Raw genomic sequence first — 57,671 nt, 5'->3', positions numbered from 1 at the left:
TCAATGGGTCAGTATATTTTTCAAAAATTATCTTATCTTTATTAATCATACTTCCATGTGGACAAGTTTCAGGCTGTCCAAGAAAATTGTATAGTTTATCGAAGAAGTCTAGATCTTTTACATGTTCAAGCTCTTCAGCAAGCGTGTGAACCTCTCTTAACGAATAGTCTAAACTATCATATAAAAATCTTTCGAATATGCGATGGTTTCTAATGGTCGTCGCAGTAACTTCTGCGCCTTTATCAGTCAAGATAGCACCCTTGTATGGAGTATAGGTTATGTAATCTTCTTCACTTAATTTAAGAAGCATCTCTGAGACAGAAGGAGGTGATACCTGAAGTTTTTGCGAAAGAACCTTGTTGGATACGTGCTCGTCAAGTCCTCCATTTTGATAAATAACCTTTAGGTAGTCTTCTTGATTAGCATTATTCACATGTTTCTTCATTTGATCACCTCAACCTCTCTCTTTATTTTAAACCATCATGGATTTTATCAATGTTCCATTTCATCATACTAAGGTAATTATCCCCCTCTTGCCCCTCTTTTGCAAGAGAATCGGTGAAAAGATTTGCTGCAATTTTCTTACCTGTATTACGGGCGACAGCTTCCATCGTTTTAGGTGCAACACTTGATTCAACAAAAAGTGCCTTAACATTTCTTTCTTTGATGATATTGTCAATACGAACCATCTGTTCAGGCGTTCCTTGATTGTCAGTATTAATCTCCCAAATATATTCTGCGTCCATATCATAGCGCTTGGCAAAATATTTAAAGGCTCCTTCACTAGTCACCAAAACACGATTCTCTTTAGGAATTGTTTGAAGTTTGTCATATCCTTCTTCATCAAGAGCAGTAAGCTTTGCAATATAGTCCTTTGCATTACTTTCATAATAGTCCTTATTGTCAGGATCATATTTGATTAACTTTTCCTTAATATTCTCTACATAGATTATACCATTTTGAATATTAAGCCAAGCATGAGGGTCTTCCGTTTTCTCTGAATTGTCTTCCGTTAAATAGAAGGGAGTCACTCCTGTACTTACTACATAAGCGTGCTCTGTTTTTCGACCATTGCTCAAAAGCTTTTCGAACCATCCTTTACCAGTTTCAAGATTCAGTCCATTATAAAAAACTAGATCAGCTTTTTCAGCATACTTACTATCTTCTGGTGTGGGTTCATAAGAGTGTGGATCAACCCCGATTGGTACAATGGAATGTACTTCAACCTTATCTCCTCCAACTTCACTAGCCATATCTGCGATAATCGAATAAGAAGCCAGAACCTGTAGTTTACCATGATTCTTGTCACTCATCAATCTTGAACTTAAGAAAAATCCAAAAACAAGTAAAATAGGAATTAGGGCAATAGCAAAATACTTACTTTTGTTACCTGACTTAAACTTACTATAGTCTATAATTCCATTTTTTGGTGAGAAAATAAACGAAACAATAAAGAAAGCTGCCCCGATTAAGACAATTGTCGCACTAGTTGGCAAGTTGTACTTAAAGCTTACAACAACACCCAAGAGTCCAAATATCACACCTAAAATTGATGATGTTACAATCATACTACTTAGATGCTTATTCCAAAGATAGGAAGTTGCTGCTGGTATAACAAGCATGGCAACCACCAACACAATTCCTACTTGAGATAGAGATGAGACTGTAAAAATTGTAAGTAAGAACATTAATAAATAATGAAAAAAACTATTATTAAGTCCTGCAGCTTGAGAAAATACTGGGTCAAAAGAAGTAATCATCAATTCCTTATACAAGGCAACTACAACTACTATTACAACTATCATCAAAATAAATGACTGAAAAATCTCTTCGGGTGTCACTGCCAAAATATTACCAAATAATACATGGTTCAAATCGACACCGCTTCTCACCTGACTGATTAATATTATTCCCAAAGCGAAGAAGGTAGATAATATTATGCCTATGGCAGTATCAGCCTTAATTTTGGACTTTTTAGTTATATATTCAATAAGAATTGAGGCTAAAATCCCAAATATAGTTGCTCCAAAAAGAACATTGATTCCCAATAGATAAGAAATTGCTACACCAGGAAGGACCGCATGGGAAAGAGCATCCCCCATTAAGGACAACTGTCTTAAAACGATAAAACTTCCAAGAATTCCTGACATAACACCCAGTATAATTGATGTTATAAGTGCATTTGTCATACTAACAGGAAGGTTAAAAAAGTCAGCTATATTAAATAAAATATCCATTATTTTTCCACCCCCTTGATAGTAATATCACCCATGGTATTACCATAAGCTTTCTTGATATTATCCGTTGTAAATGTATCTTCAACATCGCCATATGCTTCTACACCTCGGTTAACAAGAATAAGTTGGTCAAAATATTCTGTAACTTTATGTAAGTCATGATGAACAATCACAATTGTTTTTCCTTGATCCCGTAGTTCACGAATTATATCAATAATTATTTTTTCACTTACCATATCAATTCCAACGAACGGCTCATCCAAAAAATAATAATCAGCTTCCTGAGCTAAAGCGCGTGCTATATATACCCTTTGCAACTGCCCTCCAGATAAGTCTGATATTGCTCTTTCACTGTATTCAGTCAATCCAACTTTTTCAAGGGCTTTCTGCGCAATTAATTTTTCTTTTTTACCTGGTCTTTGAAAGACTTTCATATTAGGATAAGTTCCTGTCAAAACAACCTGCCCTACTGTAATTGGAAAACTAAGGTCAATTTCACTTCTTTGAGGTACATAGGCTACTTTTTTGCGAAAATCTTTTTCTCCCATACCATCTATCGAAATACTTCCCATATCTTTTTTTATAAGCCCTAAGATGGCTTTTAGGAATGTTGATTTCCCTGCACCATTTGGACCAACAATTCCAACAGATACTCCATCTGGAATTTCTAAATTTACGTTAGTCAGCACGGGAATATTATTATAAGAAACATTTAAATCTTCTACCTTAATCACGAATTATATTCCTTTCATTTACTAGTTATCTATAAATTTAGTTTAACCTAAATTTTATTTTTAGGCAAGCCTTAAAAATTATAGTTATTGACCTTTCATGAACTTTTTAAAACCACTTATGAATATCTAATGCATTTATTTTCAACAAATGTTAGAATATCATCAGTTACTTTATTTTTAGATGAGTTAAATAAATATTATACAACATAGGGAAATATAAATTATGGATACAAAAAGAAGCCAGCGATATAATAAAAAAAAGAAGAGGAAGTTAAAATTAATCCCTTTTCTTATTTTAGTAGCAATATTATCATTGGCAAGTAGCATCTTTGTTACTAATACAATTTTTAAAATTGTATCAAAAAGTGAAGCAAAGCACCATTCAGAAATACAAGCTGATGAAAACAGTAAAGAAAAAGGTTCTGAATCAACTGCCGAATCAGCTACTCAACAGAGTACAGAGAAAAAAGAGACATTTCCAACTTCAACAGATGGAACAATCATAAGTCCGATACCAGCTAATAATTATCAAAATCTCAGTAAGACTGTGTTAGCACCTGAAGCACAAAACATGGATACTGAGCTAGATGCTGCAAGCTTTGTTGGAGTAGCTCTAGTTATAAAAAATGGACAAATAATTCTCCAAAAAGGATACGGATACGCCGACTATTCGGAAAATCGCTTAAATACTGTTAACTCACACATACAAATTGGATCTGTCCAAAAAGCATACACAGCTACTTTAATTTATAAACTAATTGAAGAAAAAAAATTATCATTCGATACTCCTTTAAGTGACTTTTATCCTCAGATATATGGAAGCCAAAATATTACAATAAGGGATATGATAAGGATGCACTCTGGTCTTCAAATTTCTATTCCTGGAAATGCGTATTTTTCTACAACTGATCAAGTTATGGACTATATTGTTACAAACGTAGAAAATACTGGGCAAAAAACTTATAAATATCAAGCCGTTAACTACAGCTTACTTGCAGGTATTATCGAAAAAATAACTGGAAAAAGTTATTACGAAAATTATGAAAACTTTTTTCATAATGTGGGATTAAAGAACTTTGGTCTGTATGTAGATTGGCCAGAACGGCCTGGATATGCTACTGGATATAAAAAATCGGGAGAATATTTATATTCTTTACCTAATCCATATGATCCACAGATTTTTATACGTGAGTTTGGAACCGGTAATATTGATTCAACTGCTGGTGATGTATATGAATTTTTCAATAAATTATTAACTGGTAGTTTAATAAAAAGTTCAGTACTCCAAGAAGCATGGAAACCTGTATATAGCGATAGCAACACATACATAGGTGGTTTTTATGACCAAGGTGATGCCTATCGAATGAACGGTGTGATGAATTACCAACAGTTAGCCATTTTGATTTCAAAAGATACAAAAAACGCTGTTATTCTTTTTAGCAATCGAGGAAATCAAGAGTTAACTCAGCCTACGATTTCTTCTTTTTATCAACAGATAACAGGTAATTATGTAAAATTTTAATCTCATTATGGATAAAAAATAGGCTCTATAATTTCTAGTGTGAATGGGTAAAAACCATTCATACTTTTTTATGAAAATATAAAAATATACTCCTCTTATAAGATATTTTAAATTGATAAAAATACTTTTCATGTATTACTATATTCGTCAGAATCATTCATATAATATAACACTTTCTAATCAATCTAAACTTGATAAATATTATCAAACTATCAAAATATATATGGTATTACCTAGAGGTATGATATAAATCTTTGAAAGATAACAATATACAAACAAAGAAATTTTTTCCAAAATTTAAAATTGTTATTATACCTATGGAAGATTTAGCGATGATATACAAAATGAAATAATACATCCTTGTAGCAATGGTAGACACGAAGTTATAAATAACAATATTAAAATGATAATAGAATATCTTGTAGATATAGGAATTTCAAGAATTTCAAGAGAAGAATAATGATTTGTACAAGGGAATCAAACTTTCAAAATAAAAAAAGTAGCACGACTAATCGTGCTACCCAAACTCTATTAACTAAGCAGATATTTTTATACACCCACATAGTTGACAAGTGGCCTAAAAAGACAAAGTATTCGATACTTTGTCTTTTTATATTTATATTGTAACCGAGATTCTTTTTAATTCATAGATCATTCTTGTCTTAGATATGGATTGGAAGTCCATCTGCTAATTCACTTGTATCCATGATCGCTTCTCCAAGAGTTGGATGCGGATGGATTGTCATTGAAATGTCTTCACTTGTTAAACCATTTTCAATAGCAAGAGCAAATTCAGAGATCAAATCACTAGCACCAGGACCTGCAATTTGAGCACCCACAACAACATGGCTAGCCTTATCAGTCAAGAGTCTAACGAATCCACGAGTTGCATTCATAGTGATTGCACGACCATTTGCAGCGAATGGGAATTTAGATACGATAACATCGATTCCTTTTTCTTTTGCTGAGTCAGGTGTTTCTCCAATAGTAGCCAGTTCAGGATTGCAATAAGCAACTGCAGGAATTGCAACAGCACAATTCAATTCATCTTCACCTGCTGCATTAGCTGCTGCAATCTTAGCTTCATATGAAGCTTTATGTGCAAGCATTGGTCCAGGGACGATATCTCCGATTGCATAGATACCTGAAACGCTTGTTTCTTGGCGATTATCAACCTCAATAATTCCACGTTCATTTACCTTAACATCTGTATTGTTTAAACCAATAGAGTCAGTATTTGGTCGACGACCAACAGATACAAGACAGTAATCCGCTTCAATTACTTCTTCTTTACCATCAACTTCATAAGTAACTTTTACTGAGTCTGCAGTTTGTTCAGAACCTTTAGCACGAGCATTTGTTACGATATCAATTCCGTATTCTTTGAATTCTTCAACGGCAACTTTGATCATTTCATCATCGAATCCATTAAGGATATGTGGAAGGCCTTCAAGAATAGTAACCTTTGCTCCAAGGCTAGCATAGGCTCCGGCTAATTCACTTCCGATTACACCACCACCGATAATTACAAGATGTTTTGGAACCTCAGGCAAGCTCAAAGCACCAGTTGAATTTACAACACGACCTTCAAATTTAAATCCTGGAATTTCAATTGGACGACTACCAGTAGCAATAATACATGATTTAAATTCTAATAAATGTGACTCATCACCATCAATAACGTTAAGTACTTGATTATCGTTAAAGCGAGCTTCACCACGTAGAATTTCAACTTTATTTTTCTTAAGGAGCATTCCAACTCCACCAGTTAAAGTTTTTACTACTTTTTCATCTTTCCATTTAAGTGTTTCTTCCCAATTTAAAGTTGCACCTTTTGAATGAACACCCATTACTGTATCTAAATCATGGACTTGCTCATGGTATTTATGACCAGCATTGATTAAAGCTTTTGAAGGTATACATCCAACATTTAGACATACTCCTCCGATGTAATCACGTTCTACAATCACAACTTTTCTGCCTAATTCTGCAGCACGGATAGCCGCAACGTATCCGCCAGGGCCACTTCCGATAACTACTAAGTCAACTTCTCTTGCTTGTGAACCTACAACCATTTTATACCTCCATTAACATATAGCTAGGATCAGCTAGCAATTGTTTTAAATAATTCATTGCACTTTGTGCTAACATTCCATCAATTAATCTATGATCAAATGAAAGTGATAGTTTCATCATGTTACCAACAGCAATTTCGCCTTCAGCATTAACGATTGGTTCTTTAGAAATTGTACCTAAACCAAGGATAGCTGCTTCATTAACATTAATTACTGGTGTAAACCAGCTTCCACGAGCTGAGCCAATATTAGAAATTGTGATAGTTGAACCAGTTGATACATCAGGAGTCAATTTACCATCACGAGCACGGTTTGCTAAATCAGAAATTTCAGCTGCAATTGCAAGAATTGATTTACTATCAGCATTCTTAACAACAGGTACAAATAATCCATTTGGAGTATCAACAGCGATACCAACATTAATTCCATCAGGGTAAACAATTTCTTGTTTAGCCATATCAACATGTGCATTTAATTCTGGGAATTTCTTAGACATAGCTGCTAAAGCTTTAGCAACATAAGCAAGATATGTTAATTTAACACCTTCTTTAGCTGCAATTTCTTTGAAGTTAGCACGATGTTCCATAAGTTTAGATACTTCAGCTTCATCAAACAAAGTTACATGAGGAACATTTTGTTTTTGACTTACCATGTTCTTAGCAATTGCTTTACGAACTGGAGTCATTGGAACACGACCTTCTTTGGCTGGAGCAGGAGCTGCCGCAGGTTTAGAAGCAGTATCAGATACTGTTTCAACAGTAACTTCTTCTACAGGTGCAGTTTCAACTGAAGCACTTCCATTAGAAATAAAGTTATTAACATCACTGATTGTTACATGACCATGACGACCAGTAGCTGGTACTGTAGTTAAATCAATATTATTTTGTCGAGCTAATTTTCTTACAGATGGCATTGCACGAACTTTGCCATCTATAACTGGTGCACCAACGGCTGTAATCTTAGCTTCAGGAGCTGACTCTGTAGTAGTAGATTCACTAGCTGCAATAAGTTCATCTTTCACTTCTTCAGTTACCGCTGTAGGTGCTGAAGAACCAGCTGAACTACCAGTTCCGTCACCATCAAATTCTACTAATGGTGCACCAACTTCAACAACAGTTCCGGCATCAACAAAAATCTTTGTTACTTTACCAGAATAAGGAGATAGAATTTCTTGCAATAGTTTATCATTTTGAACTTCTGCTAATGCATCATCTTCTTTTACTTCATCACCAACTTTTACTAACCATGATGCAATCTCACCTTCATGCATCCCTTCGCCTACGTCAGGCATACGGAAAATCTCAGTCATAGTCTACAACCTCCTTAACTTTACTTACAACATCTTTAACTTGTGGTAACCAATCATTTTCAGCTTGTGCAAATGGGTAGATGCTATCTGGTGCAGCAACACGGCCAATAGGAGCCTTCAAGCTTAAAATAAATCTTTCACTAATTTCTGCCATAACTGCTGAACCAATACCAGCTTGACGTTGCGCTTCTTGAACTACAACTACACGACCAGTTTTTTCAACACTTTGGCCAATTGTTTCAATGTCTAGAGGTTGAACAGTACGTAAGTCAACAACTTCAACTGAGATTCCATCTTTTTCAAGCTCTTCAGCAGCTCTTAGACTTGTTGGAACCATACCACCATATGTAATAATAGTTACATCAGATCCTTCTTTAGCAATCGCTGCTTTGTCAAGAGGAGTTGTATAATATCCTTCAGGAACTTCACCTTTTACTGAACGATAAAGTTTCAAGTTTTCAAGATAAATAACCGGATCATTTGATTCAATAGCTGCTAATAATAAACCTTTCGCATCAGCAGGATTACTTGGCATAACTACTCTAAGCCCAGGTGTTTGAGTCATCAATCCTTCCAAGCTATCTGAGTGCATTTCAGGAGTATGCGTTCCACCACCATAAGGTCCACGAACTACAATTGGAAATTGTTTTTGACCATGGAAACGGAAACGATTACGTGCCATTTGACCTGAAATTGAATCCATAACTTCAAATACGAAACCAAAGAATTGAACTTCAAAGACTGGACGATATCCTTCAGTTGTAAGACCAATAGCTGCTCCACCAATTGCACTTTCAGCTAGTGGTGTATTGAAAACACGTTCATTTCCATATTTAGCATTTAAGCCTTCTGTCGCACGGAAAACTCCACCATTTTCACCAACGTCTTCACCGAATATTAGGACGTTATCATCTTTTTCAAGCGCTAAATCAAGCGCTTCTGTAATTGCTGCAATATATGTCTTGACTGCCATTTATTTGCCCTCCTCTTGGAATTTTTTGATTTGTTCTTGCATTACATAGCCTGGTTGTTCCAAGGTAGTTGCAATAAAGTCTGACACTTTTTGTTTTGGAGCATTATCAGCTAACTTAACTGCTTCGTCAATTTCTGCATTAACTTCTGCTGCATAAGCCGCTTCAATTTCTTCACTCCATAATTTACGACCTTCAAGGAAAGTACGCATACGAACTAGAGGATCTTTCTTAAAGTTTTCATCGATATCTTCTTTTGTACGATAACGTAATGGATCATCTCCACTCATTGAATGTGGTTCTAAACGGTTACATAAAGTTTCAATTAAAACAGGTCCATTACCACTTGCTGCCCAATCACGTGCTTTTTTAGCTGAAATGTAACAAGCTAATGCATCCATACCATCTACTACGATACTTGGAAGACCTGCTCCCCAGCCTTTTGCTGCAATGTGTGGTGCTGCTGTTTGAAGTGCACGTGGTGTAGAGATTGCAAAACCATTATTTTGAATAAAGAATACCGCGTTAGCTTTATAAGCACCAGCAAAGTTCATTCCTTCATAAGTGTCACCTTGAGAAGATCCTCCATCACCAGTATAAGTGTATGCAACAGCATTTTTCTTTCTCATCTTCATACCTAAAGCAATACCAGCAGCTTCAACAAATTGAGCTCCGATAATGATTTGAGGGAACCAAGTCTTAACTCCATCCATCTCACCACCAAGGTAATGACCACGACTCCATAAGAAGTTCTTGTAAATTGGATAACCTTTATGAATCATTTGTGGGATATCGCGGTATCCAGGTAATAAATAATCTTCATCTGTGAATGCATAGCTTGTTGCTGATTGGCTAGCTTCTTGACCACGTGTTGGAGCAACGAAACCTAGACGACCTTGCTTAGCAAGTTTTGTACTACGTTCATTTAATACGAATTGTTTAATCATACGTTGCATGATATTCACTAAATCTTCATCTGTAATTCCAGACTCTTCAAACAATTCTTTGTCAACTAATTTCCCATCATTATCAAGTACTTGTAATGTAGGAAATTCATTTTCTTGATCTTCTAATTGTTTTCTAAAATCAAGAATCTCTGTACCTTTACTCATAGAATCTACTTCCTCCCTATTCTTCAATCTGTTCTTCATGGAACAAACTTGCTACTTCTTCTGAGCTAATCGCACCGAAGTACTTTTTTTGCTCATACTGTCCCAACAACTCCAGAATCTTCGGTTCACTAAATTGCAAACCAATAAATTCAGGCAAAATATTTTCAACATCTTCTACATCAAGGAAATCACCCTCAAATGTAATAGATTTGATAATCCCATCTTCTACTTGTGCTTTGAGGTCGATAATTCCACCATCAAATTTCTCATGTGCATGATAGTTAAATTTTGGACTTTCTCCATAATTCCATTCCCATTTAGAAAACTTTTCTTTTTCAAGTTTATGAACCTCAGCTAATTGTTCATCTGTCAAGATAATTTCTTTATCTTTATTATGATCAGAAAGTTCATAAGTTAGTGCCTCTTGAAATTCAGATAAAGTTAAGTCAGGAACAACATCATGAATGTTTCCAACTCTGCTACGCACACTCTTCACCGCTTTTGAAATAAATTTTTCATCACTCACATTTAGAGAACGTACTAAAGTTTCCGTATCGCTATTAAATAGTAGTGTCCCATGGTGCATTAGATATCCTTTAGAGTATCTTTGGGCATTACCACTAATTTTTTTCCCATTTACAAGTAAGTCATTTCTACCACTTGTTTCTGCAGGAATTCCTAGCTTTTGAAGTGCTGTTACCATAGGTTGAATAAATTTCTTCCATTCAACTTGATCTGGATGATCTAATGGTATTATGAAGGTAAAATTAAGGTTCCCTAAATCGTGATATACGGCTCCTCCACCAGATACTCTTCGAACAACTTCAATGCCATTTTCTTCAATGAATGATGCATTAATTTCTTCAAATGTATTTTGATGCTTACCAACAATTACGGCACTCTTATTTTGCCATAAGGCAAATACTGGCTCGCTCGGTTTCAATTTCGTGAGCAGCCATTCATCCATGGCAATATTAAATGGTGCAGTCTTATTTTCGTTTACAACGTATCTCAAGACTATCTCCTTTACAAATATTTTGCTAAAAAAATCAGCAATCGCTTACATTATCATTGTAAAACATTTTGGGAATTTTTACAAACTTTTTGCTTGTTTTTTCTTTATTTGATAAGGGTTAACAGGTGTTCTACAATGGATGTATAACAAAAATTCACAAAGTTATTAATTTCACTAAATAAATTTTAAAAATAAAAAAAACTAGATTTTCATCTAGATTTTAAGGCTCTATTGTAAATCAATAACAACCTCATCTTCAGTATTTGTTTTGTAAACTAATTGAAGTCGAGTACCTTTTTTGACTTCTCCAACAAGATTTCCTGTTACTTTTTCGCCTTTTTTAAGCGTTCCAGCCTCTAAGATATCAATACCATCAATATTCAAATTTGCATTAATATCATCACCCTTTTCTGTTCGTAGCACAAAATCTAATGGGTTATATTTAACAGATTTTTTCCCACTGTTAGTCAATGTGACAGTTACAACAGCAAATTCCTTACCATTTTTTGGTTTAGTATAATCAGTGCCTTGACTCTTTACTACTTTATCAACACGTACCTCATAATTATCAAGTTTTACATTCTCACCTGTTTGATGTGCTGCAGAATATACCTTTACGATTAAAAAGATAAATAAAATTAAAATTATTCCAATAAAAACAAATTTTTTGTAACTCTTATCTTTCAACTTTTTTCTCCTTTGATACTATCAAAAAACTCTAATTAACACACGCAATCGCTTTCACATATAATTATAACATTTAAAAATATAATTTAAAAATCTAGCATAACTGCCAGATTATTTTTTTAAATCTTCAATTTGAGATTGTAAATTTGAAATTTCTTTTTGAGTTTCAGATTGAATGTTTTTTATTGCCTTCTTTGCATCTCCTTTTTTATAAGTCCACCCCAAAATAACACCAACTGCAAACATTATAAGGATTAAAAATAATAGCGGAATTTTAATTGAAAAGAAAATAAACGATAATTCGACCAAATTTAAATTTTGGAAGGCAAAGACAATAATTGCAATTAATACTAAAATAGCTATTACTCTCTTTGGTGTAAGTAATTCTTTCAGCTTCTCCATAGCTATACTCCTTTTTTAATTAATTTGTTACTGTAATCATTATACAAAATTTTTATAATTTTTTCAGTTAAATTTTTTGTTGAATACATAATATTGGTCTATTATATAAATTAAATTGACGATAGATAGAAGGTAGAAATTTAAATGACTGAAAATGTATTTAACAGTATGGCTAATAATTATGATAACTATGACCGAAAGAAGCTAGCTGATGTTATTAGATTAGAAATTTCAAAATACCTATCTAACGATAGCTCAAATGATATTTTACTAGATTACGGTGGTGGCACAGGTCTTGTATCTTTACCAATTGTTGAAAATTTCAAAAAAGTTATTATAGCTGATAGTTCAAAACAAATGCTTGAAATAGCTCTTGACAAAATTAATATTGGTAACATCTCTAATGCTTCAATTTTACTTGTAAATGATACTACATTATTACCCAATGCTGATATAGTAATTCTATCACTAGTCTTGATTCATATTCCAGATACAGAAACAATTCTTAACAAAATTTATAAAATTTTGAATCCTAATGGTAAGGTAATTATTGTTGATTTCGACAAAAATGAAAAAGTTAATCATCCTATGATACATAATGGCTTCCAGCATGAGGAACTAAAAGCAATACTTGAGAAAGAGAAATTTAAAAACATAACTATTAAAAATTTTTACTCAGCTAATAATTTATTTATGAAAGAAAATGCAACCTTATTTATTGTTCAAGCAGAAAAATAAATAACAATTTTCTTATAAAAAATTTATAAGAAGCTATAAGTTTTTCATATACCTAAACACCTTGTAGGAAATAGTTTTTTTTGCTATCCTTTATCATACAGTGTTGGAATAGCTACTATTTCACAAGTCTAGAGGATTAGAGGTATTTAATTATGGCAATTATTGGTATCGCAGGTACAACCTATTACGGTGAAGACGAAGTACCATTTCATGGAAATAAAGTAATATATACTAGAAAAGGGTTCGTAGATGCTATTCAGGCCATGGGACATATACCTCTAATAATCCCAAATGATAAACCTGAAAGAGCGACTGACTATATTAATATTGTAGATAAACTTATATTAATGGGGGGAGAAGATGTTAGCCCTCAGTGCTATAATGAAGAACCTGACAAGCTTCTAGGGAATACTAATCCCGAAAGAGATATTTTTGAATTTGCTCTGATTGAAGCTGCTTTAGACCAAGAAAAATCAATTTTCGGCGTATGTAGAGGTTTACAAGTATTAAACGTTAAGTTTGGTGGAACTCTATTTCAAGATGTATCTTATACAGGAACAAAAATTAAACACATGCAAGTACCTACTAAACAACGCTTTCCTACACATTCAATTGAAGTTAAATCTGACAGCGTCCTGGATTTCCTTGGTCAAAAACATATGGTCAATTCCTTCCATCATCAGTCAATAAAGCAATTAGCTGATAACTTTACTGCTATTGCACATGCAAAAGATGGAATTATTGAGGCAATCAGCGATGAACAAAGAAAAATTATAGCAGTTCAATGGCATCCTGAAGCAACATGGCATCGTTTTGATAAAGATAAGGCACTATTTTCATATTTTCTAAATGATCTTTAATCTGCATTCTTTCAAATATTTAAAAACCGAATTCATATGTATTCGGTTTTTATATTTATGGATAGTATTATTTATGAAAGAAATATTATCCAGATATTTCTCGTTTTTATTTTATTAAGATAACTATGATTAAAAATTTAAAAAAATTAATTTAATTAGAGAATGCCTTGAATTTATAATAGTCACCTTATTTTTAGCAATGTTAATTTCTATCCAAAGAAATATAACAGAAATACTTGACATATTTCTGTAACAATGTAATAATAAATACATAAAGGAAGTTGATTAGCTTTAAAGGGGGAATTTATATGGAGAAAACCGTATTGATTAAATGAAATATAAAATTTTAAAAAATTAAATAGAAAAATAGAAATAGGATAGGAAGAAAAAATGAAAAAAACAATTACTGCATTATTAACTGCAACAGCATTACTAACATTAGTAGGATGTGGTTCAAATAAAAAGGATACAACTTCAAATAGTACTACGAAATCTTCTTCAACAAATGTATCAAAAAAGGTATCAAAGAAAAGTGAAGTAAAGAGTGAGCAAAATAATTCTTCTAGTGTTGCCTCTGATACTTCTGCTGATAGTAGTGAAGTAAATACTAATAATACCACTTCTACTCCACCTTCAGAAACAAGTAATGAAAACAAACAATCAGAATTTCCTTTTGATAATATACTTGGGTATTGGAAAAATTCTGATGGTCAATATATAACTTTTAAATCTAATTATGAAAAAACATTTATAGGTTACGGGAAACTACCTGGTCAGTCTGCTGATGGTATATTCAATATTAGCGATGCAAAGATTGATGGAAATACCATTTCTTCAAAGTTAGAAAACGGAATTGGGGATAAAAATACAATCACGATTACTTCTAATGGCAAAGATAATATGACTTTATCATTTAACGATGGAGAAACGTGGAATCTAGTAAGAACAAGTCAAGAAGAAATTCAAAAATCTCAACCTGCTTCTGAATATATTATTGATGACATCATTGGAACATGGAATAATAGTGATGGAAGTGTAGTCAAAGCCACGGTTGCTGATAATCCCGATTATATTAATATTAATGATACTAGTAAAGATTTTCCTGAAGGTAGAATTGCTAATTTATCTCGCAAAGAATTCTTTATACAAGGTGATTCTATATCTGCAAGAGATATCATTGGAGGGGATGCTATGTCAAATAATTACACATCTGTGACTTTTGATGGTAAAGACAAAGCAACTATTACAGCACAAAATGGGAAAACTTATACATTAACAAGAGCAAACTAATCTCAAATAACAGGAATGAGATTTCAAAAATCTATGGGTGGCCATCCCATAGATTTTTATTACAAAGTAATATTTATCAACATAGAAAATAATCCCCAAATATAATTTGAGGATTATTTTTTTATTTTGAATTTTCTTCTAAATGCGCAATTGCCTTATCTTTACCTAATAAATAAATTGTATCAGGTAATTCAGGTCCGTGCATTTCACCAGAAACAGCAATACGAATTGGCATAAATAAGTTTTTACCTTTAATGCCTGTTTCTTTTTGAACTTCCTTAATTAATGGGAAAATATTATCCTTAGTAAAATCAGCATCATCAAGATTTTCTAATTTTTCCTTAAAGGCTTTGATGACTACTGGACTAGTTTCAAGTGATAAAACTTCTTTTGCTTCATCCGTTAATGCTGGAAAATCTTCATAGAAAAGATCTGTCAACTCAATGATTTCTTCACCATATTTAAGTTGAGGTTTATATAAATCAACAAGATATGGTGATTTTTCGTCTAAGCGTCCTGCTTCTTCTAAGAAAGGTTTTGCAAGTTCAAATACTACTTCTGAGTCAGCATTCTTAATATATTGATTATCCAACCATTCAAGTTTCTTTTGGTCAAAAGCTGCTGGTGATTTACTTAAGCGACTTTCGTCAAATAATTTAATCAATTCATCCTTAGAGAAAATTTCTTCTTCTCCACCAGGATTCCATCCAAGTAATGCAACGAAGTTAAAGATTGCATCATTCATGAAACCTTTTTTACGATAATCTTCAATAAATTGAAGCGTGTTTGTATCACGTTTTGAAAGTTTCTTACCTGTTTCACTATTGATGATAAGAGTCATATGACCAAATTTTGGTGCTTCCCAATCTAACGCTTCATAAATCATAAGTTGTTTAGGAGTATTGGCGATATGGTCATCTCCACGAATAACATGGCTAATATCCATTAAATGATCATCAACTACTACGGCAAAATTATATGTTGGGTATCCATCACGTTTTTGAATTACCCAGTCACCGCCAATATTCTTACCTTCAAACTCGATTTCACCTTTAACAATATCATCCCACTTGTAAATTGATCCTTCAGGAACTTTTATACGAACAGTCGGTTCAATGCCTTGTGCTTCACGTTCAGAAATATAAGATGCAATTTCTTCTTCTGTCATTCCTTTATATTCGCTCACGTAAACAGGCGGAAGACCTTTTGCTTCTTGAGCTTCACGATCAGCGGCAATTTCTTCTTCAGTTTTATATGATTTATAAGCTTTACCTGATTCCAAAAGTTCATCAACATATTTTTGATAAATATCTAAACGTTCTGATTGACGATATGGTCCATATTTTTCATTTGGATTTTGTGGACTTTCATCCCAATCCATTCCTAACCAAGCAAGGTTTTCTAATTGGCTACGTTCACCATCTTCGACATGACGTTTACGGTCTGTATCCTCTATACGGATGATGAATTCACCACCGTGGTGACGAGCAAATAAGTAGTTAAATAATGCTGTACGAGCATTTCCAATATGTAAAAGTCCCGTTGGTGATGGTGCATAACGCACACGAATTTTATCTGACATTTTTCCTCCAATTTGTACAAATATAAAATATAAAAGGCTAAACTAATTTAACCTTTTACTTTTTAGCATAGAATAGTATAACACAAAAGCTTAAGCAAGTTAAGATTTTACAATTAAAACAACCGCTTCACAGGCCATTCCTTCTTCACGACCCACAAATCCTAATTTTTCTGTTGTAGTAGCTTTTACATTAATATTTTCTTCTGATGTATGTAGTATTTGAGCAATATTCTTTTTCATTTTAGCTAAATGGGGTTTCATTTTTGGTTGCTCAGCCATAATAGTAGCATCAACGTTTCCAATAACAAATCCTTTATCTATCATCTTGCCATAAGTATCTGAGAGGATTTTGGTTGATGCGATACCTGCAATCTCTGGATTTGTATCCGGAAATGCATGACCAATATCACCTAATCCAAGGGCTCCAATAATTGCATCCGTAATAGCATGCAAAAGAACATCCGCATCACTATGACCTAATAAACCTCTATCATGAGGAATATTAACTCCTCCAATAATCAATTCACGATTTTCGACTAACTCGTGAACATCGTATCCTTGTCCAATTTTAATATTCATATTAATTACCTGTAGCAATATACGAACTTAGAACATTAGCGAATGATTCAACATTGAGACTTTGTACAAGAATCTTACCAGTACCTCTGAAAGTGTTTACTACTCCCTCACCAGTACCAATACTTTGCATGAATCCATTTTCCAAGCGAATATCATAGTCAAGACTTGTACTCCATGCTACAACATGAGCATTATCAATTGTTATCTCATCATTTGAAAGATCAATTTCCTTAATAGAACCAAAGGAATTTACAAGGAGAGTCCCTTGACCTTCTGTAGTCATGATAAAGAAACCACCTTGTCCACCAAATACAGCTCTGCCAACACTCTGTCTTTGCATAGTATATTGAGCACTTCCATCTAGGGCAAGAAATACTCCATCATTGAGCCTATATTGCTCACTGCCTAATTCAAGAGCCATAACCTGACCAGGAGTATTAGGTGCAAGAGCAAGTTTACCACTATCCGAAGTTGAAGAAACTTGAGTTAAAAACATACTCTCGCCACTTGTTACACTTCTAGCCATCGCTCCTACAAGTTTACCAAGTCCTGAGCCTTTAGAATTTAAAGTAGTAGACAACTTGATTCCTGGACTGTGATAGACCATACTTCCACGTTGGATATAAGCACTTTCGCCAGCCTCTAAATAAAGTTCCACAAGCGGAAATTGCATATTAGAATCAATCACATATTTCATTCTGTTATCAGCCATTAATTTACATCCTTTCCTTAATCAAGCGAGCCATGAGGATATCCTCAGGCGTAGTAACCTTTATATTATTATAAGAGCCTTCTACGATAGAGACTGAAATTTCTTCAAATTCCTCAATCAGGCTTGCATCATCAGTGCCTAAAAAGTTATTTTCAAAGGCCTTCCTATGAGCATTAATTATTAAAGCACTTTGGAAACATTGGGGAGTTTGAGCCGCAAATAGAGTATCGCGTGGAATAGTTTGTTCTATCTTTCCATCTGAATTTACTTGTTTAATTGTATCTTTAACAGGAACAGCCAAAATAGAATTCGGTTTTTCCTTTAATCTATTGAGTTCACTCTGATTTATAAATGGGCGAGCTCCATCATGAATCATGACATAATCTGATCCAACTAGTTTCAATGCATTTCTCACGCTATCTTGTCGTTCTTGACCACCAACGGCAAAAACTATATTCTCTGTCAAGTAAGAAGTAAACATGACCTGCTCTTCTTTCTTACCAACTAAAATTATTTTTTGACAGTCAACATCAGTTTTGAACAAGTCGAGTGAATATTGAAAGATAGGTTTATCATCAATCTTTAAGAATATTTTATTTTTACCTATTCCCATTCTTTTTCCAGAACCTGCCACTAAGACTATCGCATCATATTTCATTTGTCACCCAGTTTCTAAGACTAAACTAATTTAGCAAAAATCATACGACCTGCATTAGTTTGAAGTGCACTAGTAACTTCAGCATCAACAGTCTCGTCAATCATATTATCAGTGTCTTCTACAACAATCATAGTTCCATCAGGCATATATCCAATACCTTGATGTCTTTCACTACCTTTTTTAACAATAGTAACTTTAAGTTCTTCACCAACCACAACTTGGGGCTTGACTGCATTTGCTAATTCATTAATATTTAAAACTGGCACACGCTGGATTTCAGCTACTTTATTCAAGTTATAATCGTTCGTTATCAAACTTCCCTTAAGCTCTGTTGCCAGTCTTAATAACTTAGTATCCACTTCATGAATATCATCATAATCCTTATCAGTAGTTTCAACCTTAATATTTTTAAGCTTTTGAATATCATTTACTAGGTCTAATCCGCGTCTTCCCTTGGCACGTTTAAGTTTATCATTGCTATCTGCAATTAGCTGTAATTCAAAAACCACAAAGTTTGGAATTAAGATAGTTCCATCAACAAAACCAGTTTTTAGAACATCGATAATTCGACCATCGATAATTGCACTTGTATCAAGTAATTTATAATTTTCTACTTGGGTAACTTTATTATTTTCTTCAACTTCATTTTCTTCAATAACTACAGGTTTTTTACGACTAAACATGGCAAAAATTTCTTTACCACGACGAGCAAATACTCGATAACCCACATAGGCGAAACCGGACATAAGGATCAATGGCCCAACTGTACTGACAAATGGGATATTGAGTGCCCAAAGTGCGACACTTGCAATCGCTCCTGCCACCAAACCTAATAGAGTTCCTGTAAGATTAGATGCGAACTTCTGCAAATTTAACTTGCTAATATCTTCATCCAACTTTGAAAGGGCACGTAGAATAGATTTATTAAAAATAAATGATAATAATAGAAAAATAATTGCACCAATAATACTATTAACTACGTTGTTGTTTTCAAGTTTAGTTTGATTCAATGCAGACCATAAATACGGTAAGAATGAACTTCCTACTGCTGCTCCAATTACAACCATTAAAACTTGTATAATTAATCGCCTCATAGGTACCTCCTTTTTATTTTTTGTACAGTATAATTTTACCATAAAAACAATTTAAATACTTATATAATCAGTGTTTTAGCTGATTTTATAGATTTAAATATAAAATAAAATTCTTAAAAATAAATTAAAAGAATCAGAACATAAAATCTGATTCTCTCAAACATATTTATCCAAATACTTTTCCTAGAACTTCTGTTAGCGTGGTAACTCCTATAACCTGAATTGTATCAGGTACTTTTAATCCTGTTAAAGAATTTTTTGGTACATAAATTTTCTTAAACCCAAGTTTAGCTGCTTCGTTTATACGACTTTCAATTCTGTTTACTCGTCGAATTTCTCCTGTTAAACCAATTTCGCCAATAAAAGCCGCATCCGCTTCGGTAGGCTCTTCCTTATAACTTGAAGCGATAGCTACCGCTACTGCAAGGTCAATAGCTGGTTCATCAAGTTTTACACCACCAGCCGACTTAAGGTAGGCATCTTGATTTTGTAGCAATAATCCTGCTCTTTTTTCGAGAACTGCCATAATCAGGCTAACTCTATTAAAGTCAAGGCCTGTTGTTGTTCGTTTAGCATTTCCAAACACAGTCGGTGTAACTAAGGCTTGTATTTCAACTAATATTGGTCTAGTACCTTCCATTGATACAACAATTGCTGATCCAGTTGCACCTGCAAGGCGTTCTTCCAAAAAGACCTCTGATGGGTTTGTTACTTCAACTAAACCAACTGATTGCATCTCAAAAATACCAATTTCATTAGTTGATCCGAACCTATTTTTTACTGCCCTTAAGATTCTAAAAGTATGCTGTCTTTCTCCTTCAAAATAAAGTACAGTATCAACCATGTGCTCAAGCATCCTTGGTCCTGCTAGATTACCTTCTTTAGTGACATGACCAACAATAAATATTGCAATATTATTCATTTTAGCTAACTGCATTAGTTCTGCAGTAACTTCTTTTATCTGACTTACACTTCCTTGTACACTACTTATTTCTGGCGACATAATTGTTTGTATAGAATCTACAATCACAAAATTAGGCTGCATTCTTTCAATCTCAGCACGTATATTGACCATATTCGTTTCTGCATAGAGGTAAAAATCACTATTGATATCACCAAGTCGCTCTGCCCTTAGTTTTATTTGTTGAGCACTTTCTTCACCTGACACATACAAAACTCGTCCTCGATTGGCAAGTTGAGTTGAAACCTGAAGTAAAAGTGTTGACTTACCAATCCCTGGGTCTCCACCAATTAGAACCAAGCTTCCTGGTACAACTCCACCACCTAAAACTCTATTAAATTCGTCTAAATCAGTCTCTACACGTAAAGTGTGTTGTGTCTCTACTTCATCAAGCTTCATAGGACGAGATTTTTCACCTGTTAAACTGACACGAGCATTCTTAACCGGCTCAGCTTCAATTTCTTCCAAAAAACTATTCCATTCACCACAGTTAGGACATCGTCCTAAATATTTTGGGGAATGGTAGCCACAATTTTGACAAATGAATGTTGATTTTGCTTTTTTTGCCAAATTATCCTTCTTTCTAAATTACAAAATTCGATAAGTTATCAGGACTTCTTCACTATCTTTTACATTCTCTTTTTTAAATAAATCCCACAATAACGGGTAAGTATCGTCTACTTCAAAATCTTTAAAGCTTTCGACCCCTATAGTATTAGCTTTTAAAGCAAGATTATTCAAGAGAATTTTCAAAACATCTATTTTTTCAGCGTATAAGTATCCTATTTCTATACTGTTAGCTTCATTAGATTTGTATGAAATCAAAACGCCAGAAATATTACCATTATCATAAAACACAGAGGATAAATCTGGAAGAAAATATTCATCTTTAACTATTGCTTCCCATTTTTCAATGTCAAAATTAGCTACTGGATTAACTTCATGTGTCTTCCTATATACTTTATAATGATAGCTCCAAAATCCCAACTTTTCAGCTTTACTCAATTCACTATAAGTCCGTATATTGCTATTATTACCATCATCAAGGAAAATTTCTAAACTTCCTGATAATGTCCTTGTGTTTCTAATAATCTCGAAAGGTAGATTTACTTTTTGAGAGCGATAAAGAAGTCCCTTACCTTCAAATTTAGCAAAACTCACTGCTTCATTCTTTTTTCGTAAGTCTTTTAATAAATAAGATTCTGGATGTGTAGTATTAAAAACTAAAAATTCAGGAATTTCCTTCATTTGTTATTTTCCAGTACTTCCAAAACCACCTGTGCGCTCTCCTTGGGCATTATCTCCATCCGCAACTAAAAATGGCATAAATACACCCTGAACTACTCGTTCTCCTTTTTCAACTAATACGTCTTCATCACTAATGTTCTTCATTTGAGCAAATATAGCTCCTTCATTACTAGGATTATTATAATAATCTCCGTCTATTACACCTACGGAGTTGATTAGAACAAGCCCTTTTTTTCGTGGGTTGCTGCTTCTATCAAAAAGGTAGAGCACTTCCCCTGCCTGCATATAAGCTTTTAGTCCAGTTGGTATGAGTTTAATTTCACCTGGTTTTAATACAGTATTTTCTGATGCCTCTATATCATAACCTGCCGAATGTTCAGTTGAACGTTCAGGTAAATTTATATTTTTATCAGCAAAAGCTGAGATTACTTCAAATCCACGAATTTTCATTTTTATTCTCCAATACTAAATACGATTTTGTTTACTAATTATATCAAAAAAAGAAAGTGAGACTCAATCATATTTTCAAAATAGATTAATCTTCACTTTTTCATTATTATTTATTAATTATAATCCAGCTGTCAATTTTTCTTCTCTTAGCTTTATATAATAATTTTGGTTTGCTGTCTGCATATATGGAAGAACATAGAAAGATGCTAATCCGAGAGTAACTAATACTAAAAGTCCCCAAAGTACAAAGCTCAGGTTGAATATTACATAATCTAGTTTTCTGCCATACATAAGGACTTGACTTCTTTTAATAGCCTGCCTCCAAGAAAGCTTGATACCATTATCAATTGCATCTTTGTATACATTCGTTGCTTGAATATATGAGATAACTTTTGATGTATATAAAATTACTCCACCGATGGCAAAAATCACAATCAAAGACACTGAGAGCCAATTTGGTATATTAGGACTACTTATAAAAGATAAAACTAGGACACACAGCGCAAAAAGGATTCCCCAAAATATCATATAGGCTCCTACTATCAAAGAAATCCCTACATTTGGCCAAAAATATTGACTACTTAAAATTTCAGATTGTTGTTGGAATGCTTTTCCTGTCGGACGACCAAATCTTAAGTTATCCAAAGTTACGTAATTCGCACTACTTCTAGTAATGAAAACTGCAATGGCTACTAATAACGATAAAATGTTCAAAGTTAATGGGGCATCACCGTCAATATAAGCATCTATTTTATATCCAATTGTCCCACTTATGTATGAGAGCACAATTGTTAGAGACCATAAACTAATGCTATATTTAAGATTTTGTCTAACAAAATCCTTAGCTTCTTTTTTGATTAATTTTCTATTCATGTCACTTCTCCTAACGAGTTCTGCCTTTAATTATAACAAACTTGTGAAAAATAAAATAGTATAAACAATATTGTCTATACTACCTATTCCTTATTGAAATATCCCTTTGTTTTATTGACCATTATATGAATGACTAATGCTATCAACAATGGCATTCATTTGTCTTTTTTTCAACCAACCTAGTGAAATCCCAGTTAGAAAGTCATTTGTTTTTTGAAAAAAACCATTTGAATCTTGTTTCTCGCTAATAACAACTTCAGTTGTCCCATCATTTTGAGGATGCAGTTCCCAGCGAGTATGATAAGTAGCTCTATTTGTATAGGTTGAAAAAGCGTAGACTTCGGGTTTAGTCACTTGATCGAACTTAATACGTCCAGACTGATTCTTTCCAAATTCTTTGGTGTACTCATAATTATTTAATTCTTTTAAACTTGGACGAAATCCCGTATGTTTCTCAATGTCATAAAGACCAGACTCAATAATTTTACTGAAAATAAAGCTCTGAGGGACTTTAATCTTTCTTTTTATTTCCATATTTTTCCTCTATCTTCTTACCTTTTAAAATAATACTAATACCAAAAATAAATAGTATGAAACCTAAAAACCATCTTTGATACATTATCATTAGGCCAGCAATTGTAAGTATAGCATAACCCCACGCAACCATATTTTCTCCTTCTACTATGATATTTAGTACTATTATTAAATAAAGGCTGACCGTAGTCAACCTTTATAAGATTTTTAAATATCAGTTTCTTGAATTTTGTTTGCTGAAATTACAAACGGAGCCCAGATTGCAAATGATGCAAGCATACATACGATTGTAACGATTGGAGCACGCCAGTCACCTGCAGTTGCAAGGAATGAGTAAAGAATCGGCGGTGTAGCCCAAGGAATCTGTACTGATACCGGATAAACTAATCCAAAGTAAGTTGCTACCCATCCAATTGTTGTTGCCACGATAGGCGCCAAAATAAATGGAATAAACATGATAGCGTTGAATACGATTGGAAGTCCAAACATAACTGGTTCATTTATGTTAAATAGTCCAGGTGCAATACCAAGTTTAGCTACCTCTCTATAATCCGCACGTTTTGAGAATATAAAGATTGCGATAAGTAGCATTAAAGTACCACCAGATCCACCAAACCATGCATAAGCATCAAATGATCCACGAGTCCAAATATATGCTTTACCATCTTTAACAGCATCTAATACACCTTTTTGTCCAGAAACACCATTGTATCCTTTTTCAACAATATTAGCGTTGATAAGTAATGCTTGTTGCCAAATACCATCTAAAACTGGTGCAAAAACATTTGGTCCATGAATTCCGAAGAACCAGAACAACTGTACAAAGAATGATACAATCAATACTGAAGCTAAGCTTTGAGATAGACCCAAGAATGGTTCAGCAAGATATTTTTGAATGAGATCAATAATCAACTGACCATCTGTAAATTTTGTAACAATAAAGTTGATAATTGCAACAACATAAATTGCAACTGTCGCTGGAATTATTGCAGCAAATGCTTTAGATACTGCAGGTGGTACTGAATCAGGCATTTTGATTGTAATATTCTTATTCATTAATTTACTGAATATAAGAACAGCAATAGTACTGATAATCATTACTGTGAAATATGCTCTTGCATCCAAATGACCAAGTTTAAGCCATCCCCATCCACCTTTAGAAATACTATCAGCAGTAGCAGACCAACCTCCGTCAGCACCTGTTGTGTTAATAGCATCTACAACTGATGAAGGAAGTTTAGTTTCTAATGTGTCTGAATATGCAAATGCAATACCTTGAATAAAAGCAGCCACACTGACAATTCCTCCAGCAAGCTCATTAGTCTTGTAAGCTTTTGCTAGATTATATCCCCAAGAGAAAGCAAACATTAACCCAATGACTGCAAGTGTACCATTCCATACAAATCCATTTACTCCAATAATTTCGCGAATAACTGGAACAGTACTTGCATCGTAATCAGGCCAAAACTGTTTTGGAATGTCACGAATAATTGCATTAATCATTACTGCAATTGATCCTGCCATTACAGCAGGCATTGTGCCAATAAAGGCATCACGTAAAGCTACTAAGTGCTTCTCAGAACCAATCTTAGCAGCAATTGGTACGAGATGTTTCTCGAGCCATGCAGAAATTTTGTCCATAAAAATACTCCTTTAATAAAATATATTAATTAATAACCTTGTAAAGTTCAACAATTTCTTTTGCTAAATCTACAAAGGCAATTCCCGTCATTAAGTGGTCCTGTGCATGAACCATGTAAATATTTAGTGGCACTTCTTCACCATTTGCTGCCTTAGTTAAAAGATCAGTTTGCCCGTGGTGAGCTTCCACAATTGCTTTACCTGCTGCATCAAGCTTTTCTTGTGCTTTATCGAAGTCTCCTACCTTAGCTGCTGCTATAGCTTCGATTGCATTAGACTTCGCTTCACCACCATACATAATAAGTGGCATGATGATTTCAAGTTGTGCGTCATCCATATGTGAATTATTCTCCTTTCTTTTTTTCAAACCATTTTTCAGATGCGTTTTTCATCTACACTTATCATATCACAGAATATTGAAAGTGCAAACGCTTACGAAAACATAAAATAATTTTATTGCATTCTTTTAAATTAATATAAAAAGCTATAAAGCTATATATACAAACTATAACGAAAAATGATAAAATAACACTTTCTGATTTTATAAAAATTGGTATATACCACAGCCTGTTGCTAAATATAGGTTTTCAAGCGTTTTCATAAAACTTGTACTATTTTAAGAAACATGTTGTTAAAAAACACAAAAAAACAGCCTAAAATCATTGACAGGCTGTATTAATATATTTTATCTGTAAATTGAAAATATGCAAAAGAACATTAGAAGAGTTGAATATATTACTAAAGCGATAAACCGAACCCCTTTAGAATTTCTCATTCCTGGATAATTATATGGAATTGCAAAAGCAAGTAATATTCCTCCTATTACTCCTCCTATGTGACCTAACAAGCTTACATTGACTTCAAATAAATTCGAAACTAAGTTAAACACTATTAAAGCTAAATATCCTTTTGCTACTTCTCTAAATGCTGAATTATTAGCTATGTAACCAAGTGCTACAACTCCTGCAAACATTCCAAATATTGATGTTGATGCTCCAGCAGATATTGTATCTGGACTAAAATACAGTGACATGGCATTTGCAAATATTCCAGAAAACATATAAAGAATAAAGAAACGAAATGATCCAAATATTTCTTCAACCTGTGCACCGATAAAATAGATTGCGAAAATATTAAACAAAAAATGCGAAAAACCAATGTGAACAAATATCGGAGTTATAAGACGCCATAAATCAAAAGGCGAGCTTATTACTCCTCCCCACAGAGCGCCTGATTTTATTAATGCAACAGGTGATGTCATACCATCAGGACCATACACAATCAACATGTATACAAAAACAATTGTTGTAATAGCCGTGATGATATAAGTCACCTTGTGATTAGGATTAAAATATTTTTTTAAATTTGTCATTTTTCCTCTTTTCTATCATAAAAATAGATTTTTTTCACTTTCATATCAAAATTCTCTACTTGGAAATCTTGTTTTTGAAAGTCAAAGGCAAGACTTATAGTCTCCCCATGATAATTTTCTAAATATCGATCATAGAATCCCCCACCATAACCTATTCGATATCCTTCCCTATCAAATGCTAAGCCTGGTACGAGAATTAAATCCGGTATCACTGAATCTAATCCTACCGGTTCCCAAATTCCAAATTTTGATAATTCTAATTTATCTTCATCATAAGTGTAGAATTTCATCAATCCCTTATCAATTACCTTTGGAATAACAACCATCTTATTTTTCTCTAATAGTCGCTTTCTAATATAAGTAGTATCAAATTCAAAAGGCATAGACATAAACAATGCGATAATATTACTATCTTTTACTTGCTGATTTTCAAGAAATCTTTTATTTAAGTAAGATTCTTGTAAAGACTTTTCTGAATTTTTTTGACTTTTCAGAGCCTTTTGCATATTTTCTCTAGTTATTGCTTTCTTTTTCATATTATATATGATACACTAAATTTGTATTTTATTTAAGAATTAAATCGGTGCTTGTTGCATTCTGTAAAAAGATTCAATGTTACACACTTTTAAGGCTAAAGAGATACAAATAAATTTTTAGGAGTGTGTTCACATGGCACAAGGTACTGTTAAATGGTTTAACCCAGAAAAAGGTTTTGGTTTCATCACAGCTGAAGATGGTAAAGATGTATTCGTACATTTCTCTGCTATCCAAACTGATGGATTCAAAACTCTCGAAGAAGGTCAAGCAGTTGAATTCGACGTTGAAGACGGACAACGCGGACCTCAAGCGGTTAACGTAACAAAAGCTTAATTTAATTAAGTAGTAAAAATGGACTGACCTCGGTTGGTCCATTTTGCTGTTATAAAATGGTACTGAACTACACATATAATTCAAAAATTTTATTGCTTGGCTGATAATATATTCATAATTACTATATTTAAAGTCAGTTTATCTTATAGAACCATCTACAAAATATGTGAAAGGAGAAACACTTAAATGAATGATTTAACGAAGGGAAATATTTCTAAAGGACTGATTTTATTTACTCTCCCTCTTTTATTGGGAAATTTTTTCCAGATATTATATCACACTACAGATACAATTATAGTTGGTCAGACTCTGGGTAAACTAGCATTAGCCAGTGTCGGTGCTACAGGTGCAGTTAACTTTTTAATTGTAGGCTTTGCTCAAGGATTGACAAGTGGATTAACTATTGTAACTGCCCAACGTTTTGGTGCAAAGCATTTTCAGGATGTCAAAAAGTCTTTTGCTACCGGTCTTGTGTTTACCGTAGTTGCCTCTCTAATTTTAAGTGTCCTATCTGTAATTTTTATTGGACCACTTCTTAAATTGATGCAGACTCCTGATGAAATATTTGAGGGTGCTAAAACTTTTATGACTTTCATGCTTGGTGGGATGATTTTCGCTAACTTATTTAACTTTCTATCAAACGCCTTGAGAGCTCTTGGAGACTCAAAAACTCCACTGTATGCCTTAGTTATTTCAAGCATAGCAAATATTATATTGGAATATACCGCCATTTTAGGTCTTGGGTGGGGTATTGCAGGTGCTAGTATCGCGACGGTTACTGCTCAAGCAATTTCGGTTTGTTACTTGGTCTATCATATCTCGAAAAAAGTTCCCGAACTATATTTCCCTACAGAGTATCTTAAGTTTGATAAAAATGAATTTAAAGAGCACGCTCGCCTGAGCCTTCCAATGGGCTTTCAGTCAAGTATTATTGCTATTGGGAGCATTACCCTCCAAATCGCCTTAAACACCTTAGGGACTAACGCAGTGGCTACACAATCAATAGTAAGTAAAGTCGATCAATTTGCAATGCTTCCCATGATTTCAATCGGACTTGCCATGTCGACATTTGCTGCACAAAACTACGGTGCCCAAAAATATAAACGAATAATCTCTGGATTGAAACAAGCTACCTTAATTTCAGTAATCTGGGGAATTATTTATGCCATTTTATTAATTACTTTTAACCACCAAATCACAACTGTTTTTATATCATCAAGTGAAACAGCTGTAATTAATATGGCTAAACAATACTATATTATTAATGGTGCCTTTTACTGGCTTTTAGCAATTTTATTTTCTACTCGAGGTACAATTCAAGGTCTTGGAAATAGTAAAATCCCGACATTAGCAGGATTTATGGAATTATTTATGAGGGCTGGAGTTGCTATATATGGTGTCCATAAGATGAGCTATACAATTGTTGTAGCTTCCAACCCCGCAGCTTGGATAGGAAGTATATTGGTCTTAATACCTACAATATTAGTGACAGTAAGAAGTTTCAAAAAATTATCATAGTATAAATGGAAAATCTACTCCCAAATTAAAGGAAGTAGATTTTTTTATTTTATACCTTTAAGGATGACAACATTTCCCAAATTGCTTTTTAGTTTTAAGATCCATGGTAAATCAATTTTTTCTTCTAAAGGAATAATTTCAATTTCTGAAACATCCATATCTTTAATAAATTTATCAAAATCTCCAAAAGCATTTCTATCTTTGAACTGATCAATTAGAACAAACTCACCACCGACACGTAGAGTACGTAATGATTCGTAAACTAGATTTTCATTTTTTTCACCGGCTGCTTGCTGATAAGTCAGCACGCTTGTTAACCCATCAAATGCTCCATCCTTAAATGGAAGTCGGTTTATATGAACACGTGAAAATTTAACTTGCTTGAGGCTCACTCCTTCAAGTTCAGCATTTTGTCGACATTCTTCATCACCTGAAAGTAATGGCTGACGATTTTTTTTATTTTTCTTTTTTTTGTTGTCTCTTCTTTTGATAAGCGCATCGTCTCGCCAGTGATCTACACCTTCAATGGTAATTTTAGGATTTTTCTTAGCTAACTTAATTGGAAGTGCTCCGCTTAAAGTACCCACATCCAATACTTTCCCCTCTTCAAGATCAAACTCTTGAGCGGCAAGATTATAAATTTTATCTTGATAGTTTCCACCACTAGGCGAGAATGCGTTATAGGTCAAGCTAAGTTTAAAAGTCATGATAATAGCAGGAACAGCTGCTACCCACATGAGAATATTTGCTAATTGTCCAAAATCATAGATTAATGGCAAGAGAAGTAGAAATAAACTTACTGCAAGAAAAATAACAACTTTTCTTTTAGGGATCCATGACCGATAATGTGTTTTTTTCATAATATACTTTCTAAATTCTACTCTTTAAAAATTTTGCAATATTTTCAACTCCAAATGACAGAGCTTTTTCATCTGGAGACATTTTAGGGTGGTGAAGTGCATAGGGACTGTCAATTCCAAGCCAGAACATAACACCCGGTACTTGATGAAGAAGATAGCCAAAATCCTCTCCTGTCATGCTTGGAAGGACATCTAAGAGATTCACCCCTTCCTCTTCATTAAAGAAGGACATCAAATTATCTGCTAACTCTAGATTATTCTCAACTGGCAAATAGCCTTTTTGATTCAAAGAAACTTCAACATCTAAATCAAAACTCATTGCTACACCTTCAGCAATTTGACGAACTCGTTTTTGAGTCAATTCATTCATCTCTGCTGTTAGAGTGCGGATGGTTCCTTTAACAGTTGCTACTTCTGAAATTATATTATGCGTATTTCCAGCATGAAAGCTTCCGATAGTTACTACTGCTCCCTCAATAGGGTTAACATTTCTACTAACAACCGTTTGAACCTGAGTAACAAATGTTGCTGCTGCCACAAGGGCATCACGTGTATTGTGTGGAAAAGCAGCATGTCCACCAAGACCCTTAAAAGTTATCTCAATCTCACAAGTCCCTGCAAACAGGGTATTATTGTTAGAAGCAATGGTACCAACCGGCAAATCTGGATTAACATGAAGACCATAGAATTCGTCAGGAAGCCAGTCACCAAATGCTCCATCTTTATACATAAGCATACCACCGGCTTCATTTTCCTCAGCTGGCTGAAAAAGGAAAAGCATATTGTTCTTAGGTTGCTCAAGAGATAACTGATCAAGAAGGCCCAAGGCAATTGTCATATGGCAATCATGGCCACAAGCATGCATTCGACCTTCATGGATTGACTTAAACTCTAAACCTGTTTCTTCAACAATAGGTAGACCGTCAATATCAGTTCTCCAGCCTATCGTTTTCTCAGGATCACTTCCATGAAGCATAACCAAAATACCTGTATTCCATGTTCGAATTTCAGTAAAATTATTTTTTTCAGCAATTTTACCTATTTTTTCCATCAAATACTTGTGAGTTTCAAACTCTTCAAGACCAATCTCTGGAATTTGATGAAGTTCTCTTCTAGTTTTTATTAAATCAATCATATTACTTATCCTCTAAATATTTACGACCATTAAACTCAATCGCTCTCTCTAGCAAATCTGTTAAGATATCTTTACTTGTATCATAAGGTATTTGAATTGCTCCCTTTGAGAAATTTAAATTCAGTTCATTTAGCAAAGACTCATTTGCATAAATAAAAGCTGGCATAGGATAAAAACCTAACCATTTTTTATTTAAGCTTAGATAAATAAGTAGTTGTATTCCTTTTGCCTTTTCATCTGGGTAAAAAGCTGGCATGGCATAACTTATTTTTTCTACAGTTGTCGGCCAAATTTCATGGACTTTATTTCTAGCAAATTCAAAATACTTTTTTTGCTCTTTTGTTGCTGAACTTTGGGCAATATAATCATCTATTTCTTGATTTCTTAACATAGCATTCTCCATGTCCTAAAATTAATACTATTAATTATAAATATTCAAGGAAGTTTTAATTTTTATAAGTTTCTCAAAGCGTCTTCTAATGCTGTTTTCGCTTCAGTTTTTTCATCAATTTCTTTAATAATTCTTGCTGGAACTCCTGCAACTACGACACGTTCAGGTACATCCTCAGTTACGATTGCTCCTGCTGCTACTACTGCTCCGTCACCTATTTGAACTCCTTCAATGACTACAGCATTAGCTCCTACAAGAACGTTATCACCAACACGAACTGGTTCTGCGCTAGCTGGCTCAATAACGCCTGCAAGAACAGCTCCTGCACCAATATGACTATTATTACCTACGATAGCTCGACCGCCAAGAATAGCTCCCATATCAATCATTGTCCCTGCACCAATTTCAGCACCAATATTGATAACTGCACCCATCATAATAACTGCGTTATCCCCAATTTCGACTTGGTCACGAATAATTGCACCTGGTTCAATACGTGCATTAATTTCTTTTTTATCCAGTAAAGGAACAGCTGAATTACGAGCATCATTTTCAATTACATATTCATCTGCTTTTAGATTTTCAAGCAATGGTTTTACATCTGCCCAATCACCAAATACAATTCCAAATCCATCTTTAACAATTGAATCAAAATTTTGTACTTTACTTAAATCACCTTTTAAATTCCCTTTATAAGTTACTTTAACAGGTGTTTTCTTTTCGGCATTTCCAATAAATTGAATAATTTCTTGTGCATTCATTTTTGTAGTCATCATATCTCCTCTTTTATCAAATACTTTTTTATTTTATAAAACCATTCCACATGAATAAAATAGCCATCAAAACAACTATCGATAATATTAAAGCGGTATCTCTAAAATGCCATTTTAAAATACGGTACTTGCTTCTATTGTCTCCACCTTGGAAACCTCGACTTTCCATAGCAATTGCCAAATCATCCGCCCTCTTAAAACTTGAAACAAACAAAGGAATTAGGATAGGAATAACACTTTTAATTTTTTGGATTAGGTTTCCTTCTCCAAAATCCATCCCTCTTGATCTTTGAGCATTCATAATTCTTGTTGTATCATCCATCAATGTAGGAATGAAACGTAGGCTTATTGAAAGCATCAGACCAATATCGTAAACTGGGACTCCTATTTTTTTTAGTGGCGCAAGTCCAGTAGCAACACCATCTGCGAGTGTTAATGGTGCTGTTGTTAGCGTAAGAACTGTACTTAGAATTATTATCAAGATTAACCTTAGTGACATATAGAGGGCATTCATTAGGGCACCTGTCGTAATATTGATAATCCAGAATTTAAAAATAGTTTCTCCACTTGCGGTAAACAATATTTGGAATAAAGCTGTGAAAATAATTAATCCAAACATTGGTTTTAAACCAGTATAGTAATAAGAAATTTTTATTTTTGAAAGAACTACTGCTAATACAGTGTAGGCAAATAAAATTCCATATCCAACTAGATCAGTTGCCATAAAAATTACAAATACAAAAGCAAACATTGCAAGTAGCTTGCTTCGAGGATCCATCCTGTGAATTATTGAATCACCAGGTATGTATCGACCCATAATTATTTTATCCATGAATCTTATCCTCCAACATATTAACTAATTCTTTTCTTGTTATTGGAAGATGATCAAAATTTACACCTTTTTCAGTAAGTTTTAATGCGAAATCAGTTGCTTTAGGAACCCCTAGCTGATTTTTCTTCATAAAATCCACATCTTGAAATACATCACTAGGAACACCTGACTTCACCACGCGCCCCTTATCTAAAACATAAGCATAATCTGCATAATCTGCCACATCATCCATTAAATGAGTTACAAGGACTGTTGTCAAATTATCTTTTTTGTGAAGACTATAAAATAATTCCATCATTTTAATTCTAGCTTTCGGATCAAGACCTGCTGTTGGTTCATCAAGAACTAATACATCAGGATTCATAGCTAAAATCCCAGCTATTGCTACACGGCGCATTTGCCCTCCAGATAATTCAAATGGTGAACGTTCAAATAATTCCTCATCAATATCAACCAAAGCTAATTTTTCACGAGCAATTTTTTCAGCTTCAACACTAGAAATTCCGAAATTTTGTGGACCAAAGGCTACGTCCTTAAGGACAGTTTCTTCAAAAAGTTGAGCTTCAGGAAATTGGAAGACGACCCCCACTCTTTTTCTAATTGGTTTTATATCTTTGTTTTTACTTTCGTTAGTGATTACTGTATCAAAAACTTTCACGCTGCCACGAGTTGGTTTAATTAATCCATTCAAGTGTTGCAAAAGTGTTGATTTACCAGATCCTGTATGTCCTATAAGAGCTGTGTAACTTCCATCTTCAATATCTAAATTAATATCGAAAAGAGCCTGATTCTCAAAAGGGGTATTTATTTGGTACACATAATCTACTTTTTCAAATACGATTGCCATAAATAATCAGCCAATCCTTCCTCATCCATATATTTTTCAGGGATATCAAAGCCCTTTGCTCTTAAATCTATCATAAGGTTCGAAGTAAATGGAACATCAAGTCCTATTGATACCATGTCATTTTCACTTTCAAAAATCTCATCAGGAGTAGCAATACGAACAACTTCTCCATCCTTCATGACTACTATGCGATCAGAATTAACCGCTTCATCAAGATCATGTGTAATTGAAAGGACAGTCAAACCATACTCATCTTTAATTTCTCTAACAACATTCATGAGCTTATTACGACCGTTTGGATCAAGCATACTTGTTGCTTCATCTAAAATAATAATTTTTGGACGAAGAGCGATGACTCCGGCAATAGCTACACGTTGTTTCTGTCCACCTGATAGGCTAGCTGGCTCACGATCCTTGAAGTCTGACATATTTACCAGTTCAAGAACATCATCAACACGTTTAATCATCTCATCACGCTCAATTTGTTGATTTTCCATCCCAAAAGCAATATCGTCCTCAACAGTAGCTCCGACGAATTGATTATCAGGATTTTGAAAAACCATACCAATTTTGCGGCGAATATCCCAGACATTATCTTCAGTCAGGATGTCTCCATCAACTATGATTGTTCCAGATAAAGCAGGCATCAAACCATCTATCAAGCGGGCTGTCGTTGATTTACCAGATCCATTACGTCCGATAATGCTAATCCACTCTCCCTCATTAACATCAAAGCTTACACCTGATAGATTTAGCTTGTCACTATCCTCTTCATATTTATATGTTAAATTTTGAATTTCAAGAATTTTTTTCATGTTCTAATTATAGCATGTAGCCTTTACCTTTGCTAGGGTTTAAGAACTACCCTTCATCTATTTCAGTGGTTTTCATGAGTTTTTCTTATTTTAAAACTTAACTAAAATTTATTAGATTACTTCAAATTATGACTCTAATCCTTTAAAAATAGTAACCTTATAGGACCTTATCAGTTTACTATCCTCTGAACTTTTGATTTAATATTCAGATAATTATTGATAAAAAAATTAATCTATTATACCTAGTAAAACCTCCATGCTTAAACCAAGTAAAACTGACAATTCGACTAGTTTATAAAAATCAGGCAAATTTTCACCTCTTTCCCAACTATCAACTACCTCTTGATTTACATTCAAATAATCTGCTATTTGTTTTTTAGTTAGACATTTAATTCTTCTTGCAAATTTAATTTTTCTTGCGAACATATAACTTCCTCCTTATAAATTTAATGAAACTATATCAAAAAATTGGTTGATAAATCATATCTTATCACCAATTGACTTTTAATAATCCTGAATAACTAGAGCATATGATAGCATTAAAAAAATATCTAATATATATATTAGATATCTTAAAATTAATAATCCAAACTCACTCCCCTGTTTGCTATCATTTCTTTCAACTTTTTTCCCTTTCCTAGAGAAAAACGTCTATTTATCTTTTTATCAAAATATACATCACGAGTCTTATAATCAATTAATGTGATATTTTCAGGATTAACTATACAATATCTACTTATTCTAAACAGACCAAGATTTGTTTTCTCCACTTCTGATAATTTACCATAAAATTCAAATTTTGCATTTTTGGTTAATAACACTAATCGATGTGGGATTCCCGAAGGCTCAAAAAACAATATATCATCTAATTTTATATTGTAAATTTGGCTACCCACCTTAAATGAAAAGTTTCTTCCTTGTATAATATTTGCACAAGCAATTCTTTCTTGAGCTATACTTAAACTAGATGCAATTTCTGCTCTAAATTCATCAAAACCTTGGTTCTTATCTATAAAAGCTAAGGGTTCGACCCTCCTTTTAAGAGTCTTAGGTGCCACTTCTCCATGAGTTGTGATGAATATAATTTTTGCTTGCACGTCGCTTGCTCTAATCTTCTCTGCTAAATCTATTCCCGTAAGGTTATGACTTAAATCATAATCTAAAAAATAAATCCCTCCATTTGGTTTATAATTTGAAATATATTTTAATACTTCATCGGGATTTTGAGATTTTAATCCTAAACGAAAGTGCTCGCCATGAAACATAATATAATTTTCTACAATCCCTTGTAGCATATTTAATTGTGATTGGTTGTCTTCACATATTATTATTGGATAGCTCATAATTCCTCCTATTTCATAATAATCATTATTCTAGTAGAAAATTTTTCAGTAGCAGAATATTGAACAAAGAGATTATCATATTTTTCCGATATCTCCTTAACGTTAGATAGTCCAAATCCTGAATGTCCCTTCTTACTAGTATTACCTTCCTCAATGTAATAATCTATATCTAAATCATTCTTCATATACGGATTTTCAATTAGAAATTCTTGTTCTTCAGAGTTTTGATATATAAATATTTCTACTTTTCCAGTACCCATTATAGAAATTTCTTGCACAGCATTGTCAATACTATTTCCAATGATTCTTATCATATCGTGGGTTTCAATATTACTTTTGGATATTGTTGTTTTGCATTCAAATTCATAGTCTATCTTATCATGCTTCATTTGCACTAATTTCATGAATAAAAATCCTTTTATTAATGGATCCTCTATATTAAGCAAATCTCCCATAGAATCCACAATCTCTCCCTCAAAATACTTGGAAGAGTATCTATCAAAGTCTTCAATCATCGCAAGATTAATAGTACCATCTATGTAACTACTTTTCAGAGCTAGCATTATATTTGTATAATCATGTCTAAATTTATTCAATTCTCTTTGATTCTGTTCTAATTCATCAGTATAATATTTCAAATTATTAAGTTGATTATCAATTAACTCTCTTTTAGCTCGTGTCTTAGAGTTTTCCATCTGAATAATAAAAATTGTTATAATAAAAATTAATTGCAATAATAAAAATATAGAAAACCCAAGGATAATCGTATTAGTCGTACCAGTTCTTCTTCCAAAGTAAAAAAAACTTTCCAAAATGATTAATATATATACAGAGAGGATAGATAATGTGTAATTTCCATCCCTAACAATGTTAGCAAAATTATATTTCCTACAAAGATAAAAAATTAATATCAATATAATTAATACCATAAAATTTTCGGTACTAATAATAAAAATATTCAACACTTTTAAATTTATTATAAATGGTAGAATCATGACTCTTACAACTATGGTAGTAAAATTAAAAATTATTCTAGAGATAAGCACTGTATTCATTAAATAATAATCTGGATTTGATTCACGATACATAATATATATACTAATAATTAATATTATCGTTGGAATAAATTCATATATATCATAGATGAGCACTGTACTAAAGAAGTTTAATACAATCAAAAAAATATTTCTTATTAAGATATCTTTTTTTCTCTTCCCAATTATTAAGGAAAAAAATATAAAATAAATTATCAATTCAGTCAATAAATTTACTAAAAATACTTTAGAACTTATCTGAAACATGTACTTCCCTCCTATGAACAATTTACTACACTTTAACAATAATTATATAAGAAATAATATATACATTTAAACTTTAATATTAAATTAGCTGCTTTAATTTCTAGTGAAACGTTGGTTGTTCATAAAACAATGAATTAGTATTTTCTAAATATTAAAGCGAAAACACTTGTTTCTATATTCTTCAATACCTTTATCTAATCGCATTTTCTAAAAAATGAAAATAGGCACGTGATTATATTTCCTGTATGATCTTGCATATGCTTACCCCTTTCTTACAAATTAAAATTACGGATATTAATCTTGTTAATAAACTCAATTAATAATATCTAGTAATTTTTTATATTATATATTTTATTTCTGAGAAAAAAATTTATTATCTTGAATTATATAAAAACGTGTCTTGAATAAGTACATTCCAAATATATCAAAAGCCGTATATCAAAAAAGACGAATAATCGTCTTTTTTATTATTTCACATCTTTAAACACTTGCATATTTTTCGCGAAATATTCATATCCAGAATAAACTGTAAAGAATAGGCAGATGTATAGAACAATTGTTCCAACTGTATGGAATCCTAATAAAAGCAGAATGATTGAAATCATTTGAGTCGCTGTTTTGATCTTTCCTGGCATTGCTGCTGCAAGGACTGCCCCTCCATTTTCAACCAATAATAAACGTAATCCAGTAACTGCTAACTCGCGACAAATAATAACTGCAGCAATCCAAGCAGGAACAAAACTAATACCTACAAGCATGATGAAAGCTGTCATAACAAGCATTTTATCAGCTAGAGGATCAGCAAATTTACCAAAGTTGGTTACTAAGTTATCACGACGTGCAAGATATCCATCCAACCAGTCAGTAGCACTTGCAAATGCGAATATGATTGCTGCCAGAAGATGCATCAATGGTATCCCAAATACATCTGTTGGAGAGGGTATTGACAAAATAATAATAAATACGGGGATTAAAATTATTCGTAGCAAAGTTAGCTTATTGGGTAGATTCATTTCCATCAAGGAAACCTCTTACTTTCTTAATTTTTATAATTTATATTTAAACTAACAGTACCAGTCATTTGATCTGCTAGTTTAGACATATCTAATTCTTGTCCATCAACCTTGATTGAAACTCCTTGCACGACTCCCAAAGTAATGACAGCATTCGGAGCATTATCACTAAGTTTAGCTGTTACTGAATTTTTGCTTGAATTTAGGACAAGACCATTTTCTTGATCAGAATTTGTAACTGAAATCCAAGATTCAACACCATTAGAAACTGAAATTTCAATATTTAAAGGATTCGGAGCATTAGTCGCTTTGACTTGCATATCAGAACCTTCAACTGATGCTTCAAGCTTAGTTTTTACTTCTTCTTTAGGTTTTTCCTCTTTCTTCTCTTCCTTTGGCTCTTCTTTTTGAGATTCCTCTTTAGAAACGAGACTTGAAGAACTAGAAGTTACTGTAGGTAAAGATGTTTTAGGTCTATTAAAGAAAACAATAGCACTGACACCTATTAATATTAGAAGTGCTGTTCCTGACAACAAGATTATCGGTAAATGATTGCGAATATTATTTATAGGATTATTATTATCTTGGTCAGAAACCTTTGTATTATTATCAATATTATTGTCATATTCTAATTGTCCTTCAAAAGAAGGCTCAGACTCATCTTTATCTCCAATTAATTCACCGGTCTCATAATAATTGATTAACGGACTGTAGTCTGTCCCTAGACGATCTGAATACTGCTTTATATATGCACGGACATAAAAGTCTCCTGGGATATCATCATAATCGTCGTCTTCAAGAGCAATAATATATCTCTTCTTAATACGTGTCGCCTGCTCTGCATCATCAATAGTCCATCCACGTTCTACTCGTTTTTCTTTAAGAATCTGGCCTGCTGTTTTTGATTCCATCGAGTCCCCCTTTCTCTGTATTTTGTAATTGACTGATTCAAGTATACAATTATTTTAGATTTTTTAAAAGTCAAAAATATACTTCCTATTTAGGACTAATAACAAATATACTCTTTTCCATTTGTTCAATAAAGAGGGTTGCATTCATTTCAATTTTTTTAATATCAATATCGGCAAGAATCTCTGGATAGTCAAAAAATGTTATATCTGGGTAAATATTTGAAGAAAATTGATTTGCTATAAATTCAAGAGAATTCATGCTTTGATAGTAATTTCCTAAATAATCCTTTTTGATAAGCTCCAAATGCTCGGCATTGAAATCCTCATCAGACTTGAAACTTATTAAAGCTGAAGTTAGAATCTCATCAAGATCTTCCATATTTCCCCCATCACTTGTGAATGAGGCCATATGGAATCTATCATGCATCTCAAAACTATAATCAAAAGAGTCATCAATTAAACCAGAGTTATAGAGTTGTTCATATCTTTTACTTGTACTTCCTACTAACATTGTTAATAATAGGTAATTTGATAGACGATACTCCAAAAGTTTTTTTCCATCAATTGGAAGTTTATCCTGTCCTCTAAATCCTAGAGCAAACTTTGGATTTACTACATCCATTTGAATTTGCGATCTTCTAATTACAGGTGCTGCAACGAATGGTGCTCTCGCTATAGGCTCAGCATGTGGAAATTCTTTTTTAGATTGATTTTCACCTATAAAACTTGCCATTTTATCTACATCAAAAGGTCCTGTAATAAATAAAGTCATATTGCTTGGATGATAAAATGTATAATAATTTTCATAAAGTTGCTCTGCAGTAATTTTTCTGATACTAGACGGAGTCCCTGCGATATCATCAGCTAGTGGAGATTCCGGATAAAGGTTTTGCAAAAGTCCAAAATATAATTTCCAATCAGCATCATCTTGATACATTTGAATTTCTTGGGTAATTATCCCCTGTTCACGCTCAACACTTTCTTGAGTAAAGTAGGGTTCTTGGACGAAATCTAACAATACTTCCATATTTTCATAAACATTATCGCTTGTTGAAAATAAGTAACTAGTACGGTTAAAACTGGTAAATGCATTACTTGCTGCTCCTAGCTTACCAAAGTCTTGAAAAACATCTCCAGCCTCTTTTTCAAAAAGCTTATGCTCTAAAAAGTGAGCAATTCCTTCAGGATATAATTCAAAATCTTCCTGTCCTCTAGGAATAAACCTGGTATCAAGAGAGCCAAAGTTAGTTGAAAAAAGCGCATAAGTCTTATTATACTCTGGCTTTGGTAGGTAATATACTTCCAAACCATTTCCTAATTTATCTTGATAAAGGATATCTCCAGTTAACTTATAATTAATCTTCTTCATCAAATGAATCCTGTCCTTTCAAGAAATATACTACTTGTAGCTTAATCAATTTAGCAACAGAAATAATGTCTTTTGATTTCACATTTTCAAGAGCTTCGAGCCACTCTTCTTTTTCCATATACTTATCTGGAAACTGTGTTCTGGTAAAAGATTGTTCAATCAAATTTCTAGCAGAATCTTGTGCCAATTGGTAAGAAGTAGCTAGCATTTTCTTAGTTTGTTCAATCTCTTGTTCAGAAAATTCACCATTCTTCATTGACTCTACTTGCTCATTAATCAGTGACTGTGTCTTATTCTTATCTTCTGCTTCAATTCCTGCACGAATTCTTAAGATACCTGAAAAAGAATCAAAAGAACTTGTTGCATAATATGCTAAAGACTCCTTTTCTCGAACATTCATGAAGAGTTTTGAATGAGGGAAGCCACCTAACAAACCATTATAAACCTGTAGAGCCATGTACAAATCATCACCATATTTAATTGGTAAGTTATAGGCCATTTGAATTATTGACTGACGAGCATCTTTTTCATCAGTGATCTCTTTCATATCTTTAATATCCTGTTGGTAAAAATAGTCACTTTTATCTTGTCTGTCAATAAAATCAAAATTAGAAAAACTTTTTTCAACTAAATCAATTGCTTTATCATCAAGATTACCTAGAACAAAGATATCAACAGCATCTTCACTGAGCATTTTTTTATAATATTCATAAGTAGTTTGGGCAGTTTCTTTTCTTATTAAATCAGCATCTGCGGTGCCTGCAACCTGCATGTTTTCATCTGTAAAATAAAATTTGTTTAAGCGTTGTCCTGCATAATAAGCACGGTCTTCAACAGTTGCTTCTAAATATTTAATCAAATTTTTCTTTTCTCTTTTAAACGACTCTTTTTCAAAGGAAATTTGTCCTTCTTCAATTGTTAGAAGTGGATTAAAAATTACATTTTTTAAAAAAATGATAGCTTCTTTCAGCAGATCAGCGTCATTCAATAGTATAGGATCAACTATTGATAGATTAAGATTAAGAAAATGTTCGCGCCCCTTCTTTGATACTGTAGTCGCATAGCTTGCACCGTACATATCTGAAAGCTTTAAATCTAAATCTCGATTGGTTTTAAGCACTGCATTGCTTGTTTCCCAAAGGTTAGATATTAACATTCTTTTAGCTACCGTAGTTTTTTTTAGTTCCGTTCTAAAGCGCATAACTATACTTACGGTTTTAAATTTTGTTTGTTTAATAATGTTAAGGTTTACACCTTTTTTTAACTGCATATTTTTCTCCTCAAGTGATGTTCCTATTATATCAAATTTAAGAGTAATCTATTTGATTTTTATTTGATAGTTAATAAAAACTAATATTTAAACTAGCTCTTAAGAATATAGAATTATTTGTGGTAAAATAGGTTCATGGACTATATATTATTTGATGAATTTATCACTCTTGGCAAATTGCTTAAAGAGATTGATATAATAAGTAGCGGTGGTGCCGCAAAAGCTTTCTTAGCTGAAAACACTGTAATTTTAAATGATGAACATGAGAATCGTCGTGGTAAAAAACTTTATCCAAAAGATGTCTTAATTTTTCCAGAGCTTGGTATTGAAATCCACATTGAAGCTCCAAGTGAAGAGGAAAAAGCAGAACATGCTGAAGAATTGGAAGAAAAAAAACGAGTGAAAGAAATTGTAGCCAAGATGAATAAGGAAAATAAAAAGGTTACAAAGAAACCAACAAAACCACGTTTCCCAGGAATGAGATAGATGAAACTGAAAAATATTTCCCTCAAGAACTTTCGCAACTATGAGCAATTGTCTCTTGAATTTCACCCCAATTTAAATATTTTTTTAGGTCAAAATGCACAGGGGAAGACTAACATTTTGGAGAGTATCTACTTTCTAGCCTTGACTCGTAGTCATAGAACATCTTCCGATAAGGACTTACTTTCTTGGAAGTCGGATAATATGGAGGTCTCTGGAACAGTTGAGAAGCGAAATACCAATACTCCTCTTGAAATTATCATGAGCAGACAAGGAAGAGTTACTAAGGTCAATCATCTTCGCCAGCAAAAGGTCGCAGACTATATTGGTCAAATGAATGTCATCATGTTTGCTCCAGAAGACCTGTCAATTATAAAAGGGAGTCCTGCTATTCGCAGACGCTTTATTGACATGGAAATTGGACAAATTCGACCTTTATATCTATATGATTCAATTCGTTATAATAAGATTTTGAAAGAACGTAATGCCTATCTGAAATTTGATCAAGCAAATATTGACGAAACATATTTATCAGTTCTTGATGACCAACTTATTGAGTATGGAAGCAAGATGATCGAACATAGATTGAATTTTATTAAGGAATTAGAACGAATTTCACAGGAACTTCATAGTAAATTGAGCCATGGCTTAGAAAAGTTGACTATCAACTACAAATCAAGTCTTAAATTCTCAATAGCTAATCCAGATTTAAAAGCAATCGAGGCTGATTTTCACGAGCAACTTCTTGCCATACGCTCAAAAGAGATTTTCCGTCATCAGACTCTTTTAGGACCACATAGAGATGACCTCGAATTTTTTATTAATGATATTAACGTTGGAGATTTTGGTTCTCAGGGTCAGCAACGAACTACAGCTTTATCAATAAAATTGGCTGAAATTGATCTGGTCTTTGAGGAAACTGGCGAATATCCTATTTTACTTTTGGATGATGTAATGAGCGAGCTAGACAATACACGTCAACTTGATTTACTTGAGGCAATAATTGGTAAAACTCAAACGTTTGTTACAACTACAACACTAGATCACTTAAAGAATCTACCTACCAATATGCAAATATTTCAAGTTGAAAATGGTGAAATTATTGAACAGAATTAAGACAATCTTAGTTCTTTTTTTCTATACAAAAACTGTAAGAATAAATTAAAAAAAAAGAAGTTAAAATTAACTTCTTTTTATCTTCTTATTCCTTTATAATCAGGAACTTCTTTATTATTAAAATAGAAATTACTGATACGATCTACCGAACCTGGCTCTGCTTGCTCAAGAGCAGTTGAAATATCTTCTCTTGCTTTTCCGTAATCCCATTCATTATCAAAAACTTGTACTGCTCGGTTAAATGCCTTAGCAACTTCGCCGTCTGTAGTTTTATAACGATTTGAGTACTGAATAAGTTGTTCCGCAAGATTTGCATCATCAGTAAGCTTATCTGTCGCATCTTCTAATACATTCATATCTTCATTAGAAATATCTAGTAAATGATTAACAGTATCAACATTTACTCGTACTTTATTAAGTTCTTTGAAAAGAGATTCAACACGCGATGTAGCCATATAGAATAAATCTAAGTATTCTTTTGGTAATCCTGGTAAATTTAACTTTTCAACATAACGTTTAATTGTACGAAGTTCAATATCAAAAGCATCAGCTTTAACTTGTGCATCTTTTTCTGATACCTTAAGTCTAGAAAGAGAATCATTAATTTTCAATTGATTATCTTCGATTTCTTCCAGTAAACCTTGAATAGCTTTCAAGCGGCTATTGAATACTGAGTTAGCCTCTGTATTTTCAGCAATATCTTCTAACAATTCTTCTGCATCGTTACTTGCTTGCTCAATTTGAGCTTGGTATGCACGAACTTGTCCCATTTCATTTCCAGTTAATACGTAACTTTGAGACACATGATCGATTTCAAGGAGAAGATTTTTGTTATTATCACGAGTATGGTCGATATAACTTTTGATTGAACCAGCATTTTGTTCCACTAACCTGCTTGCTGCATACTCTGATTCAAAAACCTCGTAAAGTTCATTAATATCATCATTAATTAATTTTATTTCAGATTCAGCGCGATCAAGTTCAAAACGTTCAGCAAATTCAGTTGATGATTTCATACGATCTTGGATATTACTAATTTCTTGTTTGAAATCCAAAGTTGCTGGAAGTTTATATTCTAACTCTTCAAACTTATCATATCCTTCGTTAAGTTCTGATATTTTACGTGGGAATTCTTCATCAATTGTTTTTACGATTTCGGGAATTCTTTTTGTAATATTTCCAAGAGCAATTGTATGTTCTTCTGCATTTTCAAGAACTTCTGCTGCTTCAATTGGGTCACCTGTTGAATTCAACGTTACAAAATTAGTAAATTCTTCTTCAATATTATTTAATTGTTTTTCAATTTCACCAATTGTAGTCCCATATGCTTCTGCATTTTCAGAAATTTCATTACGAAGTCCTTCATACAAGTCAAGTGACTCTTGAATTTTTGTACTATTACGTTGTTCCTGAGCGGCTAATTCAGAAATAGCTCCACGAATGTTTCCCGCATCATCTTTCATTAAATCAAGTTGCTTTTCACATGCATCAATTTCTGTTCTTGCATTTAAAAAGTGAAAATGGTTATTCAACTCTTCAGCATCAAATAAATGTTTTTCTAAATCTGCGAAGGAATTAGATGACAAGTCAATCCATTTTTGATTCCATTCTCGATAAATATTCTGACTTTGACCAACTAAATGCATCTTTTTAACGGCATCAATTTCATCTTGAATAGGAAGGTCAAGTAATTTTTCCTTCTCTTCTTCTAATTTGTGGATACGGTTTTCATTACCTTTGCGCATTATCATTATTAAAATATATGCTGCAATGGCAACAACCGCGAGGGCTACTAAAACCCAAATAACTGTTGTTGGCATGTATAATTCCCCTAATACTAGTTAGTCTTTTTTGCTCCATAAATTATACCATAATTTTCATGGTTATGGTAGTTAAATTTAAAAAACATCTCCGTTTGGAGATGCCTTTTAATAAACATCTTTATTTGCTTGCTGCTGCTGTTTGTGCTGCAACTTCTGCTGCAAAATCATTTACAGCTTTTTCAATTCCGTCACCAACTTCGAAACGAGCAAATTCTATTACTTTAGCGTTTACTGAATCAAGGTAAGCTTCAACTGTCTTGCTATCATCCATGATGTAAACTTGAGCAAGAAGAGTATATTCTTGGTCAACTTTAGTGTTATCAAGCATGAAACGAGCTAATTTACCAGGAACAATCTTATCCCAGATTTTTTCTGGTTTTCCTTCAGCTGCAAGTTCAGCTTTGATATCTTCTTCAGCTTTAGCAATGATTTCATCTGTTAATTCAGCTTTTGATCCATATTCATGGAATGGAAGAGCTGGTTTGTTAACCATTGCACGGCTTTCGTTATCTTGTTCAATTTCATGGTTAATTTTAGCTAACTCATCTTTAACAAATTGTTCATCAAGTTCTTTGTATGAAAGAACATTTGGTTTCATAGCTGCAATATGCATTGAAATTTGTTTAGCTAGAGCATCATCTCCACCTTCAACAACACTAATAACACCAATACGTCCACCATTATGTTGGTATGCACCAAAATGCTGGTCATCAGTTTTTTCAAGTAAAGCAAAACGACGGAATGAAATTTTTTCACCAATTGTAGCTGTAGCATTTACATAAGCTTCTGCTAATGTATCACCTGAAGCTGTTTTAAGTTCTAATGCTTCTTCTACGCTTCCTGGTTTACCTTCAGCAATAACTTTTGCTGTTTCATTAACAAGGTTAACGAATTGCTCATTTTTAGCTACAAAGTCAGTTTCAGAGTTAACTTCTACAACTGCTGCAGAGTTACCATCAACGTAAACTCCTGTAAGTCCTTCTGCTGCTACACGATCAGATTTTTTAGCTGCTTTAGCCATACCTTTTTCGCGAAGAAGTTCAATTGCTTTTTCCATATCTCCGTCAGTTTCAACTAATGCTTTTTTAGCATCCATAACACCGGCACCAGATTTTTCACGTAATTCTTTTACTTGAGCTGCAGTAACTGCCATTTTATATTCTCCTCTGTAATTTTTTACAATTTTAAGTCATCTATTATGATAGATGGCAAGCGATTTGTTTTATCGCACGTATCGATGAAGTCTTAAGAAAGCACTTCTATATTAAAACAAGGCGAGGCCAAAGCCCCGCCTCAGCGTTTCATCATTTTTAAGATTAAACAACTAATTAGTTGTTATCTCCTTCAACAACTTCAACGATTTCTTCAATTGATTCGTCAGAAACTGTATCAGTAGCTGCTAATTGAGCTTCAACTGTTTCACCAGCATCTTCACCTTGACGTCCTTCAATGATAGCATCAGCCATTTTACTTGTGATAAGTTTAACGGCACGAATAGCATCATCATTTGCAGGAATGATTACATCAATTGGATCTGGGTCAGCATTTGTATCAACCATAGCAACGATTGGAATATTTAATTTAGTTGCTTCTTGAACAGCGATTTGTTCTTTATGTGGATCCACGATATAAATTACATCAGGGATACGTGGCATATCAGCAATACCACCTAGGAATTTTTCAAGACGGTCGCGTTGTTTGTTAAGTAAAACAACTTCTTTCTTAGGAAGTACTTCGAATACTCCGTCTTCTTCCATTCTATTAATTTCTTTTAGACGTGCGATACGTTTTTGGATAGTTCCCCAGTTAGTAAGAGTTCCACCCAACCAACGATGGTTAATGTAATATTGACCAGCACGAGTTGCTTCTTCTTTAACAGCTTCTGCTGCTTGTTTTTTTGTACCTACGAAAAGTACGATTGCACCTTCTGCTGCAGCATTACGCATATAGTTATACGCTGTGTCTGCCATTTTTACAGTTTTTTGTAAATCGATAACGTGGATTCCGTTACGTTCTGTAAAGATGTAAGGTTTCATTTTAGGGTTCCAACGGCGTGTTTGATGACCGAAGTGAACACCTGCTTCAAGTAGTTGTTTCATTGAAATGACTGCCATTTTGCAAGTCTCCTTTAATTTTGTTTTTTTCCTCTCTTGATTTTCAACTTGCCAAGCAGACCTAACGGCACATGCGAGACAATCCTTTCAAGATGTGAAATATTTTGCTGATTTAACAGCTTAACCATTATAACCCATAATTATCTGTATTTCAAGTGATTTAGGTAAAGTATTTGCTAATTATATTATATTTTACTCTTGACTAATACCATATTAACAATGTATAATACTAATGTTGTCAATTAGACGGCGGTATAGCCAAGTGGTAAGGCACGGCTCTGCAAAAGCTTGATCGTCGGTTCAAATCCGTCTACCGCCTTATAAAGCACCTTTTATAGTTGTTTATTTACGTTAAAACCCTGTAAATACAGGGTTTTTGTTTTTGAAACATAAATAAAGATGAATAAAAGATGAAATAATTTTGGACAAGGTTATTTCTTTTTTAATTAATCTATTTAAAAATCCTGATTTTCAGGATTTTTTTTTGCAAATTTTAACTTATGATATTTTATCTATAGCTCTTCTGATATTAGATCTGCCATTATTTGATACCCTTTCAAACCAAAGTGAAGTCCATCATCCATACTTCCTTCTAATATATCAAGTAATTCTTTTGGTTCAAATTGATTAAGTCTTTCATTGAATAATAAATAGTGACAATTATTTCTCAAACACACTTCCTTCAGCACCCTATTATATTCATTAATCAATAAATTACTTCTATATCTCTGTTTATCTTCATCAATTGGTGGAATTGATAGAAAAAATACATTATTTCTATCATATTTTTCAATTAATCTCATTATTATAGATTGTAAATTTTTTGCATATTGATCTGCAAATACGCGTTTATTAGTTGCAAGATCATTGGTACCAATGATAATAAAAATTTTTTGTGCTTTTTCTACAGCTAAAATTTCAGAATCAATTCTTTCTAAAAGTGCTCCTGAATTTTCGCCACAAACAGCAGTATTAACTATCTCTAAATCATTAATTCTATTTCTCAAAGCTTCATTGATTGCGGGTTCTGTCAAACCCTCGTTCCGAGCCATTAAACTATCACCAGTTAATTGAATTTTCATTTCTTATTCCCTTCTAATTAAAAATTAATTTATGGTACTAACTTACTTTTTCAACTATAAAAAGTCTAATATGTTAAAATGTTTATATAGATTATATTAGGGGGAAGATATGAAAAAATCAACCAAAACTATTTTTACAAGTTTTACTTTAGCTGGTGCTCTTGTTCTTACAGCATGTGGTCAAAGCAACGGTGCAACTTTTGTAAAGACACTTCAAAATGATAGCAAAAAAAATCAAACTAACCTCAAGGTCAAATTTGATGAATTAAAGGTTAATACGCAGGAGCCTTCCACATTCATTGAAATTAACACCCCTATTGAGGTTACTATCTTAACAAGCAAGGATAGAAAGACTAGTAACTATACTGTGAAATCAGGTGATATCTCTTATAAAGGTATACTTGACGGTAATAAATCTTATCTCAGTGCTGATATGGTCAGTAGTGCATTAACATCTGGTTTGAAAAAACAAGGTGCTGCTAATCTCTTACCAGAATCTACTATAAAAAAAGTTGAAGACAAGTTAAACGATAACTTGAAAGATAAATATTTGGAACAAACTGATGTTGACAAAGTAACAGGTAATAGTATCGTTGACTACCAAACTGAAATTATTAAATTCTTCGTAAGCAGTAATTTTGATTTATCCATATATGAGAAAGCAACTGATAAAAAGGATTTCCAACAAAAAGATGGATCTATTACATTCAATTTAGATAAAGATAAAATTGATAAAATAATCACCAAGGCTTCAAAAGATTCTGAGAAAGAAAAAGATAGTAGTAAATCTAAAGAAATAAAAGATGTGCAAAAAGCTTGGAATGAAAACAAAAATAATATAGACGCTTTAAATTTAAGTAATAAATTGGATACAAAAACTGGTAAGCTTACTACAAAATTTGAGCTTGTAGGAGCATTAGATAATCAAGGAATTTCAACCAAAGGGACATTTGATTATTCCACTGAAGATAGCAAGGATGAACCGACCAATGTGTCAGAGAAAGATGTAATATCGTCAGAAAAAGTGCAAAAAACACTTTCTGATGCTATAAACGAAGTTCTCCAAGGTTTATTCGGAAATGGAAAGTAACATAGTTGACGATTGATCCATATACGTATCACTAAAAGGAGCCTTGGGCTCTTTTATATATATTTATCACCTTTACAGCTAATCTACTGAAGAATTATATACACGTAAAAAGCTATCCTATTTTTAGAGATAGCTTTTGATATTTTTAATATTATTTTTAGTATATTAAAGGGTTAGCCTTTATAGTCATAACATGTTTCAATAATTCCTTTAAGCTCAGAAATTAAAGGTTCTTTAGGATTAGCTGTTGTACACTGGTCTTCATAAGCTTTTTCAGATAAGTGATCAATTTCAGCATTCATTTGTTTCTTAGTAAGTCCTTGAGACTTCCAGTTCATTTCAATACCGACTGCAATACCCAAATCATAAACTGCCTTAGCTAATGATTCCACCAGTTCTTCTGTTGTTTCTCCAGGTAATCCTAGGAACTTAGCAATATCGGCGTAATCTGTATCCGCACGGAAGAAATCATATTTAGGGAACATTGCATGTTTTTGAGGATCTTTGGCGTTGTAACGTATTACATGTGGTAATAGGATTGCATTAGTACGTCCATGAGGAATATTCCAAGCGCCCCCAACCTTATGAGCGATAGAGTGAGTTATACCAAGGAATGCATTAGCAAATGCCATACCAGCCATTGTTGACGCATTATGCATTTTTTCGCGAGCAAGTGGATCTCCAGTTTTAACAGAAGTTTCTAAGTAGTCAAATACAAGTTTAATGGCTTGCAATGAAAGACCACGAGTATAGTCACTTGCCATTACTGAGACATAAGATTCAATAGCATGAGTAAGTACATCCATGCCTGTATCAGCTGTTACACTTGCGGGTACACTCATAACTAACTGAGGATCAACGATCGCAACATCAGGTGTTAACGCATAATCAGCTAACGGGTATTTAGTATGATCTTCGCTATCAGTAATAACAGCAAATGGTGTTACTTCTGAACCAGTACCTGAGGTAGTAGGAATACAAATAAATTGAGCTTTTTCAGCGTAAGGAATCTTGTAAGCACGTTTTCTAATATCTAAGAATTTTTGTTTAGCACCAAAGAAACTTACGTCTGGATGTTCGAAGAACATCCACATTGCCTTAGCAGCGTCCATTGCAGAACCTCCACCTAATGCAATTACTACATCTGGTTGGAATGAAGTGAAGACTTCCAGTCCCTTATATACTGTGTTTGTAGATGGATTAGGTTCAACATCTGAAAACACTTCAATTTTAGGATCATTAGGATTTTTTTCCAACTGTTTACGAATTAAATCAGCATATCCAAATTGAACCATACCTGGGTCACATACAAGCATTACACGTTCTGCCTTAATTTGGCGTAGGTAAGTAATTGAGTTTTTTTCAAAGTAAATTTTTGATGGGAGTTTGAACCATTGCATATTATTTCTTCTCTTTGCTAATGTTTTGACGTTGATAAGATCTACTGCGCTAACGTTATGTGATACAGAGTTATGTCCATAAGATCCACAACCAAGTGTAAGTGATGGAATCATTTCGTTATAAATGTTACCAATACCACCTTCTGCAGAAGGAGTATTAACAAGAATACGACAAGCTTTCATACGTAGACCGAAACGAATTTGTAAATCTTCATCTTCTGTATGAATTACAGCTGTATGTCCAAGCCCACCAAGATTAAGCATAGCTTCTGCCTTATCCAAACCATCTTCAATTCCATCTGATTTGATTAAAGCAAGAACTGGTGATAATTTTTCACGTGAAAGTGGATAATCAGGTCCTGCATCTTTTATTTCAGCAAGAAGAATTTTAGTTCCAGCAGGTACCTTAATGCCAGCAAGATTTGCAATGTATTCAGCTGAATAACCTACAATTTTAGGATTAACTGCATGTCCATCAGGAAGCATAACAGCTGCTTCTAATTTTTTAAGTTCATCTGGCCTAGAAACAATATAGCAATTATGAGCCTCAAATTCTGCTTTAACATCCTCATAAATTTCTTTATCAACGATTGCTGCTTGTTCAGAAGCACAAATCATACCATTATCAAAAGATTTAGAAATAATTAAATCATTAACTGCACGCTTAACATTCGCATCTGGTGCAAGATAACTTGGAACATTACCTGGTCCTACTCCTAATGCTGGTTTACCAGTAGAGTATGCAGCTTTAACCATCGCTGCACCTCCTGTAGCTAGGACAGTGGCAATACCAGTGTGATTCATAAGTAAATTAGTAGCTTCAATACTTGGTCTAGTTACCCATGAAATACAATTTTCCGGTGCACCAGCTGCAATCGCTGCATCACGAACGATACGAGCAGCTTCAGCAGAAGATTGTTGTGCAGATGGATGAAAGGCAAATACAATTGGATTACGAGTTTTGATTGCAATCATTGATTTAAAGATTGTTGTTGAAGTTGGATTTGTTGTTGGAGTAACTCCACAAACAACACCTACTGGTTCAGCAATATAAACAAGTCCAGCCTGATCATCACGGTCAATAACACCCACAGTTTTATTATCTTTGATTGAATTCCATATATATTCAGATGCATACATGTTTTTAATTGCTTTGTCTTCAAATATTCCGCGTCCAGTTTCTTCAACGGCCATTTTAGCTAAAAGCATATGCTTGTCAAGAGCTGCCATGCTCATCTCATGGACGATATGATCAATTTGTTCTTGATTTAATTTTTCTAGTTCTACAAGTGCAAGATTCGCTTTACCTACAAGCTCATCAATCATTAATTGAGTTTCAGAAACCTCTGTTACCTCTACAGACTTTACTACCATTTGTTCTCCTTATTATATATATCCTAAAATCTTTGTTAATTATTTTACAAACTTATTATATCAAAGAGTGTTGATTGTGTAAATATGTTAAAAACTTCACATACTTTGACGTTTAAATCCTTTTATTATCAATTTTGTTACCGTTTTCATTATTGTTAAACCTTTCACAATAACAATAAAAAGAACACAAAAAAAACACAGTTTTACTGCATTTTTTCTATAAATTTCTCAGATGCCTGTCCAACTAAACTATAAGTTTCTTCAAAGTCTCCCGTATAGTATGGGTCAGGAATTTCTACATCTTTTAAGAAGAGAGAAATCTTATCTTCTGTCCCTGCAGGGGCCATAGATTTCAAATTTTCAATATTTGAATCATCCATTCCTAAAATATAATCATAATCTTTAAAGTCCTGGTTACTGATCTGTCTACTAGTTTTATTCTTATCATAATCTATATTATATTTCCTAAGAATTTTTTGAGTTCCTTGATGGATTGGATTACCGTGTTCCCACGAACTAGTTGCTCTACTCTCAACATGGTAGTCGTTAGACAAGCCATTTTTTTCAAGTTTATCTTTGAAAACAAATTCTGCCATAGTACTACGGCAAATGTTTCCTAGACAAACAAATAATACTTTTTTCATTTCATACTCCTATTTAACCTTCTTATCTAAAATAAAGTGTGCAAAAATTACTAGTCCCATCATCAATCCTGATATAACAAAATCATACAAGGTGAAGGGAAGTTGGCTTTTGTCCAAATAGAAAACATCAATTACAACTGCCATAATAGCTGCGATGGTTAAAAACATAAGTAAAACCATCTTATAACGATTGAGAGGTCTACTCACTCTGACAATCATTAACAAACCGTTGAGAAGCGCCAGACTAATACAAATTATTCCAAGTTTACTTGAATCATCAATAAAGATATTAGTAAGTAATACTGCCAGCACTAATGTTCCACCACCGACTAGGGCATTCGTCATTACCGACTTCATAAAATCTGGTTTAACCTTATTTTTATTTTCTTCAAAGGTTAAGAAGAATGACGGTATACCGATAGTTATAGTAGAGATTAGAGTAAACTGGATTGGTGTAAATGGGAATTTAAGGGCAAATATTATTGAAAGAATTGCAAATATTATAGAAAAGAAAGTCTTGGTTAAGAATAAAGATGCTACCTTCTGAATATTATTTATAACACGACGACCCTCCATCAAAATATCATAAAATACAGAAAAGTCATCAGTTAAAAATACGATATTTGATACGCTTTTAGCTGCACTTGTTGCACCATTCATTGCAAAACTCACATCCGCCTTTTTAAGTGCTAGGACATCATTTACCCCGTCTCCGCTCATAGCAACTGTCTTTTTATCCTTTTGCAAAATTTCAACCATTGCTTCCTTTTGAGTTGGTGTTACTCGACCAAAAATATCATTTTCAAGAACTACTCGCTCAAAATCATCAAGCTCTACCTTGCTCATATCAACAGCCTTAGCATTTGGATTAAACCCTGCCTTAATTGCTACACCTAAGACAGCCAAATGGTTATCACCACTTATTATTTTAATTGATACATCTTGGCTTTCAAAATACTCAAAAGTTTCTTTGGTATTTTCTTTTATCTTATCTGAGAGAACAACACTTCCTATATATGATAAATTTTCAGGAATTTCGACATAATCTGAACTCTTAACTAAAGTTAATACACGAAATCCTTGCTTTTTCATATCTTGATAATGTTCCGGTATTGAATCATTCAAATTTAAAAATTCATCCGCCCCAAAAAAGTAAGTACCTTCTCCTTCAACCTGTATGAATGAATATTTATTTTTACTAGAAAAAGCTCCGATTTTTCTTACGTGCCAACTTTTTTCAAGCTTAAGGTAGTTTTTCAAGGCGATTGAAGTTGCATTCTCATCATCAAAGTAGGAAAGATAATTTTTCAAGACTTCTTCAACCTTATCAGATGTCTCTACAACTTCCATTTGACCCGTAGTAATGGTTCCAGTTTTATCGAAACAGAGAGTATCCACGCGCGCTAAAGTTTCAACGCAATAAAGTTCCTGAACCAAGACCTTTTTCTTTGATAGCTTATAGGCAGATACGGCAAGGGATACACTAACTAAGAGCATGAGTCCTTCTGGAATCATACCAATCAAAGCTCCAGAAGTTGATAGAACGATTGAATTGTATGTTCTACCCTGACTTATCCCCCTAACAACTAACAGTAAAGCTATTGGTACCATTAAAAGAGAAATTATTTTTAGTATTTTATTAAGATTATCTCTCAGTTCTGATGGATATTTTTTAAATCTCTTTGACTTTTGAGCAAATTGATTAATGTAGCTATCCGCACCGACTGCTGTAACCTTGATTAAAGAACTACCACTTACAACATTACTTCCACTTAAAAGATGGTCATCCTTTGATTTATGGATATTATCACTTTCACCCGTAAGGAGAGATTCATCAACTTCAATTTGGCCTGAAATTATATATCCATCAACTGGGACTTGATCTCCTAAGCTAAGATGAAGATACTCACCTTCAACAATATCTTCTGAATATACTTCAACCGTTTTATTATCACGATTGACCTTATATTTACTTCTACTAAGCAACTGAAGATTTTCTAATGCTCTCTTTGAGCGAATCTCCTGAAAACTACCTATTAAGGTATTGATAATAATAACAAAGACAAAAGTCAGATTTTCAAATCTAAAAGTAGTAGCAACGAATAATGCTATGACCAGAACCATACCATTGATGAAAGTAAAGGTATTTGAAAGAATTATATCCCAAGTACTTCTAGTGGTCTTATCCTTGTCCACATTTTTCTTGGCATTTTTCACTTGTTCTTTAGTTAAATATTCCATTCTCCCCCTTCTCCCATCTACTTAGTCATTCTCAAAATATGGTATCCCTAGATGTTCGTAAGCAAGTTTTGTAGCTTTTCGTCCTTGTCTTGTACGTATTAAGAAACCTTGCTGAATCAAATACGGCTCATACATGTCTTCCACCGTATCTCTTTCCTCAGCAATATTTACCGCAAGAGTACCTAGACCAACAGGGCCTCCCCCGTACATTTCAATCATGGTACGTAGAATCTTTTGGTCGACATAATCAAGACCGGCTCTATCAACATCTAGCATAGTCAAGGCGCGATCTGTAATTTCCTTTTCGATTATTCCCTCACCTTTAATTTGTGCATAGTCACGTACCCTCTTCAAAAGACGATTGGCAATACGTGGGGTTCCACGACTTCTAAGAGCTATCTCAAGTGCCCCATCATCCGTTATTTCCATATCGAAAATATCAGAAGTCCTCATTACAATTTCTTTAAGGTCTGATACTTCGTAGTATTCCATATGGGCAGAAATCCCAAATCTAGCTCGAAGTGGATTTGATAGCATCCCTGCCCTTGTAGTAGCTCCAATCAAGGTAAAAGGAGGAAGTTCTAAGTGAACACTTCGGCTACCATCACCTGAACCTAACATAATATCAATGTAGAAATCTTCCATAGCTGAATAAAGTATTTCTTCTACATTCATTGGCATACGGTGAATTTCATCAATAAACAGTACATCACCTGGCTCAAGTTCATTAAGAAGTGCTACCAAATCTCCTGGCTTTTCAATTGCTGGACCACTTGTTTGCTTAAGTCCAACACCAAGTTCATTTGCAATTACAAAAGCCATTGTTGTTTTACCAAGACCCGGAGGTCCAAATAATAAAACATGGTCGAGACTTTCCTCACGAATTTTAGCAGCTTCAATAAATATCTCAAGTTGCTCTTTAACCTTATCTTGTCCAATATATTGTTTTAAAGTCTGTGGTCTTAAAGAAAGCTCCACGAAAGTATCTTCATCATGCTCATGGGCATCTAAAAATTCATTTGTCATCTGTAAAAATCTCCTATTTTTAACATTATAACATAAGAAAAGACCGAGTAAATCGGCCAAGGGTTCTATCCCATCATCATTCTTAAGGCAGTCTTGATATAACCTTCTGTTGTATCTTGAGTTGCTTCTAGTTTTGTACGAACTTTTTTAAGTTCAGTTGCACGATATCCAAGAGCAACTAGAGCTTCCATTGCTTCTTCTAATTCCACATTTTCATTATTAGCAACAGGGTCTTGAACAGTACCTGCCACAATTTCAAATTTACCTTCAAGGTCCAGTACCATTTGCATGGCAGTCTTTTTACCAACACCTGGGAATTTAGTCAGGTATTTAATATCACTTGCATGAATTGCTTCAACAAGTCCTTCATTATCAGCTGTAGCTAAAATGGCAAGAGCTGATTTTGGACCAATCCCTGAAACACTGATCAGCTTCAAGAAGAGATTCTTTTCTGATTCATTCATAAATGCATACAAACTATGGGAATCATCACGAATTACTTGGTGTACATAAATCTTCACATCAGAATTCATTAAATGAGAGTAGCTATATGGATTTGCGACATTCAAGATATATCCAATTCCTGAAACTTCAACAACTATGTAAGTAGGAGTAATTTTAGTTAAAACTCCTTTTAAGTATTCATACATTTTTATAACCTCATGCTCTATTAAGTATTCATCTATTATAACAAAAAAAGCAAAGCATTTCTGCCCGCCCTTTCTTAATGTTACTTTTTAACTGATGCCTTATAAACTTTAGATAAGGCCCAAGCAAGTGCTAACGTACTACCAACTGTAAAGATAATTGCCATAACAACCTCCCATAATGATTATTATTTTTTATTAGACAAACAATATTACATATTGCATCCTTTGTCAATTATTAAAACTCTAAATTCCAACCACCATGGTGGTTTTCTTGGATTCGTCTAAACATCTTCTCCATATCACTCTTAGTAAAATGAACAAGCACGGGACGTCCATGTGGGCAATTGTATGGATTCTTACATTTAGCAAGATCAACAATAAGTTTACGAGCACTCAGCTCATCAAGCCAGTGATTAGCCTTAATAGATTTTTTACAAGACATCATAATAGCTAAATCTGCTCGATATTCCTTGACCGATACTCTTCCTAAAGTCAAAAGCATATCTATCATTTGATAGACAGCAGCCTCAACCTCTGATTCGTTCAACCAAGTTGGATGTTCACGCAAGATAAACTGCCTATCGCCATATTCTTGCAAGTTAATACCAGTTTGAGCTAAAATATCCAACTTCTCTTTTATCAAAATAAAATCATCTGTTGGGAAGGTGAAAATATAAGGAACAAGTAATTGCTGTTGCTTATCTTCAACTTCACCAATTTTGTC

General features: G+C 33.4%; 58 protein-coding genes and 1 tRNA gene (2 of these 59 cut by a window edge). 10 read left to right on the top strand and 49 right to left on the bottom strand.

What is annotated here, in order from left to right; translation table 11 throughout:
• The 3 genes in view from BG262_RS03865 to BG262_RS03855 are tightly spaced (at most 22 nt apart) and all read right to left on the bottom strand, a layout consistent with a single transcriptional unit that may run on beyond the window.
• Positions 1-445: the 5' portion of a metal-dependent transcriptional regulator gene (locus BG262_RS03865; protein ID WP_070787567.1), read on the bottom strand. It extends 227 nt beyond the left edge of the window; the window shows 445 of its 672 coding nt (coding positions 1-445); the start codon lies at positions 443-445; the stop codon falls past the left edge of the window.
• Positions 446-467: 22 nt separating this feature from the next.
• A complete protein-coding gene (locus BG262_RS03860) occupies positions 468-2,237 on the bottom strand; it encodes a metal ABC transporter solute-binding protein, Zn/Mn family (RefSeq protein ID WP_083312887.1) in 1,770 nt (589 codons plus the stop codon).
• A complete protein-coding gene (locus BG262_RS03855; protein WP_070787566.1) occupies positions 2,237-2,971 on the bottom strand; it encodes a metal ABC transporter ATP-binding protein in 735 nt (244 codons plus the stop codon). The genes BG262_RS03860 and BG262_RS03855 overlap by 1 nt, the downstream gene beginning before the upstream one ends.
• A 223-nt stretch (positions 2,972-3,194) precedes the next feature.
• Between BG262_RS03855 and BG262_RS03850 the strand changes: the two genes are divergently transcribed.
• Complete coding sequence (locus BG262_RS03850; RefSeq protein ID WP_070787565.1) at positions 3,195-4,493, top strand: serine hydrolase domain-containing protein; 1,299 nt, start codon at positions 3,195-3,197, stop codon at positions 4,491-4,493.
• Positions 4,494-5,155: 662 nt separating this feature from the next.
• Here BG262_RS03850 and lpdA read toward each other — a convergent pair.
• From lpdA to BG262_RS03815, 7 genes are all read right to left on the bottom strand, one after another.
• Positions 5,156-6,568, bottom strand: a complete 1,413-nt coding sequence (gene lpdA, locus BG262_RS03845) for a dihydrolipoyl dehydrogenase (protein WP_070787564.1) — start codon at positions 6,566-6,568, stop codon at positions 5,156-5,158.
• Position 6,569: 1 nt separating this feature from the next.
• Entirely contained in the window at positions 6,570-7,877 is a 1,308-nt protein-coding gene (locus tag BG262_RS03840; RefSeq protein ID WP_070787563.1) for a dihydrolipoamide acetyltransferase family protein, read from the bottom strand.
• Positions 7,870-8,850, bottom strand: coding sequence for an alpha-ketoacid dehydrogenase subunit beta (locus BG262_RS03835; protein WP_070787562.1), 981 nt, complete (start codon positions 8,848-8,850; stop codon positions 7,870-7,872). The genes BG262_RS03840 and BG262_RS03835 overlap by 8 nt, the downstream gene beginning before the upstream one ends.
• A complete protein-coding gene (locus tag BG262_RS03830; RefSeq protein ID WP_070787561.1) occupies positions 8,851-9,960 on the bottom strand; it encodes a thiamine pyrophosphate-dependent enzyme in 1,110 nt (369 codons plus the stop codon). It abuts the gene before it with no gap.
• Between the two features lie 16 nt (positions 9,961-9,976).
• A complete protein-coding gene (gene lplA / locus BG262_RS03825) occupies positions 9,977-10,975 on the bottom strand; it encodes a lipoate--protein ligase (RefSeq protein ID WP_083312886.1) in 999 nt (332 codons plus the stop codon).
• A gap of 228 nt (positions 10,976-11,203) precedes the next feature.
• Positions 11,204-11,662: a DUF4352 domain-containing protein gene (locus BG262_RS03820; protein ID WP_070787560.1), complete on the bottom strand. Its 459-nt coding sequence runs from the start codon at positions 11,660-11,662 to the stop codon at positions 11,204-11,206.
• 111 nt (positions 11,663-11,773) lie between these two features.
• Positions 11,774-12,064, bottom strand: coding sequence for a LapA family protein (locus BG262_RS03815; RefSeq protein WP_070787559.1), 291 nt, complete (start codon positions 12,062-12,064; stop codon positions 11,774-11,776).
• A gap of 144 nt (positions 12,065-12,208) precedes the next feature.
• Between BG262_RS03815 and BG262_RS03810 the strand changes: the two genes are divergently transcribed.
• The 3 genes from BG262_RS03810 (at position 12,209) to BG262_RS03800 (ending at position 14,952) form a co-directional block, all read left to right on the top strand.
• A complete protein-coding gene (locus BG262_RS03810; RefSeq protein WP_070787558.1) occupies positions 12,209-12,802 on the top strand; it encodes a class I SAM-dependent methyltransferase in 594 nt (197 codons plus the stop codon).
• Between the two features lie 152 nt (positions 12,803-12,954).
• Positions 12,955-13,662 carry a gamma-glutamyl-gamma-aminobutyrate hydrolase family protein gene (locus BG262_RS03805; protein ID WP_070787557.1) on the top strand — a complete coding sequence of 236 codons (708 nt, stop codon included), beginning with the start codon at positions 12,955-12,957 and terminating at the stop codon, positions 13,660-13,662.
• Between the two features lie 390 nt (positions 13,663-14,052).
• Positions 14,053-14,952 (top strand): hypothetical protein, encoded by a 900-nt coding sequence (locus BG262_RS03800; RefSeq protein WP_070787556.1) that lies wholly within the window; start codon positions 14,053-14,055, stop codon positions 14,950-14,952.
• 121 nt (positions 14,953-15,073) lie between these two features.
• Here BG262_RS03800 and gltX read toward each other — a convergent pair whose 3' ends face one another.
• The 15 genes from gltX to BG262_RS03730 all read right to left on the bottom strand — a co-directional run bounded on the left by gltX (position 15,074) and on the right by BG262_RS03730 (position 27,192).
• Positions 15,074-16,534, bottom strand: coding sequence for a glutamate--tRNA ligase (gene gltX / locus BG262_RS03795; RefSeq protein WP_070787555.1), 1,461 nt, complete (start codon positions 16,532-16,534; stop codon positions 15,074-15,076).
• A gap of 99 nt (positions 16,535-16,633) precedes the next feature.
• On the bottom strand, positions 16,634-17,113 hold the full coding sequence (ispF, locus tag BG262_RS03790; RefSeq protein WP_070787554.1) for a 2-C-methyl-D-erythritol 2,4-cyclodiphosphate synthase: 480 nt from the start codon (positions 17,111-17,113) through the stop codon (positions 16,634-16,636).
• Position 17,114: 1 nt separating this feature from the next.
• Positions 17,115-17,825 (bottom strand): TIGR00266 family protein, encoded by a 711-nt coding sequence (locus tag BG262_RS03785; protein ID WP_070787553.1) that lies wholly within the window; start codon positions 17,823-17,825, stop codon positions 17,115-17,117.
• Between the two features lie 4 nt (positions 17,826-17,829).
• Positions 17,830-18,483, bottom strand: coding sequence for a 2-C-methyl-D-erythritol 4-phosphate cytidylyltransferase (gene ispD, locus BG262_RS03780; protein WP_070787552.1), 654 nt, complete (start codon positions 18,481-18,483; stop codon positions 17,830-17,832).
• A 20-nt stretch (positions 18,484-18,503) separates the two neighbouring features.
• On the bottom strand, positions 18,504-19,577 hold the full coding sequence (locus tag BG262_RS03775; protein WP_070787551.1) for a PIN/TRAM domain-containing protein: 1,074 nt from the start codon (positions 19,575-19,577) through the stop codon (positions 18,504-18,506).
• Between the two features lie 166 nt (positions 19,578-19,743).
• Positions 19,744-21,108, bottom strand: coding sequence for a DNA repair protein RadA (gene radA, locus BG262_RS03770; protein ID WP_070787550.1), 1,365 nt, complete (start codon positions 21,106-21,108; stop codon positions 19,744-19,746).
• Between the two features lie 18 nt (positions 21,109-21,126).
• A complete protein-coding gene (locus BG262_RS03765; protein ID WP_070787549.1) occupies positions 21,127-21,786 on the bottom strand; it encodes a hypothetical protein in 660 nt (219 codons plus the stop codon).
• A gap of 3 nt (positions 21,787-21,789) precedes the next feature.
• Positions 21,790-22,236 carry a dUTP diphosphatase gene (locus BG262_RS03760; protein ID WP_070787548.1) on the bottom strand — a complete coding sequence of 149 codons (447 nt, stop codon included), beginning with the start codon at positions 22,234-22,236 and terminating at the stop codon, positions 21,790-21,792.
• A gap of 117 nt (positions 22,237-22,353) precedes the next feature.
• Complete coding sequence (locus BG262_RS03755; RefSeq protein WP_070787547.1) at positions 22,354-23,109, bottom strand: DUF975 family protein; 756 nt, start codon at positions 23,107-23,109, stop codon at positions 22,354-22,356.
• A gap of 111 nt (positions 23,110-23,220) precedes the next feature.
• Positions 23,221-23,643, bottom strand: coding sequence for a DUF3284 domain-containing protein (locus tag BG262_RS03750; protein ID WP_070787546.1), 423 nt, complete (start codon positions 23,641-23,643; stop codon positions 23,221-23,223).
• Positions 23,621-23,776 (bottom strand): hypothetical protein, encoded by a 156-nt coding sequence (locus tag BG262_RS10730; RefSeq protein WP_158006639.1) that lies wholly within the window; start codon positions 23,774-23,776, stop codon positions 23,621-23,623. The genes BG262_RS03750 and BG262_RS10730 overlap by 23 nt, the downstream gene beginning before the upstream one ends.
• A 74-nt stretch (positions 23,777-23,850) precedes the next feature.
• The gene (locus BG262_RS03745) at positions 23,851-25,284 is read right to left on the bottom strand and encodes a PTS sugar transporter subunit IIC (protein ID WP_070787545.1); all 1,434 of its coding nucleotides are present in this window, start codon (positions 25,282-25,284) and stop codon (positions 23,851-23,853) included.
• A gap of 25 nt (positions 25,285-25,309) precedes the next feature.
• Positions 25,310-25,621 (bottom strand): PTS lactose/cellobiose transporter subunit IIA, encoded by a 312-nt coding sequence (locus tag BG262_RS03740; RefSeq protein WP_070787544.1) that lies wholly within the window; start codon positions 25,619-25,621, stop codon positions 25,310-25,312.
• A gap of 348 nt (positions 25,622-25,969) precedes the next feature.
• On the bottom strand, positions 25,970-26,656 hold the full coding sequence (locus tag BG262_RS03735) for a rhomboid family intramembrane serine protease (RefSeq protein WP_070787543.1): 687 nt from the start codon (positions 26,654-26,656) through the stop codon (positions 25,970-25,972).
• Positions 26,653-27,192: a 5-formyltetrahydrofolate cyclo-ligase gene (locus BG262_RS03730; RefSeq protein WP_070787542.1), complete on the bottom strand. Its 540-nt coding sequence runs from the start codon at positions 27,190-27,192 to the stop codon at positions 26,653-26,655. Before BG262_RS03730 ends, BG262_RS03735 begins: the two co-directional genes overlap by 4 nt.
• Positions 27,193-27,325: 133 nt before the next feature.
• Here BG262_RS03730 and BG262_RS03725 point away from each other — a divergent pair, with 133 nt between their 5' ends.
• Together BG262_RS03725 and BG262_RS03720 are read left to right on the top strand one after the other, a co-directional pair.
• Positions 27,326-27,526, top strand: a complete 201-nt coding sequence (locus BG262_RS03725; RefSeq protein ID WP_070787541.1) for a cold-shock protein — start codon at positions 27,326-27,328, stop codon at positions 27,524-27,526.
• A gap of 186 nt (positions 27,527-27,712) precedes the next feature.
• Positions 27,713-29,044, top strand: a complete 1,332-nt coding sequence (locus BG262_RS03720) for an MATE family efflux transporter (RefSeq protein WP_070787540.1) — start codon at positions 27,713-27,715, stop codon at positions 29,042-29,044.
• 44 nt (positions 29,045-29,088) lie between these two features.
• On the opposite strand, the gene BG262_RS03715 is transcribed toward BG262_RS03720, so the two are convergent.
• From BG262_RS03715 to yfmF, 14 genes are all read right to left on the bottom strand, one after another.
• On the bottom strand, positions 29,089-29,904 hold the full coding sequence (locus BG262_RS03715; RefSeq protein WP_070787539.1) for a class I SAM-dependent methyltransferase: 816 nt from the start codon (positions 29,902-29,904) through the stop codon (positions 29,089-29,091).
• Positions 29,905-29,914: 10 nt separating this feature from the next.
• Entirely contained in the window at positions 29,915-31,039 is a 1,125-nt protein-coding gene (locus BG262_RS03710; protein WP_070787538.1) for an N-acetyldiaminopimelate deacetylase, read from the bottom strand.
• A 1-nt stretch (position 31,040) separates the two neighbouring features.
• Complete coding sequence (locus tag BG262_RS03705) at positions 31,041-31,430, bottom strand: iron chaperone (protein WP_070787537.1); 390 nt, start codon at positions 31,428-31,430, stop codon at positions 31,041-31,043.
• A 62-nt stretch (positions 31,431-31,492) separates the two neighbouring features.
• A complete protein-coding gene (gene dapD, locus BG262_RS03700) occupies positions 31,493-32,206 on the bottom strand; it encodes a 2,3,4,5-tetrahydropyridine-2,6-dicarboxylate N-acetyltransferase (RefSeq protein WP_070787536.1) in 714 nt (237 codons plus the stop codon).
• A 25-nt stretch (positions 32,207-32,231) separates the two neighbouring features.
• Positions 32,232-33,035, bottom strand: a complete 804-nt coding sequence (locus tag BG262_RS03695) for an energy-coupling factor transporter transmembrane component T family protein (RefSeq protein WP_070787535.1) — start codon at positions 33,033-33,035, stop codon at positions 32,232-32,234.
• Positions 33,028-33,882 (bottom strand): energy-coupling factor ABC transporter ATP-binding protein, encoded by an 855-nt coding sequence (locus BG262_RS03690; protein WP_070787534.1) that lies wholly within the window; start codon positions 33,880-33,882, stop codon positions 33,028-33,030. Before BG262_RS03690 ends, BG262_RS03695 begins: the two co-directional genes overlap by 8 nt.
• Positions 33,858-34,697 carry an energy-coupling factor ABC transporter ATP-binding protein gene (locus BG262_RS03685; RefSeq protein WP_070787533.1) on the bottom strand — a complete coding sequence of 280 codons (840 nt, stop codon included), beginning with the start codon at positions 34,695-34,697 and terminating at the stop codon, positions 33,858-33,860. The genes BG262_RS03690 and BG262_RS03685 overlap by 25 nt, the downstream gene beginning before the upstream one ends.
• A 228-nt stretch (positions 34,698-34,925) precedes the next feature.
• Positions 34,926-35,123 (bottom strand): helix-turn-helix domain-containing protein, encoded by a 198-nt coding sequence (locus BG262_RS03680; protein WP_070787532.1) that lies wholly within the window; start codon positions 35,121-35,123, stop codon positions 34,926-34,928.
• A 152-nt stretch (positions 35,124-35,275) separates the two neighbouring features.
• Entirely contained in the window at positions 35,276-36,040 is a 765-nt protein-coding gene (locus BG262_RS03675; RefSeq protein ID WP_070787531.1) for a response regulator transcription factor, read from the bottom strand.
• Positions 36,041-36,048: 8 nt separating this feature from the next.
• Positions 36,049-36,735, bottom strand: a complete 687-nt coding sequence (locus BG262_RS10725; protein WP_158006638.1) for a sensor histidine kinase — start codon at positions 36,733-36,735, stop codon at positions 36,049-36,051.
• Between the two features lie 1,073 nt (positions 36,736-37,808).
• On the bottom strand, positions 37,809-38,360 hold the full coding sequence (gene pgsA / locus BG262_RS03665) for a CDP-diacylglycerol--glycerol-3-phosphate 3-phosphatidyltransferase (RefSeq protein ID WP_070787529.1): 552 nt from the start codon (positions 38,358-38,360) through the stop codon (positions 37,809-37,811).
• A gap of 20 nt (positions 38,361-38,380) precedes the next feature.
• Positions 38,381-39,265, bottom strand: coding sequence for a helix-turn-helix domain-containing protein (locus BG262_RS03660; protein WP_070787528.1), 885 nt, complete (start codon positions 39,263-39,265; stop codon positions 38,381-38,383).
• A gap of 85 nt (positions 39,266-39,350) precedes the next feature.
• Positions 39,351-40,634: an EF-P 5-aminopentanol modification-associated protein YfmH gene (gene yfmH, locus BG262_RS03655; RefSeq protein ID WP_070787527.1), complete on the bottom strand. Its 1,284-nt coding sequence runs from the start codon at positions 40,632-40,634 to the stop codon at positions 39,351-39,353.
• Positions 40,621-41,904: an EF-P 5-aminopentanol modification-associated protein YfmF gene (yfmF, locus tag BG262_RS03650; RefSeq protein WP_070787526.1), complete on the bottom strand. Its 1,284-nt coding sequence runs from the start codon at positions 41,902-41,904 to the stop codon at positions 40,621-40,623. Before yfmF ends, yfmH begins: the two co-directional genes overlap by 14 nt.
• A gap of 135 nt (positions 41,905-42,039) precedes the next feature.
• On the opposite strand from yfmF, the gene yaaA reads away from it, so the two are divergent.
• Together yaaA and recF are read left to right on the top strand one after the other, a co-directional pair.
• Positions 42,040-42,390: a S4 domain-containing protein YaaA gene (yaaA, locus tag BG262_RS03645; RefSeq protein WP_070787525.1), complete on the top strand. Its 351-nt coding sequence runs from the start codon at positions 42,040-42,042 to the stop codon at positions 42,388-42,390.
• Positions 42,391-43,503: a DNA replication/repair protein RecF gene (recF, locus tag BG262_RS03640; protein WP_070787524.1), complete on the top strand. Its 1,113-nt coding sequence runs from the start codon at positions 42,391-42,393 to the stop codon at positions 43,501-43,503.
• A gap of 77 nt (positions 43,504-43,580) precedes the next feature.
• Here recF and BG262_RS03635 read toward each other — a convergent pair whose 3' ends face one another.
• From BG262_RS03635 to rpsB, 3 genes are all read right to left on the bottom strand, one after another.
• Positions 43,581-45,323 carry a septation ring formation regulator EzrA gene (locus BG262_RS03635; RefSeq protein ID WP_070787523.1) on the bottom strand — a complete coding sequence of 581 codons (1,743 nt, stop codon included), beginning with the start codon at positions 45,321-45,323 and terminating at the stop codon, positions 43,581-43,583.
• Between the two features lie 121 nt (positions 45,324-45,444).
• Positions 45,445-46,479 carry a translation elongation factor Ts gene (tsf, locus tag BG262_RS03630; protein ID WP_070787522.1) on the bottom strand — a complete coding sequence of 345 codons (1,035 nt, stop codon included), beginning with the start codon at positions 46,477-46,479 and terminating at the stop codon, positions 45,445-45,447.
• 175 nt (positions 46,480-46,654) lie between these two features.
• Positions 46,655-47,440 carry a 30S ribosomal protein S2 gene (gene rpsB, locus BG262_RS03625; protein ID WP_070787521.1) on the bottom strand — a complete coding sequence of 262 codons (786 nt, stop codon included), beginning with the start codon at positions 47,438-47,440 and terminating at the stop codon, positions 46,655-46,657.
• 248 nt (positions 47,441-47,688) lie between these two features.
• On the opposite strand from rpsB, the gene BG262_RS03620 reads away from it, so the two are divergent.
• A tRNA-Cys gene (locus BG262_RS03620) sits at positions 47,689-47,759 on the top strand.
• A 193-nt stretch (positions 47,760-47,952) separates the two neighbouring features.
• Here BG262_RS03620 and BG262_RS03615 read toward each other — a convergent pair.
• Positions 47,953-48,522 carry a GDSL-type esterase/lipase family protein gene (locus tag BG262_RS03615; protein ID WP_070787520.1) on the bottom strand — a complete coding sequence of 190 codons (570 nt, stop codon included), beginning with the start codon at positions 48,520-48,522 and terminating at the stop codon, positions 47,953-47,955.
• 109 nt (positions 48,523-48,631) lie between these two features.
• On the opposite strand from BG262_RS03615, the gene BG262_RS03610 reads away from it, so the two are divergent.
• Entirely contained in the window at positions 48,632-49,612 is a 981-nt protein-coding gene (locus BG262_RS03610) for a hypothetical protein (RefSeq protein ID WP_070787519.1), read from the top strand.
• 173 nt (positions 49,613-49,785) lie between these two features.
• On the opposite strand, the gene adhE is transcribed toward BG262_RS03610, so the two are convergent.
• The 6 genes from adhE to mutL form a co-directional block, all read right to left on the bottom strand.
• Positions 49,786-52,386 carry a bifunctional acetaldehyde-CoA/alcohol dehydrogenase gene (gene adhE / locus BG262_RS03605; protein ID WP_070787518.1) on the bottom strand — a complete coding sequence of 867 codons (2,601 nt, stop codon included), beginning with the start codon at positions 52,384-52,386 and terminating at the stop codon, positions 49,786-49,788.
• A 203-nt stretch (positions 52,387-52,589) separates the two neighbouring features.
• Positions 52,590-53,030: a low molecular weight protein-tyrosine-phosphatase gene (locus tag BG262_RS03600; protein ID WP_070787517.1), complete on the bottom strand. Its 441-nt coding sequence runs from the start codon at positions 53,028-53,030 to the stop codon at positions 52,590-52,592.
• A 9-nt stretch (positions 53,031-53,039) separates the two neighbouring features.
• Positions 53,040-55,271 carry an HAD-IC family P-type ATPase gene (locus BG262_RS03595; protein ID WP_070787516.1) on the bottom strand — a complete coding sequence of 744 codons (2,232 nt, stop codon included), beginning with the start codon at positions 55,269-55,271 and terminating at the stop codon, positions 53,040-53,042.
• A gap of 21 nt (positions 55,272-55,292) precedes the next feature.
• The gene (gene ruvB / locus BG262_RS03590) at positions 55,293-56,297 is read right to left on the bottom strand and encodes a Holliday junction branch migration DNA helicase RuvB (protein WP_070787515.1); all 1,005 of its coding nucleotides are present in this window, start codon (positions 56,295-56,297) and stop codon (positions 55,293-55,295) included.
• Positions 56,298-56,362: 65 nt separating this feature from the next.
• Positions 56,363-56,947: a Holliday junction branch migration protein RuvA gene (gene ruvA / locus BG262_RS03585; protein WP_070787514.1), complete on the bottom strand. Its 585-nt coding sequence runs from the start codon at positions 56,945-56,947 to the stop codon at positions 56,363-56,365.
• A gap of 235 nt (positions 56,948-57,182) precedes the next feature.
• Positions 57,183-57,671 carry the final stretch of a DNA mismatch repair endonuclease MutL gene (gene mutL / locus BG262_RS03580; RefSeq protein ID WP_070787513.1) on the bottom strand. The gene runs 1,530 nt beyond the window's last position, so 489 of the gene's 2,019 nt are visible here — the last part of the coding sequence; its start codon lies off the right edge, out of view; it ends in the stop codon at positions 57,183-57,185.

This window comes from Floricoccus penangensis (genome assembly GCF_001832885.1).
GTDB classification, from domain to species: domain Bacteria; phylum Bacillota; class Bacilli; order Lactobacillales; family Streptococcaceae; genus Floricoccus; species Floricoccus penangensis.
The sequence above is the reverse complement of the archived record's forward strand: the minus strand, read 5'-3'. Positions and strand labels throughout refer to the sequence as shown.

Bases quoted from the DNA above. Each gene is read 5' to 3' on its own strand.
- lpdA (WP_070787564.1), bottom strand. From the start codon at position 6,568: ATGGTTGTAGGTTCACAAGCAAGAGAAGTTGACTTAGTAGTTATCGGA.
- BG262_RS03810 (WP_070787558.1), top strand. From the start codon at position 12,209: ATGACTGAAAATGTATTTAACAGTATGGCTAATAATTATGATAACTAT.
- BG262_RS03765 (WP_070787549.1), bottom strand. From the start codon at position 21,786: ATGAAGGAAATTCCTGAATTTTTAGTTTTTAATACTACACATCCAGAA.
- BG262_RS03610 (WP_070787519.1), top strand. From the start codon at position 48,632: ATGAAAAAATCAACCAAAACTATTTTTACAAGTTTTACTTTAGCTGGT.
- BG262_RS03745 (WP_070787545.1), bottom strand. From the start codon at position 25,284: ATGGACAAAATTTCTGCATGGCTCGAGAAACATCTCGTACCAATTGCT.
- BG262_RS03805 (WP_070787557.1), top strand. From the start codon at position 12,955: ATGGCAATTATTGGTATCGCAGGTACAACCTATTACGGTGAAGACGAA.
- BG262_RS03785 (WP_070787553.1), bottom strand. From the start codon at position 17,825: ATGGCTGATAACAGAATGAAATATGTGATTGATTCTAATATGCAATTT.
- BG262_RS03690 (WP_070787534.1), bottom strand. From the start codon at position 33,882: ATGGCAATCGTATTTGAAAAAGTAGATTATGTGTACCAAATAAATACC.
- ispD (WP_070787552.1), bottom strand. From the start codon at position 18,483: ATGAAATATGATGCGATAGTCTTAGTGGCAGGTTCTGGAAAAAGAATG.
- pgsA (WP_070787529.1), bottom strand. From the start codon at position 38,360: ATGGAAATGAATCTACCCAATAAGCTAACTTTGCTACGAATAATTTTA.
- ruvB (WP_070787515.1), bottom strand. From the start codon at position 56,297: ATGACAAATGAATTTTTAGATGCCCATGAGCATGATGAAGATACTTTC.
- yfmF (WP_070787526.1), bottom strand. From the start codon at position 41,904: ATGCAGTTAAAAAAAGGTGTAAACCTTAACATTATTAAACAAACAAAA.
- BG262_RS03755 (WP_070787547.1), bottom strand. From the start codon at position 23,109: ATGAATAGAAAATTAATCAAAAAAGAAGCTAAGGATTTTGTTAGACAA.
- BG262_RS03840 (WP_070787563.1), bottom strand. From the start codon at position 7,877: ATGACTGAGATTTTCCGTATGCCTGACGTAGGCGAAGGGATGCATGAA.
- BG262_RS03695 (WP_070787535.1), bottom strand. From the start codon at position 33,035: ATGGATAAAATAATTATGGGTCGATACATACCTGGTGATTCAATAATT.
- yfmH (WP_070787527.1), bottom strand. From the start codon at position 40,634: ATGAAGAAGATTAATTATAAGTTAACTGGAGATATCCTTTATCAAGAT.
- tsf (WP_070787522.1), bottom strand. From the start codon at position 46,479: ATGGCAGTTACTGCAGCTCAAGTAAAAGAATTACGTGAAAAATCTGGT.
- BG262_RS03715 (WP_070787539.1), bottom strand. From the start codon at position 29,904: ATGAAAAAAACACATTATCGGTCATGGATCCCTAAAAGAAAAGTTGTT.
- BG262_RS03760 (WP_070787548.1), bottom strand. From the start codon at position 22,236: ATGAAAATTCGTGGATTTGAAGTAATCTCAGCTTTTGCTGATAAAAAT.
- BG262_RS10725 (WP_158006638.1), bottom strand. From the start codon at position 36,735: ATGGAAAACTCTAAGACACGAGCTAAAAGAGAGTTAATTGATAATCAA.
- recF (WP_070787524.1), top strand. From the start codon at position 42,391: ATGAAACTGAAAAATATTTCCCTCAAGAACTTTCGCAACTATGAGCAA.
- ispF (WP_070787554.1), bottom strand. From the start codon at position 17,113: ATGAATATTAAAATTGGACAAGGATACGATGTTCACGAGTTAGTCGAA.
- BG262_RS03615 (WP_070787520.1), bottom strand. From the start codon at position 48,522: ATGAAAATTCAATTAACTGGTGATAGTTTAATGGCTCGGAACGAGGGT.
- BG262_RS03815 (WP_070787559.1), bottom strand. From the start codon at position 12,064: ATGGAGAAGCTGAAAGAATTACTTACACCAAAGAGAGTAATAGCTATT.
- BG262_RS03600 (WP_070787517.1), bottom strand. From the start codon at position 53,030: ATGAAAAAAGTATTATTTGTTTGTCTAGGAAACATTTGCCGTAGTACT.
- BG262_RS03850 (WP_070787565.1), top strand. From the start codon at position 3,195: ATGGATACAAAAAGAAGCCAGCGATATAATAAAAAAAAGAAGAGGAAG.
- BG262_RS03835 (WP_070787562.1), bottom strand. From the start codon at position 8,850: ATGGCAGTCAAGACATATATTGCAGCAATTACAGAAGCGCTTGATTTA.
- BG262_RS03800 (WP_070787556.1), top strand. From the start codon at position 14,053: ATGAAAAAAACAATTACTGCATTATTAACTGCAACAGCATTACTAACA.
- BG262_RS03660 (WP_070787528.1), bottom strand. From the start codon at position 39,265: ATGGAATCAAAAACAGCAGGCCAGATTCTTAAAGAAAAACGAGTAGAA.
- gltX (WP_070787555.1), bottom strand. From the start codon at position 16,534: ATGTCAGATAAAATTCGTGTGCGTTATGCACCATCACCAACGGGACTT.
- yaaA (WP_070787525.1), top strand. From the start codon at position 42,040: ATGGACTATATATTATTTGATGAATTTATCACTCTTGGCAAATTGCTT.
- rpsB (WP_070787521.1), bottom strand. From the start codon at position 47,440: ATGGCAGTCATTTCAATGAAACAACTACTTGAAGCAGGTGTTCACTTC.
- BG262_RS03830 (WP_070787561.1), bottom strand. From the start codon at position 9,960: ATGAGTAAAGGTACAGAGATTCTTGATTTTAGAAAACAATTAGAAGAT.
- adhE (WP_070787518.1), bottom strand. From the start codon at position 52,386: ATGGTAGTAAAGTCTGTAGAGGTAACAGAGGTTTCTGAAACTCAATTA.
- BG262_RS03735 (WP_070787543.1), bottom strand. From the start codon at position 26,656: ATGACAAATTTAAAAAAATATTTTAATCCTAATCACAAGGTGACTTAT.
- BG262_RS03680 (WP_070787532.1), bottom strand. From the start codon at position 35,123: ATGTTCGCAAGAAAAATTAAATTTGCAAGAAGAATTAAATGTCTAACT.
- BG262_RS03595 (WP_070787516.1), bottom strand. From the start codon at position 55,271: ATGGAATATTTAACTAAAGAACAAGTGAAAAATGCCAAGAAAAATGTG.
- BG262_RS03730 (WP_070787542.1), bottom strand. From the start codon at position 27,192: ATGAAAAAGAAAGCAATAACTAGAGAAAATATGCAAAAGGCTCTGAAA.
- BG262_RS03685 (WP_070787533.1), bottom strand. From the start codon at position 34,697: ATGAAAAAAATTCTTGAAATTCAAAATTTAACATATAAATATGAAGAG.
- BG262_RS03725 (WP_070787541.1), top strand. From the start codon at position 27,326: ATGGCACAAGGTACTGTTAAATGGTTTAACCCAGAAAAAGGTTTTGGT.
- BG262_RS03635 (WP_070787523.1), bottom strand. From the start codon at position 45,323: ATGCCAACAACAGTTATTTGGGTTTTAGTAGCCCTCGCGGTTGTTGCC.
- BG262_RS03720 (WP_070787540.1), top strand. From the start codon at position 27,713: ATGAATGATTTAACGAAGGGAAATATTTCTAAAGGACTGATTTTATTT.
- BG262_RS03705 (WP_070787537.1), bottom strand. From the start codon at position 31,430: ATGTTAAGAAATCAAGAAATAGATGATTATATTGCCCAAAGTTCAGCA.
- ruvA (WP_070787514.1), bottom strand. From the start codon at position 56,947: ATGTATGAATACTTAAAAGGAGTTTTAACTAAAATTACTCCTACTTAC.
- BG262_RS03860 (WP_083312887.1), bottom strand. From the start codon at position 2,237: ATGGATATTTTATTTAATATAGCTGACTTTTTTAACCTTCCTGTTAGT.
- BG262_RS03750 (WP_070787546.1), bottom strand. From the start codon at position 23,643: ATGGAAATAAAAAGAAAGATTAAAGTCCCTCAGAGCTTTATTTTCAGT.
- BG262_RS10730 (WP_158006639.1), bottom strand. From the start codon at position 23,776: ATGGTTGCGTGGGGTTATGCTATACTTACAATTGCTGGCCTAATGATA.
- BG262_RS03740 (WP_070787544.1), bottom strand. From the start codon at position 25,621: ATGGATGACGCACAACTTGAAATCATCATGCCACTTATTATGTATGGT.
- BG262_RS03675 (WP_070787531.1), bottom strand. From the start codon at position 36,040: ATGAGCTATCCAATAATAATATGTGAAGACAACCAATCACAATTAAAT.
- BG262_RS03710 (WP_070787538.1), bottom strand. From the start codon at position 31,039: ATGATTGATTTAATAAAAACTAGAAGAGAACTTCATCAAATTCCAGAG.
- dapD (WP_070787536.1), bottom strand. From the start codon at position 32,206: ATGATGACTACAAAAATGAATGCACAAGAAATTATTCAATTTATTGGA.
- BG262_RS03775 (WP_070787551.1), bottom strand. From the start codon at position 19,577: ATGAGGCGATTAATTATACAAGTTTTAATGGTTGTAATTGGAGCAGCA.